Below are 54065 nucleotides of genomic sequence, written 5' to 3'. Positions count from 1 at the left end.
TCCCGGTCCCCCTCGCCGGGCAGTCCGGCAGCCTCCGCCAGCGCGTCGGCGTCCGCGGGCGCGCCGGAGCGCACCGCCCACAGCGGCGCCCGCGCCCCCAACCCGTTCTCCACGACGGCCGCGTGCATCCAGTGGGTGTTCGTCCGCACGTGGCCGGCCCGCACCCACTTGGCGACGCACGCGCCGAACTCGTCCGCGGCGAAACCGTCCACGACCCGGACGACATATCCCTCCTGCCGCCCGAGGTCCAGCCGCAGGGCGCGCAGCGCCTTCTCGTCGAACACGCCCCGCCACAGCACGCACGGCACGGGAACCCCGAGCCCGCGCAGGAAGGCCACGGTCCGCTCCCAGTCCAGGCAGCGCCCGTCCCCGTCCCACACCGAGAAGCCGTAGAACCAGCTGTCCAGGTCGTCGTACGCGATCGAATGCCGGGCGAACATGTTCTCGCCGCACACCCGCCAACCCTCGGGTATCGCGTGGCCGATGCGGGCCTGGAGCGCCTTCACCCAGGTACGGGAGGGGTGGTGAGCGGAGTCGAGTGAGCGGGCGTGCACGCCGTCCGCGTACAGCGTGGTGTTCTCGCCGTCGAGCTTCTCGGTCACGACGACCTCGCGGCCGCGCAGCCCCGACAGGTCGGTGACCCGCAGATCGTCGGCGGTCGCGCCGGGGGACCAGGGCAGATGCCTGGTCCGCGGATAGTGCGTGCGCATGATGGACGTTCCCCCGTGACAGCCGACGTACCTGATCAGCCTAGGAGCGGGGTTCGTGGGCGGGCGAGCGGATTACCGGCGGCCCAGGGTCCGTTCATGGGCCGGGCCAGCGGTCCGTCCCCGCACCCGGACGCCCGCCTCGGCGCGGGACCCGCGACCGGGGCCGCCGCCTCGCCCCGGTCGCCGCGATCTTCGCCGGCGGCCGGCCGGGCGTCCAGCTTCCGCACGAGACGGTGCCCCCCGGACGGCGGTCCTGCCGCTGCCCGTCGGGTTGCTCCCGATCCTGGGCCCGGTGGTCCGGGCGATGCCGCGACCGGCATGTCGGAGCACGGCTGAATCGAAACCCCGCCGCGAAACTGCTGGGGATCATGGACGCATGAGACTCTCAGCGAGCCGCTTCGCCGGTGTGGCCCTCATGCTCGCCGGAATCGCCGTCGCTCTCTGGCTTGCCCTCGGCGTGCCCCAGGGCTGGACCGGAGGGATGAGGTGGTTGCGCACCGTGCTGGCGCTGGCGACCTTCGGCGCGATCAGCCTCGGAGTCCGCTTCGTGTTTCCCGACACGTCGGAGGGGTCTCCGGACGAAGGCCCGAGCGGCGCCCCGCACGACACCTCGGACGACGTCCCGGCCGACACCCCGGGCGGCGCCCGCGGCACCCGGGTTTGACCTGTGTCACTCTCGGGGTAATCTCTCCGGCTCGATTGGCGGAGGCGCTGCGCCGTATGGCAGACTAGCGGGGTTGCTCGGTCGAGTGTTGATGCTGCGCGCCTCCCGCCGGGAGGACCGGAAGCGAGTCCCACAGTACTCGTCGCCCCAACTGCCGTAAGGCAGCGCTGAGGCGGACGTACGGGAATCTTTCGGGAAGTGTCAGTGCGGCGCCGACCAGGCACTCGGTGGGCTTCTGCCCCCGGCCCGCGGTTCCGGAAGGGCCGCGTTTTCCCGGACAGGGGATGTTCGAACAAGGGACATCTGTGTCAGTGAGAGCGCGACACACCCGACCGCGTGGGTCGGAGGGGCGGGTGAAGGAACACCGGGTTCCAGAGCGTTAAACGAGACAAAGGACTACTGAGTAGCCATGGCGGGACAGAAGATCCGCATCCGGCTCAAGGCCTACGACCACGAGGTCATCGACTCCTCGGCGAAGAAGATCGTCGAGACGGTGACGCGCACTGGTGCGTCGGTCGCGGGCCCGGTGCCGCTGCCCACTGAGAAGAACGTGTACTGCGTCATCAAGTCGCCGCACAAGTACAAGGACTCGCGCGAGCACTTCGAGATGCGCACGCACAAGCGCCTGATCGACATCCTCGACCCGACGCCCAAGACCGTTGACTCTCTGATGCGACTCGACCTCCCGGCCGGTGTCGACATCGAGATCAAGCTCTGAGGGTCGGTGATCTGAGAATGGCTAAGCAGATCAAGGGCATCCTGGGCGAGAAGCTCGGCATGACGCAGGTGTGGGACGAGAACAACCGTGTTGTTCCGGTCACCGTCGTCAAGGCCGGCCCCAACGTCGTGACCCAGGTCCGTACGAACGATGTCGACGGCTACGAGTCGGTCCAGATCGCCTTCGGCGAGATCGACCCGCGCAAGGTGAACAAGCCCCTCAAGGGCCACTTCGCCAAGGCCGACGTCACCCCCCGCCGCCACCTCGTCGAGATCCGCACCGCGGACGCCTCCGAGTACACGCTGGGCCAGGAGATCTCCGCCGAGGTCTTCGAGGCCGGCGTCAAGGTGGACGTGACCGGCAAGAGCAAGGGCAAGGGCTTCGCCGGTGTCATGAAGCGTCACAACTTCAAGGGCCTCGGCGCCGGACACGGCACCCAGCGCAAGCACCGCTCTCCCGGCTCCATCGGTGGCTGCGCCACCCCGGGCCGTGTGTTCAAGGGCCTCCGCATGGCGGGTCGCATGGGCAACGAGCGGGTCACCACCCAGAACCTGACCGTCCACGCCGTTGACGCGGAGAAGGGTCTGCTGCTCATCAAGGGCGCGGTTCCCGGTCCGAACGGCGGCCTCGTCCTGGTCCGCACCGCGGCCAAGGGGGCCTGAGGTACCGATGAGCACTGTTGACATCCTTTCGCCTGCCGGCGAGAAGACCGGAAGCGTCGAACTCCCCGCGGAGATCTTCGGCGTGGAGAAGGTCAGCATCCCGCTGATCCACCAGGTCGTCGTCGCGCAGAACGCGGCTGCCCGCCAGGGCACGCACAAGACCAAGACCCGCGGCGAAGTCCGTGGTGGCGGTAAGAAGCCTTACCGGCAGAAGGGCACCGGCCGCGCCCGTCAGGGCTCGACCCGCGCGCCGCAGTTCGCCGGTGGTGGCGTCGTGCACGGTCCCGTGCCGCGTGACTACTCGCAGCGGACCCCGAAGAAGATGAAGGCCGCGGCCCTGCGCCACGCCCTCACCGACCGGGCCCGCCACAACCGCATCCACGTCGTCTCCGGCGTGATCGAGGGCGAGAACCCCTCCACGAAGGCCGCCAAGTCGCTGTTCGGCAAGATCTCGGAGCGCAAGAACCTGCTCCTGGTCGTCGAGCGCGCCGACGAGGCCGCGTGGCTCTCCGCCCGCAACCTGCCCCAGGTCCACATCCTGGAGCCGGGCCAGCTGAACACGTACGACGTGATCGTCTCGGACGACGTGGTCTTCACCCAGGCCGCTCTCGAGTCCTTCGTCGCCGGCCCGCAGGCCAACGACACCGAAGGGAGCGAGGCCTGATGGCTACGCGTCACCCGAGCATTGCCTCCAAGGCTGCCAAGGCCGCCAAGGCCGCGCGCGTCGCCAAGGCGCGTCGCCACGAGGCCGAGGGCAAGAACACCGTCGTCACCGCGCCCAGCAAGGCGTTCACGGACCCCCGTGACGTACTGCTGAAGCCGGTCGTGTCGGAGAAGAGCTACGCGCTTCTCGACGAGGGCAAGTACACGTTCATCGTGGCTCCCGGCGCCAACAAGACCCAGATCAAGCAGGCCGTCCAGGCGGTCTTCTCGGTCAAGGTCACCGGGGTCAACACGATCAACCGCCAGGGCAAGCGCAAGCGGACCCGCACGGGCTTCGGCAAGCGTGCCGACAGCAAGCGCGCGATCGTGACCCTTGCCGAGGGCGACCGTATCGACATCTTCGGCGGTCCGACCGCGTAAGCGGGTCGGATCGTCCGATATCGGACGAGGACTGAGAAATGGGAATCCGCAAGTACAAGCCGACTACGCCGGGCCGTCGTGGTTCCAGCGTCGCCGACTTCGTCGAGATCACGCGGTCCACGCCGGAGAAGTCGCTGGTCCGCCCCCTGCACAGCAAGGGCGGCCGTAACAACGCCGGTCGTGTGACCGTTCGCCACCAGGGTGGCGGACACAAGCGCGCCTACCGTGTCATCGACTTCCGTCGTCACGACAAGGACGGCGTGCCGGCGAAGGTCGCGCACATCGAGTACGACCCCAACCGCACCGCGCGCATCGCGCTGCTGCACTACGCCGACGGCGAGAAGCGCTACATCCTCGCCCCGCGCAACCTGCAGCAGGGCGACCGTGTGGAGAACGGTCCCGGGGCCGACATCAAGCCGGGCAACAACCTGGCGCTCCGCAACATCCCGGTCGGTACCACGATCCACGCGATCGAGCTCCGCCCCGGTGGCGGCGCCAAGTTCGCCCGCTCCGCCGGTGCCTCCGTGCAGCTGCTCGCGAAGGAGGGCGCCTACGCCCACCTCCGCATGCCGTCCGGTGAGATCCGCCTGGTCGACGTGCGCTGCCGCGCCACCGTCGGCGAGGTCGGCAACGCCGAGCAGAGCAACATCAACTGGGGCAAGGCCGGCCGCAAGCGCTGGCTGGGCGTCCGCCCGACCGTTCGCGGTGTGGCGATGAACCCGGTTGACCACCCCCACGGTGGTGGTGAGGGCAAGACCTCCGGTGGTCGCCACCCGGTCAGCCCCTGGGGTCAGAAGGAGGGTCGTACTCGCTCGCCGAAGAAGGCTTCGAGCAAGTACATCGTCCGCCGCCGCAAGACGAACAAGAAGCGCTAGGAGCGGGTTTAGATGCCGCGCAGTCTCAAGAAGGGGCCCTTCGTCGACGACCACCTGATCAAGAAGGTGGACGCCCAGAACGAAGCAGGCACCAAGAACGTCATCAAGACCTGGTCCCGTCGCTCGATGATCATCCCGGCCATGCTCGGCCACACGATCGCGGTGCACAACGGCAAGACCCACATTCCGGTGTTCGTCACCGAGTCGATGGTCGGCCACAAGCTCGGCGAGTTCTCGCCGACGCGCACCTTCCGGGGTCACGTCAAGGACGACCGGAAGTCGAAGCGCCGCTAACGCGGGGTGGAATGACCATGACAGACACTGGAAGGACAACCATGGAAGCCAGGGCCCAGGCGCGGTACATCCGCGTTACGCCCATGAAGGCCCGCCGCGTGGTGGACCTCATCCGTGGCATGGATGCCACGGAGGCTCAGGCGGTCCTGCGTTTCGCCCCGCAGGCCGCGAGCGTGCCGGTCGGCAAGGTGCTGGACAGCGCCATTGCCAACGCCGCGCACAACTACGACCACACGGACGCCTCTTCGCTGGTCATCAGCGAGGCGTACGTGGACGAGGGTCCGACCCTGAAGCGGTTCCGTCCGCGTGCCCAGGGCCGTGCCTACCGGATCCGCAAGCGGACCAGCCACATCACCGTGGTCGTCAGCAGCAAGGAAGGAACCCGGTAATGGGCCAGAAGGTAAACCCGCATGGGTTCCGGCTCGGTGTCACGACCGACTTCAAGTCGCGTTGGTACGCCGACAAGCTGTACAAGGACTACGTCAAGGAAGACGTCGCCATCCGTCGGATGATGACGTCCGGCATGGAGCGCGCCGGCATCTCCAAGGTCGAGATCGAGCGCACCCGTGACCGCGTCCGTGTGGACATCCACACCGCGCGTCCGGGCATCGTCATCGGCCGCCGTGGCGCCGAGGCCGACCGCATCCGCGGTGACCTCGAGAAGCTGACGGGCAAGCAGGTCCAGCTGAACATCCTCGAGGTCAAGAACCCCGAGACGGACGCTCAGCTGGTTGCTCAGGCCGTCGCCGAGCAGCTCTCCTCCCGCGTCTCCTTCCGTCGGGCCATGCGTAAGAGCATGCAGTCCGCCATGAAGGCCGGCGCCAAGGGCATCAAGATCCAGTGCGGTGGCCGCCTCGGTGGCGCCGAGATGTCCCGCTCGGAGTTCTACCGCGAGGGCCGTGTGCCCCTGCACACGCTCCGCGCGAACGTGGACTACGGCTTCTTCGAGGCCAAGACGACCTTCGGCCGCATCGGTGTGAAGGTCTGGATCTACAAGGGCGATGTCAAGAACATCGCCGAGGTCCGCGCCGAGAACGCCGCTGCCCGTGCGGGTAACCGCCCGGCGCGCGGCGGTGCCGACCGCCCGGCCCGTGGTGGCCGCGGTGGCGAGCGGCGCGGTCGCAAGCCGCAGCAGGCTGCCGGCGCCGAGGCCCCCAAGGCCGAGGCTCCCGCTGCCGCCGCTCCGGCTGAGAGCACCGGAACGGAGGCCTGACCGACATGCTGATCCCCCGTAGGGTCAAGCACCGCAAGCAGCACCACCCGAAGCGCCGTGGTCAGGCCAAGGGCGGTACGACGGTCGCGTTCGGCGAGTACGGCATTCAGGCCCTCACGCCGGCGTACGTGACCAACCGCCAGATCGAGGCGGCCCGTATCGCGATGACCCGCCACATCAAGCGTGGTGGCAAGGTCTGGATCAACATCTACCCGGACCGCCCGCTCACGAAGAAGCCCGCCGAGACCCGCATGGGTTCCGGTAAGGGTTCGCCGGAGTGGTGGATCGCGAACGTGCACCCGGGCCGGGTCATGTTCGAGCTGTCCTACCCCAACGAGAAGATCGCCCGTGAGGCCCTGACTCGCGCCGCTCACAAGCTGCCGATGAAGTGCCGGATCGTCAAGCGCGAGGCAGGTGAAGCGTGATGTCGGCCGGTACCAAGGCGTCCGAGCTGCGCGAGCTGGGTGACGAGGAGCTGCTGAACAAGCTCCGCGAAGCCAAGGAAGAACTGTTCAACCTCCGCTTCCAGGCGGCGACCGGACAGCTCGAGAACCATGGCCGTCTGAAGGCGGTCCGCAAGGACATCGCGCGGATCTACACCCTGATGCGCGAGCGTGAGCTGGGCATCGAAACGGTGGAGAACGCCTGATGAGCGAGAACAACGTGACTGAGACGAACACCGAGGCGCGCGGATTCCGCAAGACCCGTGAGGGCATCGTCGTCAGCGACAAGATGGACAAGACCGTCGTCGTCGCCGTCGAGGACCGCAAGAAGCACGCCCTGTACGGCAAGGTCATCCGCAGCACGAGCAAGCTCAAGGCGCACGACGAGCAGAACGCCGCCGGCGTCGGCGACCGTGTCCTCCTCATGGAGACCCGGCCGCTGTCCGCCACGAAGCACTGGCGCGTCGTCGAGATCCTCGAGAAGGCCAAGTAATTTCCTGCGGGCAAACCCGCAGGACAGTTCCGCCAGGCTCCGGGGGCCGTTCCTGAACGGCCCCCGGGGAACCGGCAGACAATCAGGAGATAGACGTGATCCAGCAGGAGTCGCGACTGCGTGTCGCCGACAACACTGGTGCGAAGGAGATCCTTTGCATCCGTGTGCTCGGTGGCTCCGGTCGCCGCTACGCGGGCATCGGTGACGTCATCGTCGCCACCGTCAAGGACGCGATCCCCGGTGGCAACGTGAAGAAGGGTGACGTCGTCAAGGCGGTCATCGTTCGCACCGTCAAGGAGCGCCGCCGTCCGGACGGCTCGTACATCCGCTTCGACGAGAACGCCGCCGTCATTCTGAAGAACGACGGCGACCCTCGCGGCACCCGTATCTTCGGCCCCGTCGGCCGTGAGCTGCGCGAGAAGAAGTTCATGAAGATCATCTCGCTCGCGCCGGAGGTGCTGTAAGCATGAAGATCAAGAAGGGCGACCTGGTCCAGGTCATCACCGGTAAGGACAAGGGCAAGCAGGGCAAGGTCATCGCGGCCTTCCCCCGCGAGGACCGCGTCCTGGTCGAGGGTGTCAACCGGGTCAAGAAGCACACCAAGGCCGGCCCGACCGCTCGCGGTTCGCAGGCCGGTGGCATCGTCACGACCGAGGCCCCGATCCACGTCTCCAACGTCCAGCTGGTCGTGGAGAAGGACGGCAAGAAGGTCGTCACGCGTGTCGGTTACCGCTTCGACGACGAGGGCAACAAGGTTCGCGTTGCCAAGCGGACGGGTGAGGACATCTGATGGCTACCACCACGACTCCGCGTCTCAAGACGAAGTACCGCGAGGAGATCGCGGGCAAGCTGCGTGACGAGTTCAAGTACGAGAACGTCATGCAGATCCCCGGCCTCGTCAAGATCGTGGTCAACATGGGTGTGGGCGACGCCGCCCGCGATTCCAAGCTGATCGAGGGCGCCATCCGCGACCTCACCACGATCACCGGTCAGAAGCCGGCCGTCACCAAGGCCCGTAAGTCCATCGCGCAGTTCAAGCTGCGTGAGGGCCAGCCGATCGGTGCCCACGTCACACTCCGTGGCGACCGCATGTGGGAGTTCCTGGACCGCACCCTGTCGCTCGCGCTCCCGCGCATCCGCGACTTCCGTGGTCTGTCCCCCAAGCAGTTCGACGGCCGTGGCAACTACACCTTCGGTCTCACCGAGCAGGTCATGTTCCACGAGATCGACCAGGACAAGATCGACCGCACCCGGGGTATGGACATCACCGTGGTGACCACGGCGACCAACGACGCTGAGGGCCGTGCGCTCCTCCGTCACCTCGGCTTCCCCTTCAAGGAGGCGTGAGCGAGATGGCGAAGAAGGCTCTGATCGCGAAGGCTGCTCGCAAGCCCAAGTTCGGTGTGCGTGGTTACACGCGCTGCCAGCGCTGCGGCCGTCCCCACTCCGTGTACCGCAAGTTCGGCCTGTGCCGCGTGTGCCTCCGTGAGATGGCTCACCGTGGCGAGCTGCCGGGCGTGACCAAGAGCTCCTGGTAATCCCGCCTTTTAGGGATTCCCGAAGCTCTCGGTAAGCACTGGGCGTGTCAGGCGCCCGCCCTTCCATGGCTTAGGCTTGGAGGGTTGGGCGCCTGATGGTCGCCCGTACGACTTACTACGCCGTAGGTCCCCGCACCGCACCCGTCCCGCCATCGAGTGGGGAGAGGGATGGCGCATACAGGAAACCCCGGCGAGAGAGGCCGAAGGCCAATTCATGACCATGACTGATCCGATCGCAGACATGCTTACGCGTCTGCGGAACGCGAACTCGGCATACCACGACTCCGTGACGATGCCGGCATCGAAGATCAAGTCTCACATCGCGGAGATCCTCCAGCAGGAGGGCTTCATCACGGGCTGGAAGGTCGAGGACGCCGAGGTCGGCAAGAACCTCGTCCTGGAGCTGAAGTTCGGCCCCAACCGTGAGCGCTCCATCGCGGGCATCAAGCGGATCTCCAAGCCCGGTCTCCGGGTTTACGCGAAGTCCACCAACCTGCCGAAGGTGCTCGGCGGCCTCGGCGTGGCGATCATCTCCACGTCGCACGGGCTCCTCACCGACAAGCAGGCCGGCAAGAAGGGCGTAGGCGGAGAAGTCCTCGCCTACGTCTGGTAGCGGAAGGGAACGGAGGAAACAGCTATGTCGCGCATTGGCAAGCTCCCCATCACGGTTCCCGCCGGCGTGGACGTCACCATCGACGGCCAGACGGTCTCGGTCAAGGGCCCCAAGGGCACGCTGACCCACACCGTCGTCGCGCCGATCGAGATCGCCAAGGGTGAGGACGGCGTCCTGAACGTCACCCGCCCCAACGACGAGCGTCAGAGCAAGGCCCTGCACGGCCTGTCCCGCACGCTGGTGGCGAACATGATCACCGGCGTGACCCAGGGTTACGTGAAGAAGCTCGAGATCAGCGGTGTCGGTTACCGCGTGCAGGCCAAGGGTTCGAACCTCGAGTTCGCGCTCGGCTACAGCCACCCGATCACCGTCGAGGCGCCCGAGGGCATCACCTTCAAGGTGGAGAACCCCACCCGGTTCTCGGTCGAGGGCATCGACAAGCAGAAGGTCGGCGAGGTTGCGGCCAACATCCGCAAGCTGCGCAAGCCCGACCCGTACAAGGCCAAGGGCGTCAAGTACGAGGGCGAAGTCATCCGCCGCAAGGTCGGAAAGGCGGGTAAGTAAGCCATGGCATACGGTACGAAGATCGCTAAGGGCGACGCTTACAAGCGGGCAGCCATCAAGCGGCGCCACATCCGGATCCGTAAGAAGGTCAACGGTACGGCTGAGCGTCCCCGCCTGGTCGTGACCCGCTCGAACCGCCACATCGTGGCCCAGGTGATCGACGACCTCAAGGGTCACACCCTTGCGTCGGCGTCCACCCTGGACTCGTCGATCCGTGGTGCGTCGGAGGACAAGTCGGCGCAGGCCGGCAAGGTCGGCGCCCTGGTCGCCGAGCGTGCCAAGGCCGCCGGTGTCGAGGCCGTTGTGTTCGACCGAGGTGGTAACCGGTACGCGGGTCGCATCGCGGCCCTGGCCGACGCCGCCCGCGAGGCCGGGCTCAAGTTCTGAGCTCGCTGCGTAGCTAGCGGAAAGAGAGAGGTAAATCCAATGGCTGGACCCCAGCGCCGCGGTGGCGGTGCCGGTGGCGGCGAGCGGCGGGACCGGAAGGGCCGTGACGGCGGCGCAGCTGCCGCCGAGAAGACCGCGTACGTTGAGCGCGTTGTCGCGATCAACCGCGTCGCCAAGGTTGTGAAGGGTGGTCGTCGCTTCAGCTTCACTGCGCTCGTCGTAGTGGGCGACGGTGACGGCACCGTGGGTGTCGGTTACGGCAAGGCCAAGGAGGTGCCGGCCGCCATCGCCAAGGGTGTTGAGGAGGCCAAGAAGCACTTCTTCAAGGTCCCCCGTATCCAGGGCACCATCCCGCACCCGATCACGGGTGAGAAGGCGGCGGGCGTCGTCCTGCTCAAGCCGGCGTCCCCCGGTACCGGCGTCATCGCCGGTGGCCCGGTGCGTGCCGTGCTCGAGTGCGCCGGCGTTCACGACATCCTGTCGAAGTCGCTCGGCTCGTCGAACGCGATCAACATCGTGCACGCGACCGTGGAGGCCCTGAAGGGCCTGCAGCGTCCCGAGGAGATCGCGGCCCGCCGTGGTCTGCCGCTCGAGGACGTCGCTCCCGCGGCTCTGCTTCGTGCGCGTGCCGGGGCTGGTGCTGCGTAATGGCTCAGCTCAAGATCACGCAGACGAAGTCGTACATCGGCAGCAAGCAGAACCACCGTGACACCCTGCGTTCCCTTGGTCTCAAGGGCATCAACACGCAGGTCGTCAAGGAGGACCGCCCCGAGTTCCGCGGCATGGTGCACACCGTCCGCCACCTCGTGACGGTCGAGGAGGTCGACTGATCATGGCGGAGAACAACCCGCTCAAGATCCACAACCTCCGTCCCGCCCCCGGTGCCAAGACCGCGAAGACTCGTGTCGGTCGTGGTGAGGCGTCGAAGGGTAAGACGGCCGGTCGTGGTACCAAGGGTACGAAGGCCCGCTACCAGGTTCCGGAGCGCTTCGAGGGTGGCCAGATGCCCCTCCACATGCGTCTCCCGAAGCTGAAGGGCTTCAAGAACCCCTTCAAGACGGAGTTCCAGGTCGTGAACCTGGACAAGCTCGCCGCCCTCTACCCCGAGGGTGGAGAGGTCACCGTTGCCGACCTGGTCGACAAGGGTGCCGTCCGCAAGAACAGCCTCGTCAAGGTCCTCGGCCAGGGCGAGATCTCCGTGGCGCTGCAGGTGACGGTCGACGCCGTCTCCGGCTCCGCCAAGGAGAAGATCACCGCCGCCGGCGGTACCGTCACCGAGCTCGTCTGAACCCACCAGGTGTCTCGATGACTTGAGCGATCCCGACCGGGGATACCCCACAAATGGGGTATCCCCGGTTGGTCGTTCCTAGGGAAGCAGTCTCGCCGGTAAGGTGACCTGCGCTGCCCGTTTTCACAGGGTGCTCTCATCCGGGCACTCGCCGCGGCAGTTAAACGTTACGTAAGTCGTCCTCATCAGAATCTCAAAACCGTCACCCTTGACGCAGTAGCGCGGGGGTCGCAGGAGGCACCGTGCTCACCGCGTTCGCCCGGGCGTTCAAGACGCCCGACCTGCGCAAGAAGCTGCTCTTCACGCTCGGCATCATCGTGATCTACCGGGTCGGTACCCATATCCCGATCCCCGGTGTCGACTACAGCGCCGTCCAGTTCTGCATCGATCAGGCCCAGACCAACACGGGCCTGTTCGGGCTGGTCAACATGTTCAGCGGTGGCGCGCTGCTGCAGATCACGATCTTCGCGCTCGGCATCATGCCGTACATCACGGCGAGCATCATTCTGCAGCTGCTGACCGTGGTGATCCCGCGTCTGGAAGCCCTGAAGAAGGAGGGGCAGGCCGGTACGGCGAAGATCACGCAGTACACCCGTTACCTGACGGTGGCCCTGGCGATCCTTCAGGGCACCGGCCTGGTGGCCACCGCCCGTAGCGGCTCGCTGTTCAGCGGCTGTGCGCAGGCCGGTCTGATCGTCCCCGACCAGTCGATCTACACCACTGTGGTCATGGTCATCACCATGACCGCCGGTACGGCCCTCGTCATGTGGCTCGGTGAGCTCATCACCGACCGCGGCATCGGCAACGGCATGTCGATCCTGATGTTCATCTCGATCGCCGCCACGTTCCCGTCCGCGCTCTGGGCGATCAAGGAGCAGGGCGACCTGGCGGGCGGTTGGATCGAGTTCGGCACCGTCATCGCCGTCGGCCTGGTCATGGTCGCGCTCGTGGTCTTCGTGGAGCAGGCTCAGCGCCGTATTCCGGTTCAGTATGCGAAGCGCATGATCGGCCGCCGTTCCTACGGTGGCACCTCGACCTACATTCCGTTGAAGGTCAACCAGGCGGGCATCATCCCTGTGATTTTCGCCTCGTCGCTGCTCTACATTCCGGCTCTCATCGTGCAGTTCTCCAACTCCACGGCCGGCTGGGCGAGTTGGATCACCGCCAACCTGGCCGACACGGCCGCGCCGGCGCACGTCACGATCTACTTCTTCCTCATCATCTTCTTCGCCTTCTTCTACGTGGCCATCTCGTTCAACCCCGAGGAAGTCGCGGACAACATGAAGAAGTATGGTGGCTTCATCCCGGGAATCCGGGCTGGCCGACCGACCGCTGAGTACCTGAGCTACGTACTCAACCGGATCACCTGGCCGGGTTCGCTGTACCTGGGCCTGATCGCTCTCGTGCCGACAATGGCGTTGGCCGGCTTCGGGGCAAACGCCAACTTCCCGTTCGGTGGAACCAGCATCCTGATCATCGTGGGTGTGGGTCTGGAGACGGTGAAGCAGATCGAGAGCCAGCTCCAGCAGCGCAATTACGAAGGGTTCCTCCGCTGATGCGTATCGTCCTCGTCGGGCCGCCGGGTGCCGGTAAGGGAACGCAGGCCGCGTTCCTGGCCAAGAACCTGTCGATCCCGCACATCTCCACGGGCGACCTGTTCCGGGCCAACATCAGCAAGCAGACGGAACTCGGCAAACTCGCGAAGTCCTACATGGACAAGGGCGAGCTCGTGCCCGACGAGGTCACCATCGCGATGGCCAAGGACCGCATGGAGCAGCCGGACGCCGAGCAGGGCTTCCTGCTCGACGGCTTCCCGCGCAACGTCTCGCAGGCCGAGGCGCTGGACGTGACGCTCCAGGACGAGTCCATGAACCTGGACGCGGTGCTGGACCTGGAGGTCCCCGAGGACGAGGTCGTGAAGCGGATCGCCGGCCGTCGCATCTGCCGCAACGACTCCGCCCACGTCTTCCACGTCACGTACAAGAAGCCGAAGCAGGAGGGCGTCTGCGACGCCTGCGGCGGCGAGCTGTACCAGCGTGACGACGACTCCGAGGAGACGGTGCGCAAGCGCCTGGAGGTCTACCACACCCAGACCGAGCCGATCATCGACTACTACAAGGCCCAGGGCCTCGTGGTGACGATCTCGGCCCTCGGCCCGGTGGAGGAAGTCACCCAGCGCGCCATGGAGGCGCTCAAGCGCGAGGACGACGACAAGTAGGTCGTCGGTCGGTACGTCGGCCGCGGTGCCCGTGAGGGGCGCCGCGGCCGTACTGTTGTGTAGGCAAAAACGCGAGAACGAGATCTCGTGCCTCGTGGACACGAAGGAAGACGGAGAGCGCAGGCCCCCATGGTGCAGATCAAGAGTCCCGAGCAGATCGCCAAGATGCGTGAGGCGGGGCTGGTCGTCGCCGCCATTCACGCGGCCACCCGGGAGGCCGCCGTGCCGGGCGCCTCCACGAAGGATCTCGACGAGGTCGCCCGCAAGGTGCTCGCGGAGCACGGGGCCAAGTCGAACTTCCTCGGGTACGGCGGTTTCCCGGCGACGATCTGCACCTCGGTGAACGAGGTCGTGGTCCACGGGATCCCGAGCGACGAGGTCGTTCTGAAGGACGGCGACATCATCTCCATCGACTGCGGTGCGATCGTCGACGGCTGGCACGGTGACGCCGCCTACACCGCGTTCGTGGGGTCCGGTCACGCTCCGGAGCTCCTTGAGCTGTCGCGGGTGACCGAGGAGTCCATGTGGGCCGGGATCGCCGCGATGAAGCTGGGCAACCGGCTCGTGGACGTCTCCCGGGCCATCGAGACGTACATCCGCCGGCAGCCGAAGCCGGGCGGGGGGAAGTACGGGATCGTCGAGGACTACGGCGGCCACGGCATCGGGACCGAGATGCACATGGACCCGCATCTGCTGAACTACGTCGAGCGGCGTCGGGGCAAGGGGCCGAAGCTGGTTCCCGGCTTCTGTCTCGCGATCGAGCCGATGGTGTCGCTGGGTACGCCCAAGACCGAGGTGCTCGCCGACGACTGGACCGTGGTGACGACGGACGGGACGTGGTCCTCGCACTGGGAGCACTCCGTCGCGCTGACCGAACAGGGTCCCCTGGTGCTGACGGCTCCCGACGGGGGCAAGGCCAAGCTGGCGGAGTTCGGGATCACCGCGGCTCCTGACCCGGTCGGCTGAGGTCCTGTCGCCGGGTACGGGTGCGCGTGGGGCGCGGCGCTGCCGCGGGCCGGAGTAATGATCTTCCACGGTGGGCAGTCTTACCCGAATTCGTGTTTCTCGGGGGCCTGACGTAGACTGACTCGTCGGCTCTCGTGTTTCCGTATGTCTTCATCCGGCTACGCGGAGTCGATCAAGGTAGTCGATTCGAAGGGCGAAGCGTGGCCAAGAAGCAAGGTGCCATCGAGATCGAGGGCACTGTCGTCGAGTCTCTTCCGAACGCCATGTTCAAGGTCGAGCTCCAGAACGGCCACCAGGTCCTGGCACACATCAGCGGCAAGATGCGTATGCACTACATCCGTATCCTCCCTGACGACCGGGTCGTGGTGGAGCTGTCTCCGTACGACCTGACGCGTGGCCGGATCGTCTACCGCTACAAGTAGATCTTGCCCCCGCTCTCCGTGCCCCGGTCCTCCGGGACGCGGGTGGTGGCACTGACCCGGAGAACCTCACCCCATGAAGGTCAAGCCGAGCGTCAAGAAGATCTGCGACAAGTGCAGGGTGATCCGCCGTCACGGTCGGGTCATGGTCATCTGCGAGAACCCGCGCCACAAGCAGCGCCAGGGCTGACGCACGTTCGACCACACCCTCTGCATCGACATCGCAGGGATTCGCGCGACGCGAGCTGAATTGTTCATACGCAGGACCCAGACGCCGCAGGGCGTCTGACACCCCCGGCTCGGAGGCCGGGGACCCGGTTCGTACCTGGTACGGCGGCCGGGAGCCGGTCCTGTGGAAGACCTCCGACAATCACCAGGAGCCATTGAATGGCACGCGTTTCCGGTGTTGACATCCCGCGCGACAAGCGCGTGGAGGTCGCCCTCACCTATGTGTTCGGCATCGGCCGGACCCTCTCCCAGGAGACGCTGGCAGCGACCGGCGTCAACCCCGACACCCGCGTCCGCGACCTCTCCGAGGAGCAGCTCGTCGCGATCCGCGAGTACGTGGACAACAACATCAAGACCGAGGGTGACCTCCGTCGCGAGGTCCAGGCCGACATCCGCCGCAAGGTGGAGATCGGCTGCTACCAGGGCCTCCGTCACCGTCGCGGTCTGCCCGTCCGCGGTCAGCGCACCAGCACCAACGCCCGCACCCGCAAGGGCCCGCGTCGCGCCATCGCCGGCAAGAAGAAGCCGGGCAAGAAGTAGTCCTCAGCGGACAACGCTTCATCAGCGGTCTTCGCTGTAGGACCGACCACCTCCCCGTAGGAGTTTGTAGATGCCCCCCAAGGGTCGTCAGGGCGCTGCCAAGAAGGTGCGCCGCAAGGAAAAGAAGAACGTCGCTCACGGCCACGCGCACATCAAGAGCACGTTCAACAACACGATCGTCTCCATCACGGACCCCTCGGGCAACGTGATCTCCTGGGCCTCCGCCGGTCACGTCGGCTTCAAGGGCTCCCGCAAGTCCACGCCGTTCGCCGCGCAGATGGCAGCCGAGTCGGCCGCCCGTCGCGCGCAGGAGCACGGCATGCGCAAGGTCGACGTGTTCGTCAAGGGCCCGGGCTCGGGTCGTGAGACGGCCATCCGTTCGCTCCAGGCGACCGGTCTCGAGGTCGGCTCCATCCAGGACGTCACGCCCACCCCGCACAACGGCTGCCGTCCCCCCAAGCGCCGCCGCGTCTGACCCCTCGGGTCGGATGCGCGACTGCTTGGTCTGAGGTTTTCGGGCGGTATGGCTCTTCGGAGGCATATCGCCCGTACCCTTGTTACATCTCAGGGCGTCAAATAGCGGGCGCCCCTGACAGAAGGATCACCACATGCTGATCGCTCAGCGTCCCTCGTTGACCGAAGAGGTCGTCGACGAGTTCCGCTCCCGGTTCGTGATCGAGCCGCTGGAGCCGGGCTTCGGTTACACCCTCGGCAACTCCCTGCGTCGCACGCTCCTGTCGTCGATCCCCGGTGCGGCTGTCACCAGCATCCGGATCGACGGTGTCCTGCACGAGTTCACCACCGTGCCGGGCGTCAAGGAGGACGTCACCGACCTGATCCTCAACATCAAGCAGCTGGTCGTCTCCTCGGAGCACGACGAGCCGGTCGTGATGTACCTGCGCAAGCAGGGCCCGGGTCTGGTCACCGCCGCCGACATCGCGCCCCCGGCCGGTGTCGAGGTGCACAACCCCGACCTCGTCCTCGCCACGCTCAACGGCAAGGGCAAGCTGGAGATGGAGCTGACGGTCGAGCGTGGCCGCGGTTACGTCTCCGCCGTGCAGAACAAGCAGGTGGGCCAGGAGATCGGCCGTATCCCGGTCGACTCCATCTACTCGCCGGTGCTCAAGGTCACGTACAAGGTCGAGGCCACGCGTGTCGAGCAGCGCACCGACTTCGACAAGCTGATCGTCGACGTCGAGACCAAGCAGGCGATGCGTCCGCGTGACGCCATGGCCTCCGCCGGTAAGACGCTGGTCGAGCTGTTCGGTCTCGCCCGCGAGCTGAACATCGACGCCGAGGGCATCGACATGGGTCCGTCCCCGACGGACGCCGCGCTCGCCGCCGATCTGGCGCTGCCGATCGAGGAGCTGGAGCTCACGGTTCGGTCGTACAACTGCCTCAAGCGTGAGGGCATCCACTCCGTGGGTGAGCTCGTCGCTCGTTCCGAGGCGGACCTGCTGGACATCCGCAACTTCGGTGCGAAGTCCATCGACGAGGTCAAGGCGAAGCTGGCCGGCATGGGCCTGGCCCTGAAGGACAGCCCGCCCGGATTCGACCCCACGGCCGCCGCCGACGCCTTCGGCGCCGACGACGACGCGGACGCGGGTTTCGTGGAGACCGAGCAGTACTGACCGTACTGACCGGTCGTTGCCGGTGAGCATCCGCTCATCGGGTTCCTGACCCCGGTACCTGATACGGCCGGGGCAGACACACAGGAGAAGAACAATGCCGAAGCCCACCAAGGGTGCCCGTCTGGGCGGCAGTGCCGCGCACGAGAAGCTGCTGCTCGCGAACCTCGCGAAGTCGCTCTTCGAGCACGGCCGGATCACCACCACCGAGGCGAAGGCCCGCCGTCTGCGGCCCTACGCCGAGCGTCTGGTCACCAAGGCGAAGAAGGGCGACCTTCACAACCGCCGCCAGGTGCTCCAGGTCATCACGGACAAGAGCGTCGTGCACACGCTCTTCACCGAGATCGGCCCGCGGTACGAGAACCGTCCGGGTGGCTACACCCGGATCACCAAGATCGGTAACCGTCGTGGCGACAACGCGCCCATGGCTGTCATCGAGCTGGTCGAGGCGCTGACGGTCGCGCAGCAGGCGACGGGTGAGGCCGAGGCCGCCACCAAGCGTGCGGTCAAGGAGTCCGAGGAGGCCAAGGTCGAGGAGACCAAGGCCGACGAGGCGACCGAGGCTCCGGCCGAGGAGTCGAAGGACGCGTAAGCGTTCTGCCGGGGGGCTGTGCGTCTGCGGCTGCGGGTTCGTGGTGGTTGTTCGCGCCCACGCGGCGGAGCCGCACATCGATACAGTCCCGCGCCCCTTCAGGGCGTTGGCGGGCCCGTCCCTTTCGAGGGGCGGGCCCGCTTCTGTGTTGCTGAGAGGATCTCTGAGTGAGTGACGAAGTACAGCCCGGGCATGTCCGGGTGCGCCTGGACCTGTCGTACGACGGTGCCGAGTTCTCCGGGTGGGCCAAGCAGGCCGCAGGGCGGCGGACCGTGCAGGGGGAGATCGAGGACGCCCTGCGGACGGTCACCCGGTCCCGGGAGACCTATGAGCTGACCGTGGCCGGGCGGACCGACGCCGGGGTGCACGCGCGGGGCCAGGTGGCGCACGTGGATCTGCCGGAGGCCGTGTGGCGCGAGCACCACGAGAAGCTGCTGAAGCGGCTCGCGGGGCGGCTGTCGAAGGATGTGCGGGTGTGGGCGCTCAGGGAGGCGCCCAGTGGCTTCAACGCGCGGTTCTCGGCGATCTGGCGGCGGTACGCCTACCGGGTCACCGACAATCCCGGCGGTGTCGATCCGTTGCTGCGCGGTCACGTCCTGTGGCACGACTGGCCGCTGGACGTGGACGCCATGAACGAGGCGGCGCGGCGGCTGCTGGGGGAGCACGACTTCGCCGCGTACTGCAAGCGGCGGGAGGGGGCGACCACCATCCGCACACTGCAGGAGCTGAGCCTGGTGCGGGGCGACGACGGGATCATCACCGCCACCGTGCGGGCCGACGCCTTCTGCCACAACATGGTGCGCTCGCTGATCGGCGCCCTGCTGTTCGTGGGGGACGGCCACCGGGGGCCGGAATGGCCCGGGAAGGTGCTGGCCGCCGGTGTACGGGACTCCGCCGTGCATGTCGTACGGCCGCACGGGCTGACCCTGGAGGAGGTCGGCTACCCGGCGGACGAGCTGCTGGCCGCGCGGAGCAGGGAGGCGCGGAACCGGCGGAGTCTGCCGGGGGCGCCCGGGGGCGGCTGCTGCTGACCCCGGGGCGGCGTCGCTCGGCCTACTGGCCGTTGGCCGCGGCGGCTGCCTGGGTCTCGCCGCGGCGGCGGATCTGCCCGAAGGTGGACCTGCCGAGGTCGTCGCCGGCGGCGAAGGCCTCCTTGTCCTTCTCCGTCACGTCCTTGCCGTCGGTGAAGCCGGTGAGGGTGAAGTAGGCGTAGCGGCCGTAGGAGTTGGCGGTGGTACGGCAGACCGTCGTACGGCAGAAGACGGGGACGCCCTCACCGGAGAGGGACACGATGGTGCTCTCCTTGTCCCAGCCCGTCTTGACCTTGGTCGCCTTGGCCTCCGTGTCGAACAGGGCGACACCGATCGTGACCGCGATGTCGTCGCGGTGGTACGTCACGCGCATGAAGCGGGTGCAGTCGTTGCCGGTCAGGAGCTTGTCGAGGGTGCCCTGGACAGCCGAGGCGCAGTCCGTCGTCGAGGCCGTGGGGCCCTTGCGGTAGACGTCGTTGGCGGGCGTGGTCAGCTGGGAGCCAGGGAAGAGGATGTCCGGGCTGATCGGCGCCTTGTCCTTGCCCGAGCTGGAGATGAAGTCCTTCGGGTTCAGCGGGGGCGGTGCCGACGTCGGTGCGAACGACGGGTCCGTCTTGGCGCTGGCGCTCGGGATGTCCGCCGTGGCCGGCAGGTCGTTCGGGCCGTTCGCCGCGGTGCTGCCGTTGTCGGTGTTGACGACGGCTACCGCCACGGCGACGCCTATGCCGACCGTGGCGAGGGCTCCGCCGACGATCAGCAGGAGTCTGCGGCGCCTGTTGCGTATCTCGGACTGCTCGGCGAGTGACGCCCAGTCCGGGGTCTGGTTACTGGAGGAACTCCACTGACTGTCCCACGGATTGTGGGAACCCCCGGGGCTCCACTGAGACCCCCCCTGCCCAAAGCTCATGGGGCGCAGTTTAGACGGGCGAGGGGAGGTCTTCGTCGGTTCCAGGTCACGCCCTGGTACCGGGTTACCGCTCGGTACCGGGTTACGCCTTGTCGCTCCAGCTGGCGACGAGCTCGCGCGTGTTGTGGTCGCTCCACTTCGTGTACGAGAAGACGTTGATGTCGAGCTTGTGCCCGTTCTTGAACTTCATGTTGCAGGTCTTGCTCTTGCCCTTGCCCTTGACGTGGCACCCGTCCATCGTCGGGTTCTTCGCGGACTCGTCGTAGACCGAGACGTAGAGACCGGTCTTGCCCGCCTTCGTGTCCCAGACCTTGAGGATCTCGCCCTTGGACGTGAACTTCACCTGGCCGCCGGGCACCGAGTAGTGGCTCGACGCGGACGCCGTCCCGGCCGCGCCCAGCGTCAGGGCGACGCCGGCCGCAACGATCGCGGCGGCAACATTCTTACGAAACTTCATAGACGAACCCCGTTGTTTGCAGCTTGCACGGCTGAACCACGCGCCTCGCGGCACGTGGGGCCGGATCGTATCCGAACTCGCGGGCGAAGTGGATCAAGGGTGGCGCGGGCACCCGTCCCGGGGCCGTTTTGACCCGTCCGGGGCCGCCCGAGTACTCTTGCGGATTGTTATGCGTATTGGCTTGGTCGCTCTCAGGCGAGAAGCCCTTGCGTAGGTTCCCTGGAGCAGTTACCAGTGGGCGGCATACGGGCAGCGTTCCCGGCACTGTCGTCCCCAGCTGCACGATCGCTTCAGTGATGCCATGTGTCACCACCCATCCACTGAAGAAGAAGGCTGCGAAGTGCGTACGTACAGCCCCAAGCCCGGCGATGTGACTCGCCAGTGGCACGTCATTGACGCACAGGACATCGTCCTGGGTCGTCTGGCTACCACTGCCGCGAACCTCCTCCGTGGCAAGCACAAGCCGACCTATGCCCCTCACATGGACATGGGCGACTTCGTCATCATCATCAACGCCGACAAGGTTCACCTGTCCGGCAACAAGAAGACCCAGAAGCTGGCGTACCGCCACTCCGGCTACCCGGGTGGTCTGCGCTCCGTCCGTTACGACGAGCTGCTGGCGAAGAACCCCGAGAAGGCCGTCGAGAAGGCCATCAAGGGCATGATCCCCAAGAACTCCCTGGGCCGTCAGATGCTCTCGAAGCTGAAGGTCTACTCGGGCGACCAGCACCCCCACGCTGCGCAGCAGCCGGTGCCGTTCGAGATCACCCAGGTCGCGCAGTAGTTCCGGCCACACCCCCAAACAGAAAAGATCTGAGGAGCATCGTGGCCGAGACCACCGCTGAGCAGCCGGTCGAAGAGACCGAGACCGAGCTTGTCGACATCGACAGCTACACCACCGAGTCCGAGGTCCCCGTCGAGGGCGACTACACCTCGGAGTCCCTCGCCGGCCGCTTCGGCGACCCGCAGCCGGCCGCCGGCCTGGGCCGTCGCAAGAACGCCATCGCCCGTGTCCGGATCGTCCCGGGCTCCGGCAAGTGGAAGATCAACGGTCGCACCCTTGAGGACTACTTCCCCAACAAGGTGCACCAGCAGGAAGTCAACGAGCCCTTCAAGGTGCTGGAGCTCGAAGGCCGTTACGACGTCATCGCCCGCATCGCCGGTGGCGGTGTCTCCGGTCAGGCCGGTGCGCTTCGTCTCGGTGTCGCCCGCGCGCTGAACGAGGCCGACGTCGACAACAACCGTGGCGCCCTCAAGAAGGCCGGCTTCCTCCGCCGCGACGACCGTGCGGTCGAGCGCAAGAAGGCCGGTCTGAAGAAGGCCCGCAAGGCCCCGCAGTACAGCAAGCGCTAAATCGCGCTCGCGCCGCTGGCGCGATTCGCGTGCGTTGCGCATTGCGCGTATCGCCCCGGTGGCACGTACCCCGTGCCGCCGGGGCGGTTTGCTTAGCAGGGCTGATCATTCAGCGCAGGCATATGCACAGACTGTCGGTACAACCCCGAAAGGGGGAGGACAGTCTCAGGGGATGTACTTGGTCAGGGGAATGCCGGGACACTCGTGACCATCTGTACGAGCCGCACATTCTGAGCAATTCGGAGGACACCACAGTGGGACGACTCTTCGGCACGGACGGCGTGCGCGGTGTCGCCAACGCGGATCTGACGGCCGAGCTCGCGCTCGGACTGTCCGTCGCGGCGGCACACGTACTCGCCGAGGCGGGAACGTTCGAGGGCCACAAGCCGGTGGCGGTGGTCGGGCGGGATCCGCGAGCGTCCGGGGAGTTCCTGGAGGCGGCCGTGGTGGCCGGCCTCGCCAGCGCGGGTGTCGACGTGCTGCGCGTCGGTGTGCTGCCCACCCCCGCGGTGGCGTTCCTCACCGGTGAGCTGGGCGCCGACCTCGGTGTGATGCTCTCCGCCAGCCACAACGCCATGCCGGACAACGGGATCAAGTTCTTCGCCCGCGGCGGCCACAAGCTCGCCGACGAGCTGGAGGACAGGATCGAGGGCGTCTACGAGGAGCACCGCACCGGGGCTCCCTGGGAGCGGCCCACGGGCGCGGGCGTCGGGCGTGTCCGGTCCTACGACGACGGCTCCGGGCGGTACGTCGAGCATCTGCTCTCCGTCCTCCCCAACCGGCTCGACGGGATCAAGGTCGTCCTCGACGAGGCGCACGGTGCCGCCGCCGGGGTCTCTCCGGAGGCGTTCACCCGCGCCGGCGCCGAGATCGTCACGATCGGGGCCGAGCCGGACGGGCTCAACATCAACGACGGGTGCGGGTCGACGCACCTCGGGCCGCTGAAGGCCGCCGTCCTGGAGCACGGGGCGCACCTCGGCATCGCGCACGACGGCGACGCGGACCGGTGCCTCGCGGTGGACCACGAGGGCAACGAGGTCGACGGGGACCAGATTCTCGCGGTGCTCGCGCTGGCGATGCGGGAGCGTTCCACCCTGCGGGCTGACACGGTCGTGGCGACGGTCATGTCCAACCTCGGCTTCAAGCTGGCGCTGGAGCGGGAGGGGCTGCGGCTGGTGCAGACCGCGGTCGGGGACCGGTACGTGCTGGAGGAGATGAAGGAGCACGGGTACGCGCTCGGGGGCGAGCAGTCCGGGCATGTGATCATCTCCGACCACGCTACGACGGGTGACGGCACACTGACGGGGCTGCTGCTGGCGGCTCGGGTCGCGCAGACCGGCCGTACGCTGCAGGAGCTGGCCGGGGTGATGGAGCGGTTGCCGCAGGTGCTCATCAACGTGCCGGACGTGGATCGGTCGCGGGTGTCCACGTCCGCGGAGCTGGCGGCGGCGGTCGCCGAGGCCGAGGGTGAACTCGGTTCCACGGGGCGGGTGTTGTTGCGGCCGTCCGGGACCGAGCCGTTGGTGCGGGTGATGGTGGAGGCCGCCGACATCGAGCAGGCGCGGTCGGTCGCGGGGCGGCTTGCCGATGCGGTGAAGTCCGCGCTCGGGTAGGTCTGGAGGGCTGTGCGTTCCGGGTAGGGGCGTGGGGTTCTGTGCGTGGCGGGGTGCGGGTGGGTCGTGGCTTGTCGCGCAGTTCCCCGCGCCCCTGACGCCGGCGCGGTCAACGGGTCTTCGACCACAGCCACTTCTGGATGAGCAGGGTGAGGGTGCCCGCCAGGATGATGCCCAGGAGGTTCAGGAGCAGTTGCTCCGTGGAGCCCACCGTCTGCTTCGTGTCGCCGTAGGCCAGGGCCACCGCCGCGTTCGCGGCGGCCGGGACCGTGGTGACCGAGATGGCCACACCCACGAGGGCTCCAGACTTGGCCGAGGTCAGGGAGAGGGTGCCCGCGATGCCCGCGAGGACCGCCACGATGAAGGAGAAGGCGTCGGGGGCGTAGACGAAGGCGGTGTTGGGGCGGTCGGCCTCCAGCTTCGCCTCGGTGAAGTAGCCGAGCGCGTCCATGAAGAGGCTGAAGCCGACCGTCGCCGCCATGGCCACCGCGAAGCCCACGAGGAGGGCGATCAGCGAGCGCAGGGCGAGGCGCGGGTGACGCTGGACGATGGACGTGCTGAAGCCCGCCAGGGGCCCGAACTCGGGGCCGACCGCCATCGCGCCGACGATCAGGACGGCGTTGTCGAGGACCACGCCGCAGGCCGCGATCATCGTGGCGAGGGTGATGAAGGCGACGTAGGTGACGGAGAGCGTCGACTCCTCGTGGGTCGCGTCCGTCAGATGCTCCCAGAGGACCGCGTCGGCGGCCTCGCCGGGCGCGTCCTTCTCGGCCTTGTCGGCGCGTTCGGAGAGCGACAGGTCGATGTTCTCGACGGCGATGGAGCCGGTTCGGTCGAGGTCCAACGCCCGGAGTTCGCCGATCAGTTCGTCGCCCGCCTCGCGTGCCACGTCGCACATGACGACGTCGCCGGCGGGGTTGCGGGCGGCGCCTGGTAGGACGACGAGGTGGGCGCACCCGACCGTGCCCTCGATCAGGCGCACCACTTCGTCGGTCCGGTCGGCCGGGGTGATCAGGCGCAGATGCAGCATGCCCGCAGGGTAGCCGGGCCGGGTGAAGGGGCTACAGCTTGCGCAGGCTGAGACGGCGGACCTTGTGGTCGGGGCCCTTGCGGATGATGAGGGTGGCGCGGCCGCGGGTGGGGGCGATGTTCTCGACCAGGTTGGGCTTGTTGATGGTGCGCCAGAGGGTGCGGGCGTAGTCGAGGGCGTCGTCCTCGGAGACCTGGGTGTACTTGCGGAAGTACGAGTCGGGGTTCTGGAACGCGGTCTGGCGGAGCTTCTTGAAGCGGTTGAGGTACCAGCGCTCGATGTCGTCGGCACCGGCGTCGACGTACACGCTGAAGTCGAAGTAGTCGGCGAGACCGACGCGGGTGCGGCCGTCGCTGCCGGGGAGGGCGGGCTGCAGGACGTTGAGGCCCTCGACGATGAGGATGTCGGGGCGGCGGACCGTGAGCCGCTGGTCGGGGACGATGTCGTAGATGAGGTGGGAGTAGACGGGCGCCGTCACCTCGCCCTTGCCCGCCTTGATGTCGGCGACGAAACGGGTCAGGGCCCGGCGGTCGTACGACTCGGGGAAGCCCTTGCGGGAGACCAGGCCGCGTTCCTGGAGGTCCTTCATGGGGAGCAGGAAGCCGTCGGTGGTGACCAGTTCGACGCGCGGGTGTTCGGGCCAGCGGGCCAGGAGTGCCTGGAGGAGGCGGGCGACGGTGGACTTGCCGACGGCCACGGAGCCGGCGACGCCTATGACGAACGGGGTGCCGGACTGGGAGCCCTGCTCGCCCAGGAAGGTGTTCAGGGCCTGACGCAGGCCGTCGGTGGCGCCCACGTAGAGGTTGAGGAGCCGGGACAACGGCAGATAGATGTCCCGTACCTCGTCGAGGTCGATGACATCGCCCAGGCCGCGCAGCTGTTCGACCTCCTCGGCATTCAGGGGGAGCGGCGTCTTTTCGCGCAGCGCGCTCCATTCGGCACGGGTGAGGTCGACGTAGGGAGTCGCCTCCGGCCTGGGCCGGTGGGCGCTCCGCGGCAACGAGGAGACCGGTGAGATCACAGTCCATTGTTAACGGAGTTTGAACGAGGTGGCGGGTGGGCTCCGTCACGCCGGGCCGGGGCGCGGTAGGGGATTCCCTTCCCTGTGCGTGAACTGTGGCGAAGGTATGGACCTTGGGTGTGGGGAGGACTAGCGTCCGGGCGGTCGGGAGGGAGCCGCCTCCCGGTCGACCAGGGGGAAATGGGGGATGGGGATGACTTTTGGTGTGCGACTTCGCTTACGGGACGCCGTTCGACGGGGGTCCGCGCGCGGTGACGCGGAGCTCGCCGGACGGGTGTGCAGCGAGCTCTCGGCGGACCTGCCGGACGAGGACCTCGGCGAGTGCCTCGATGACGCCATTGACATGTACCGGATGGGCAGTAAGCCGCGGTGCGAGGAGGTCGAGTATCTGGGGATGGTGCGGGAGGCCATCGACCGGATCGAGGAAGGGAGTTGAGCCCGGTGCGCGGGGTGGGCGGGGTGGGCGTCAGGAGGTGATGTCCCGCCAGGCCGCCGGGATCGCCTCCGCCACGTCGTGGGCCCCCGTCGGGGCGCCGTCGGCGGCGTAGCGGCCCGCCAGGCCGTGGAGGTACGCCGCCGCGCTCGCCGCGTCCAGGGGGGCGAGGCCGGCTGCCAGGAGGGAGCCGGCCAGGCCGGAGAGGACGTCGCCGCTGCCCGCGGTGGCGAGCCAGGGGGTGCCGGTGGGGTTGGCGCGGACCGGGGTGTCGGGGTCCGGGCCGGCGATGAGGGTGGTGGAGCCCTTGAGGAGGACCGTGGCGTCGTAGGCGCGGGCCAGGTCGCGTACGGCGGTGAGGCGGGCGGCCTCGACCTCCTCCCGGGAGATGCCCAGAAGGGCGGCCGCCTCTCCCGCGTGCGGGGTCATCAGCGTGGGTGCCTCCCGGGTGCGGACCGTGTCGCGGTCGGCGAGGCGCAGGCCGTCCGCGTCCAGGAGGACCGGGACGTCGGAGGCGAGGGCCTCGGCGACGGGGGTCGGGTCGTCACCCGCGCCGGGGCCCGCGACCCAGGCCTGCACGCGTCCCGCCTTCTTCGGGCCCGTGTTCGAGACGAGGGTCTCCGGGAAGCGGGCGAGGACCGCGTCGGCGGCGGCGCCCACGTACCGGACGGCGCCCGCGCCGCCGCGCAGGGCGCCCGCGACCGCGAGCACCGCCGCGCCCGGGTAGCGGGCCGAGCCCGCCGCGATACCGACGACTCCCCGGCGGTACTTGTCGCTCTCCGGTGAGGGGTGGGGGAGGAGCGCGGCCACGTCGGCGTGCTGGAGGGACTCCAGGGCGGGGGCGGGCGGGAGCGTCTCCGCCAGGCCGATGTCGATCAGGCGGACCGAGCCGGCGTACTCGCGGGCCGGGTCGATGAGCAGGCCCGGTTTGTGGGTGCCGAAGGTGATCGTGAGGTCGGCCCGGACGGCTGCGCCGTGCACCTCGCCGGTGTCCGCTTCGACACCGCTCGGGAGGTCCACGGCGATGACCGTGGCGGGGGAGGCGGCGGCGAGTTCGGCGAGGCGGGCGGCTTCGGGGCGGAGGCCGCCCTTGCCGCCGATGCCGACGACGCCGTCCAGGATCAGGTCGGCCCGAGAGAGGGGGACGGCGGCGGCGTGAGGGGTGGTCGTGGTGCCGCCCGCGCGGCGGAGGGCGGCGAGGGCCGCCGGGTGCGTGCGGTCGGGGGCGAGGAGGACGGCGGTCACACCCGCGCCGCGCCTGGCCAGGCGGGCGCCGGCGTACAGGGTGTCGCCGCCGTTGTCGCCGCTGCCGGTGAGGAGGACGACGCGGCTGCCGTAGACGCGGGGGAGGGTGTCCGCGCAGGCCGCGGCCAGGCCCGCGGCGGCGCGTTGCATCAGGGCGCCTTCGGGGAGGCGGGCCATGAGGGTGCGTTCGGCTGTGCGGACGGTTTCTACACGGTGGGCTGAGCGCATGGGGACGAGTCTGCCTTGGGGAGGGGGTGGAGTGCAGGGGTGGGGGCGTGAGTTCAGGGTGGTGGGTCGGTGGGGGGCGCGCCCTCCGCTGTCGCCGGGCCGGGGTGGGGTTCCGCTGCTCGGCGGTGGCGAGGCGCCGCCTGCGCCCACCCTCCCCCACTCGCGGCTTCGCTCGAGCGGGAGGTGCCCCCATCGCCCCGGCGGCACGATTGCCCGCAGGGGGAGGGGGATGGGCGAAGCCCCTGGCCTCCAGGGGCGCGGGGAACTGCGCGACCAGCCACGCACGGCCCGCACGCGCCCTTCGACCCGCGCGTCCGAGCTATGAGGCGCTCCTGACCCGCACCCTGAGCCGTGAGACGTCTCAGATCCCACCCCGCGATACGTGCCCTCATCCCTCCGCGATCACCACCGCCGACGCCACCCCCGCGTCATGGCTCAACGAGATGTGCCAGGACTGGACGCCCAGTTCGGAGGCGCGGGACGCGACCGTGCCGGTGACGCGGAGGCGGGGTTGGCCGGAGGGTTCGACGTAGACCTCCGCGTCGGTCCAGCGCAGCCCGCTCGGGGCGCCGAGGGCCTTGGCGAGGGCCTCCTTCGCGGCGAAGCGGGCCGCGAGGGAGGCGATGCCCCGGCGTTCGCCGCTGGGGAGGAGGAGTTCGCTGGGCAGGAAGAGGCGGTCGGCCATGCTGGGCGTGCGCTCCAGCGAGGCCCGGAAACGGTCGATCTCGGCGACGTCGATGCCGACTCCGATGATGGGCATGATCCGCACCCTAGCCCCAGCCGGACGCCTCCCCGGGCTCGCCGGAGCGCTCCGCTCACTCCACCGTCACCGACTTCGCCAGGTTCCGCGGCTGGTCCACCTCGTTCCCCCGGGCCGTGGCCAGTTCGCAGGCGAAGACCTGGAGCGGGACCGTGGCGACCAGGGGCTGGAGCAGGGTCGGGGTCGCCGGGACGCGGATCAGGTGGTCGGCGTACGGGACCACCGTCTCGTCGCCCTCCTCCGCGATGACGATGGTGCGGGCGCCCCGCGCGCGGATCTCCTGGATGTTGGAGACGATCTTGTCGTGCAGGAGGGAGCGGCCCGCCGGGGAGGGGACCACGACGACCACCGGGAGGTCCTCCTCGATCAGGGCGATCGGGCCGTGCTTCAGCTCGCCCGCCGCGAAGCCCTCGGCGTGCATGTAGGCCAACTCCTTGAGCTTCAGGGCGCCTTCGAGGGCGACCGGATAGCCCACGTGCCGGCCCAGGAAGAGGACCGTGTTCTTGTCGGCCAGCGTGCGCGCCAACTCCCTTACCGGCTCCATCGTTTCGAGGACGCGTTCCACCTCGTGGGAGATACGGGAGAGGTCGCGGATCACCGCCCGGATCTCGTCGCCCCACTTGGTGCCGCGCACCTGGCCGAGATAGAGGGCCACCAGGTAGCAGGCCACCAGCTGGGTCAGGAACGCCTTCGTCGAGGCGACCGCCACCTCGGGGCCCGCGTGGGTGTAGAGGACCGCGTCGGACTCGCGGGGGATCGTCGAGCCGTTGGTGTTGCAGATGGCGAGGACCCGGGCGCCCTGTTCGCGGGCGTGGCGCAGCGCCATCAGCGTGTCCATGGTCTCGCCGGACTGGGAGATGGCGATGACCAGGGTGTGGGGGCCGAGGATCGGGTCCCGGTAACGGAACTCGCTCGCCAGCTCCACCTCGCACGGGATACGGGTCCAGTGCTCGATGGCGTACTTGGCGATGAGGCCCGCGTGGAACGCCGTACCGCACGCCACGATGACCACCTTGTCCAGCTCGCGCAGCTCCCGGTCGGGGATGCGGACCTCGTCCAGGGACAGCGAGCCCGCCGCGTCGATACGGCCGAGGAGCGTGTCGGCGACCGCCTTGGGCTGCTCGGCGATCTCCTTGAGCATGAAGTAGTCGTACCCGCCCTTCTCCGCCGCCGACGCGTCCCAGTCGACGTGGTACGAGCGGACGTCGGCGGGGCGGCCGTCGAAGGTGGTCACCGTCACGCCGTCGCGGCGCAGTTCGACGACCTGGTCCTGGCCCAGCTCGATCGCGGAGCGGGTGTGGGCGATGAACGCGGCCACGTCGGAGGCGAGGAAGGCCTCGCCCTCGCCGACGCCGACCACCAGGGGCGAGTTGCGGCGCGCGCCCACGACCACGTCCGGTGCGTCCGCGTGCACCGCGACCAGCGTGAACGCTCCCTCCAGCCGACGGCACACCAGCCGCATCGCCTCCGCGAGGTCGTCGCAGGAGGAGAACTGCTCGGCGAGGAGGTGGGCGACGACCTCGGTGTCCGTCTCGGAGGTCAGGGTGTGGCCCCGCTCGGCCAGTTCGGTGCGCAGCGCGGCGAAGTTCTCGATGATGCCGTTGTGGACGACGGCGACCCGGCCCGCGTTGTCGAGGTGCGGGTGGGCGTTGGTGTCCGTGGGGCCGCCGTGGGTGGCCCAGCGGGTGTGGCCGATGCCGGTCGAACCGGTGGGCAGCGGGCGGCCGACCAGCTCCTTCTCCAGGTTGACCAGTTTCCCGGCCTTCTTCGCGGCGGCGAGGCCCCCGTCGGCCGCCACCGCCACGCCGGCGGAGTCGTACCCGCGGTACTCCAGCCGCTTCAGTCCGGCGAGGACCACGTCGAGGGCGGACTGCGAGCCGACGTATCCCACGATTCCGCACATAGAAACCCCTGTGTTGCGCTGTTCGCGACCTGTCGTGTGTCGAGTGTGACTGTACGTGACAGTTCCGTGTGGGTCAGTGGGTGTGTGGGTCAGGTGGGTCGCGATCGGCGCTCCTTCGTGGAGCGGGGTGCGCCCGTTCGATCGGGGGGTCGTGCGCTCTGCGACACTGGGGCTGACATGAGTGAGACAGCACCTGTGCCGCACGCGCCCCTCCGGGCCCGGGCGGAGATCGATCTGGACGCCCTGCGGGCCAATGTGCGCACGCTGCGCGCGTCGGCGCCGGGCGCCGAGCTGATGGCCGTCGTCAAGTCGGACGCCTACGGCCACGGCGCCGTGCGGTGTGCGCGGGCCGCGGTCGAGGCGGGGGCCACCTGGCTCGGGACGGCCACGCCCGAGGAGGCGTTGGCGCTGCGCGCGGCGGGGCTGTCGGGGCGGCTGATGTGCTGGCTCTGGGCGCCGGGCGGGCCCTGGCGCGAGGCGGTCGAGGCGGATCTCGACGTCGCGGTCAGCGGGTTGTGGGCGCTGCGGGAGGTCACCGACGCCGCCCGGCGGGCGGGCCTGCGCGCCCGTGTGCAGCTGAAGGCCGACACCGGGCTCGGGCGCAACGGCTGCCAGCCCGAGGACTGGCCGGAGTTGGTCGCCGAGGCGCTGCGGGCCGAGGCCGAGGGGCTCGTGAAGGTCACCGGGCTCTGGTCGCACCTCGCGTGCGCCGACGAGCCGGGCCACCCGTCCATCGACGCCCAGCTCACCCGCTTCCGCGACATGGTCGGGTACGCGGAGGGCCGGGGCGTGCGCCCCGAGGTGCGGCACATCGCCAACTCGCCCGCCACCCTCACCCGTCCCGACGCGCACTTCGACCTCGTCCGGGCGGGCATCGCGGTCTACGGCATCTCGCCCAGCCCGGAGCTGGGCAGTTCGGCCGACCTCGGGCTGCGGCCGGTGATGCGGCTCAGCGCCTCACTCGCACTGGTCAAACACGTCTCCGCGGGGCACGGCGTCAGCTACGGCCACCACTACGTCACGCCCGGCGCCACGACCCTCGGTCTGGTCCCCGTCGGCTACGCGGACGGCATCCCCCGGCACGCCTCCGGCAGCGGGCCCGTCCTGGTCGGCGGCAAGTGGCGGACGGTCGCGGGCCGGGTCGCCATGGACCAGTTCGTCGTCGACCTCGGCGGGGACGAACCCGCGGCCGGGGACGAGGTCGTGCTGTTCGGGGCCGGTGACGGCGGTGAACCGACCGCCGAGGACTGGGCGAAGGCGGCCGGGACCATCGCGTACGAGATCGTGACGCGCATCGGAACCCGCGTTCCGCGCGTCTACGTCGACACGGGTGAGTGAGCGGGCGCGGACGAGCGGGGGCCGTGAGGATGGGGATCCCGGGCACCTGTACACGAGTAGGTGAAAGACGAACGAGACGGGTAACTCCGTACAGGCGTGCGGAGTGACAGTGGAACCGGACAGGCCGGAGAAGAGGAGCGGGACGTGAGCGAGAGCAGCGCCGAGGCCGTGGAGGCCGTCGCGAGCGCGGCCGCCGCCACGGCCGCGTCCGGCGACGGTATCTGGCGCAGAGCCGGGGTCGCGGGGGCGGCGATAGGCGTCGTCGCGGCGGGCGCGGCGGCCGGCGTCGCCATAGAGCGGCTCACCGTCGGGCGCGGCATGCGCAGGAAGGCCCGCCTGGCGCTCGACTCCACCGGCCCGTACGGGGCGCTGCGCGGCATCCCCGGCAAGGCGGTCGCCGACGACGGCACCGAGCTCTACTACGAGGTCGACGACGTCGAGCCCGAGGCGGGCCTCTCGCCCCGCAGACGCCGTCTCTTCGGCCGCAAGGCACCGGCCCCCGTCACCGTCGTCTTCAGCCACGGCTACTGCCTCAACCAGGACTCCTGGCACTTCCAGCGGGCCGCGTTGCGCGGTGTCGTCCGGACCGTGCACTGGGACCAGCGCAGCCACGGCCGCTCCGAGCGCGGGGTGTCCGGGGTGCGCGACGGGCTGCCGGTCACCATCGACCAGCTGGGCCGCGACCTCAAGGCCGTCATCGACGCGGCGGTCCCCGAGGGGCCCATCGTGCTGGTCGGCCACTCCATGGGCGGCATGACCGTGATGGCGCTGGCCGCGCACTACCCGGAGCTGATCCGCGAGCGGGTCGTCGCCGTCGCCCTGGTCGGTACGTCGTCGGGGCGGCTCGGCGAGGTCAACTTCGGGCTGCCCGTCGCCGGCGTCAACGCGGTACGGCGGGTGCTGCCGGGGGTGCTGAGGGCGCTCGGGCAGCAGGCCGCGCTGGTGGAGCGGGGGCGGCGGGCGACCGCCGATCTGTTCGCCGGGATCATCAAGCGGTACTCGTTCGCGTCGCGGGACGTCGACCCGGCGGTCGCACGGTTCGCCGAACGGATGATCGAGGGCACGCCCATCGACGTCGTCGCCGAGTTCTATCCGGCGTTCACCGAGCACGACAAGACCGAGGCCCTCGCGACGTTCACCGAGCTGCCGGTGCTCGTGCTGGCCGGGGTCAAGGACCTGGTCACCCCGAGCGAGCACAGCGAGGCCATCGCCGACCTGCTGCCGGACGCGGAACTGGTGCTCGTGCCGGACGCGGGGCATCTGGTGATGCTGGAGCATCCCGAGGTCGTGACCGACCGACTTGCCGACCTGCTCACCCGCGCGGGGGCCGTGCCGGCGGGAGCTACCGTAAGTGGTTATGGAAGCGCCAGCAGCACCGCACGTCCCGGGTGAGTCCGAGGCGTCCCTTCGGACCAGCGGATCGTCCCAGGCCGATATGACCGGCGGATCGTCCCAGGCCTTCGAGGCCTCCCCTCGGACCACCGTTCGGATCACCGTCAACGCACCCGACCAGATGCTGGAGCTGGGCCGTCGCCTGGCCAAGCTCCTGCGCGCGGGTGATCTCGTGATGCTCAACGGGGAGTTGGGCGCCGGGAAGACCACACTCACCCGGGGGCTCGGGGAGGGGCTCGGGGTGCGCGGGGCCGTCACCTCGCCGACCTTCGTCATCGCCCGGGTGCATCCGTCGCTCGGGGAGGGGCCGCCGCTCGTGCACGTCGACGCGTATCGCCTGGGCGGCGGGCTGGACGAGATGGAGGACCTCGATCTCGACGTCTCGCTGCCGGAATCGGTGATCGTCGTGGAGTGGGGCGAGGGCAAGGTCGAGGAGCTGACCGACGACCGGCTGAACGTGGTCATCCACCGGGCGGTGGGGGACACGACGGACGAGGTGCGGCACGTGACGGTCACCGGACTGGGTGAGCGGTGGGCGGCTGTGGAGCTGGGTGTGCTGTCCGCGTGACGCTCCGCCGATCGTTCCGACGAGCTGTCGGCAAGATGTTGCGCCGGCCGTCCCCGGCGTGGTCACATGGTAACCAGTCCTTGGTTAGGTCTACCTAACTTGGTTCGCCGTGGCACCAGGAGGCGTCCATGTCGACAGCGCAGCGTAAGCCGGTTCCGTCCGGAGTGGCCGGGGTGTCGATGCGGGACCTGCTGGCCTCCTGTGCGGCGGCGAAGGCGGTTTCCACGCCGCCGGCGGCTCCGCCCGTGGCTCCGCCGGTGAAGGTGGAGGGGTGTCGGCCTGTGGAGCGGCGGCGCCCCCGGGCCGCGTAACCGGTCGGGCGCCTCTGGGCGTGCGGCCTGGGCGCCAGGCGTGGTCGCCAGGCGTGGTCGCGGTCGTCGTGCGGCTGCGGGTCGGGTAGGGGTTCTCGCGCGGTTCCCCGCGCCCCTGACGCGGGCCGGCGACCGGGCGTGAAGCCTCAGTCGACCACGACCACCTTTGTCCCGATGCCCGCGAACTCCCACATCGCCTTGCCGTCCTTGCGGGACTCCCGGATGCCGCCCGTCTTGGTGGTGGGGTCGGGGCGCGGGGTCGAGCCGTCGACGGCCGCGCTGAAGCCCACGGAGACGCCGTCCACCGAGGCGAAGCGGACGACGTGCTCGATCGGGGTGCCGTCGGAGCCGGTGACGGCGGCGGAGCGGGACGAGACCGTGTACGTGGCGGGGCTGGGGTCGACCGTGCTCGGGGTGACCTCGAACGTGCGGGTGACCTTCTCGTTGGCGCCGACCAGCCAGACGCGGTCCTCGTCGAGGGAGTAGACGACCCGCTCGCCGGCGCCCGAGTCGTCGGGGAGGACGTCGTCGGTGTCCTTCTCCCCCTTGCCGGGGGTCTTGGACTGCTTGGCCTTCGGGGACTCCGATGCGGACGGTTTCCCCAGGTCGTCCGGCGCTTTCGCCGAGGCCTGGTAGGTGAGGAAACCGACTGCGGCGATGGCCGCCGCGGTGAGCCCGGCCACGAATCCCGAGCTGCTACTGGCCACCTTCTGCGCCCACCTCTCGTACCCACGTACGCCCTTGAAGTACGTCTGTGCTGTGACGGTAGCAGCAGGGGGAGCGTGCACCGGGTCGGCCGTGGCCCGGGCCGAAGCGCCGTAGGCTGTTTGCGTGCTCTTGCTCGCTCTGGATACCGCCACCCCCGCCGTCACCGTCGCGCTGCACGACGGGACGGACGTCGTCGCCGCGTCGAGTCAGGTGGACGCGCGACGCCACGGGGAACTGCTGCTGCCCGCCGTCGACCGGGTCCTCGCCGAGGCGGGCACCCGCCTCGACGCCGTCACCGGCATCGTCGTGGGCATCGGTCCCGGCCCGTACACCGGGCTGCGCGTCGGCCTCATGACCGCCGACACCTTCGGCCTCGCCCTCGGGGTCCCCGTCCACGGCCTGTGCACCCTCGACGGGCTCGCGTACGCGGCCGGTGCCGAGGGGACGGTCGGGGGACCGTTCGTCGTCGCCACCGACGCCCGGCGCAAGGAGGTGTACTGGGCGCGGTACGAGGACGCGCGGACGAGAGCGACCGAGCCGGCCGTCGACCGGCCCGCCGACATCGCGGAGCTGGTGACCGGGCTTCCCGCCGTCGGGGCGGGCGCGCTGCTGTACCCCGACACCTTCCCCGACGCCCGCGCGCCCGAGCACGTCTCCGCGGCCGCCCTCGCGGCGCTGGCGGCGGAGCGGCTGGCCAAGGGTGAGGAACTGGAGGCGCCCCGGCCGCTCTACCTGCGCCGGCCCGACGCCCAGGTCCCCAAGAACTACAAGGTGGTCACCCCCAAGTGACGACCCCGGTGCTGCGCGAGATGCGCTGGTGGGACATCGAGCCCGTCCTGGAGCTGGAGAGGGACCTCTTCCCCGAGGACGCCTGGTCCCGCGGCATGTTCTGGTCGGACCTCGCCCACGCGCGGGGCCCGAACGCCACCCGGCGTTACGTGGTGGCGGTGGTCCCGGACGAGGGCGCGGACGACGACAGCGGTGGTGAAGGGCGGATCATCGGCTACGGGGGCCTGGCCTCCGCCGGGGACACCGCCGACGTCCAGACCATCGCCGTCGCCCGGGAACACTGGGGCACCGGCCTGGGCGCGACGATCCTCACCGAGCTGCTGCGGGCCGCCACCGCCTTCGAGTGCGCCCAGGTGATGCTCGAATGCCGGGTAGACAACGTCCGCGCCCAGAAGCTCTACGAACGCTTCGGCTTCGAGGCGATCGGCTTCCGCCGCGGCTACTACCAGCCGGGCAACGTGGACGCGCTGGTCATGCGCCTCAACGACCCTTCCACATCCGTACAAGGAACCGAGATCAATGGCTAGGTCAATGGCTGACGAACCGCTGGTCCTGGGGATCGAGACCTCCTGCGACGAGACCGGCGTCGGCGTCGTGCGCGGGACGACCCTGCTGGCCGACGCGATCGCGTCGAGCGTCGACGAGCACGCCCGGTTCGGCGGCGTGGTGCCCGAGGTCGCCTCCCGGGCACACCTGGAGGCGATGGTCCCGACGATCGACCGCGCGCTGAAGGAAGCGGGGGTGAGCGCGAGGGACCTCGACGGCATCGCCGTCACCGCAGGTCCCGGCCTCGCGGGCGCCTTGCTGGTGGGCGTCTCGGCCGCCAAGGCGTACGCGTACGCGCTGGGCAAGCCGCTCTACGGGGTGAACCACCTCGCCTCCCACATCTGCGTCGACCAGCTGGAGCACGGGGCGCTGCCCGAGCCGACGATGGCACTGCTGGTCTCGGGCGGTCACTCCTCGCTGCTGCTGTCGACCGACATCACCTCGGACGTACGGCCGATGGGCGCGACCATCGACGACGCCGCCGGGGAGGCCTTCGACAAGATCGCCCGGGTGCTGAACCTGGGCTTCCCGGGCGGTCCCGTGATCGACCGGTACGCCCGTGAGGGCGACCCGAACGCGATCGCCTTCCCGCGCGGCCTCACCGGGCCCCGCGACCCCGCCTACGACTTCTCCTTCTCCGGCCTGAAGACCGCCGTGGCCCGCTGGATCGAGGCCAGGCGGGCGGCCGGGGAGGACGTACCGGTACGCGATGTGGCGGCGTCCTTCCAGGAGGCCGTGGTGGACGTGCTCACCCGCAAGGCGGTGCGGGCCTGCCGGGACGAGGGTGTCGACCACCTGATGATCGGTGGCGGTGTCGCCGCCAACTCCCGCCTCCGGGCCCTCGCCCAGGAGCGCTGCGAGGCGGCCGGCATCCGACTGCGGGTGCCCCGGCCCAAGTTGTGCACGGACAACGGGGCGATGGTGGCCGCGCTGGGCGCGGAGATGGTCGCGCGCGGGCGCGCCGCCTCCGACTGGGACCTGTCGGCGGACTCGTCGCTGCCGGTGACGGACCCGCATGTGCCGGGACACTCCCACTCCCACTCCCACGATCACGTGCACGAGGTCAGCAAGGAGAACCTGTACTCGTGACCGTCGCGTTGATGTGGGAGGCGCGGGCGGTGCCCGGGCGGGGACAGGAACTCCTCGCCTGGGCACGGGCCCAGGAGCTGCCCGCTCGACCGCTGAGGCGCGAGACGCTCCGGGCGCCGCAGGACCGGGTGCTGGTCATCACGTGGTGGGACGCGGAGTACGACGCGGAGCTGCCCGAACTGCCTGAGCCGGGCGAGGAGTTGGTCAGTCGAGCGGTGCACCGGTGGCGGTTCGAGTCGCTGGGCGAGGGTGACTGAGGCGACGGTGGCGCTCCTCGCCGAAGCGGTCCGCGACGAGGAGGAAGACAGGGAGACAGACGAGCGGGACGCCTCCGATCAGCAGAAGTGAGTGCGTCGGCCGGTCGGTGAAGATCAGCCAGGTGTTCAGCGCGAACATGACGGCCAGGACCACCAGGCTCGCGACGGCCGCCCGCTGCCACGCCTTGCGCCGCCGCGCCCCTCGCGCGATGCGGTCCTCCACATCGGGCCGCGGCTCCACGGACGTGAGCTCCAGTCGCAGAGCGGTGGCGCACAGGTCGGCGACCTCGCCGATCGGATCGTCCAGCTGGTACTCGTCGAGGTGGGGGAGGCGGGCCCGGCGCCCGTCGGTGGCGTAGAGATACCCCGACCAGCGTGGCGTGCTCCGCCGGCTCTCCTCGACTCGGATGCCGTAGATCTCCGACCAGGCCCAGCTTCGGGTGCGGAACGCTCCGCGTACGGTGACGCCGTCGGCCGTGACGGACGTACGGGCCCTGAACTGCTCCAGCAGCACCCGGCCCGCGACGGCCACCCATGTCGCGACGGCCAGCATGTCCCAGCCCGAGGGGCCGAGTGACGCCATCGCGTACAGCGCGTTGGCGCTGACGAGAACCGCCGCCACCAGCAGGGTGAGGAATGTGGGCGGTATGCCCCGCCGTCTGCGGTAATCCCGCTGTATGCCGTCGCTCATCGGGCCGTTATAGCCGGTCCTGGTGAACGTGGGGTAAGCCGTGCGCGGGTGCGTACTGGAGGGGGAGTACGTGGCTGTTCGATGGACAGTACGGTGAGTGGACCGTCACTCTGAGTGAATGGTGCACGGTGTGGAGTGGGCTGCGCAGGGGCCGGGTGGTGAGCCCGAGTCGTCGGACAGCATGCGGGCGTTCGGGGCGGTGGTCCAGGCGCTGCGGGAGCATGCGGGGTTGAGCCGGGAGGAGTTCGGGGCGCGGGTCCACCTGTCCAAACACTCGGTGGCTTCGATCGAGTTGGGGCGACGGTTGGCCGACCAGCGGTTCGTGGAACTGGCGGAGGAGGCGACGGGCAACACGGGGGCGGTGCGGGGGGCGTTTCGGCATATGGCTCGGCAGCCGGGGTTGGCGGCTTGGTTCAGGATGTGGGCAAGGCTTGAGCGCGAGGCGGTGAGTCTCGACACCTACGAGTGCCGCATCCTGCCGGGGCTGTTGCAATCGGAGGCGTACGTCCGGGCCGCGTTCTCCAACAACATTCCGCTGGTCGGCGAGGAGGAGATGGAGGAGCAGGTGCTCGCGCGGATGGAGAGGCAACGGCTTCTGCGTGAGCGCTCCGGAACGTCGTTCAGCTTCATCGTCGACGAGGCCGTGCTGCGGAGTCGCCTCGGCGGCCCGGCGGTGATGAGCGACGCACTCGACCACCTCCTCGCCTGTGCGGACGCGCGTAACGTGCAGGTCCAGATCATGCCGATGGCCTACGAGGCGCACGCCTGCCTCGCGGGCCCGCTCCGCCTGTTGGAGACGGAGGACGGCAGACGTTACGCCTACGCCGAAGGCCAGCAGCACGGTCGACTGATTGCGGACGTAAAAGAGGTCGTTACCCTTGGCCAGCGGTATGCAACACTGCGTTCGCAGGCCCTGCCGCCAAGTGACTCCAAGGACCTGCTCAGGGACATCCGAGGAGCGCTATGAGCAATGAGCTCACGTGGTTCAAGAGCAGCTACAGCAGTCCGCAGGGTGACGACTGCCTAGAAGTCGCCCCCACCCCCACCACCATTCACATCCGCGATTCCAAAGACACCACCCGCCCCCACCTCGGCCTCGGCCCCGGCGCGTGGGCCGCGTTCGTCGCGTACGCGGCCCACGCGGGCTGAAGCTCAGCTCTCCACGGCCCTGACCTCCGTCTCGCAGTGCAGGCGGCGGTCCGGGCCCACCTCGCGTACCGGGCCGTCCAGCGTCAGCGTCACCCGGTGGCGGATGTCCGCGCTCGACGCGCCCAACCTCAGTTCCAGGGCGCCCGGTTCGACCACGCGGCGCCCCGCGCGGTCCGTGAAGGACGAGACGTCGGGGTGGAAGCGGAACGTCACGCGGGAGGCGTCCCCCGGCGCCAACTCCAGCCGCCGGTAGGCGATCAGGCGCAGGTCGGGGCGGGTCACCGAGGCCACCGGGTCGTGCAGATAGAGCTGCACGACCTCCGCCCCCGGCCGGTCACCCGTGTTGCGCACGGTCACCGACACGTCGTAGCCCTCGTTCTCCGCCTCCTCCACCTCCTCGCCCTCGAAGTCCGTCCACGCGAACGTCGTGTACGAGCGGCCGTGTCCGAAGGGGTACAGCGGGGTCGGGTCGAGGTTGCTCGCCGCGCCGACGAGGCCGAGGGGCGGCTGGAGATACGTCCACGGCTGGCCCCCGGGGCGGTTCGGGACGCTCACCGGGAGGCGGCCGGAGGGGGAGACGCGGCCCGACAGGACGCCCGCGACCGCCGGGCCGCCCTCCTCCCCGGGGAAGAACGCCTGGACCACGCCGGCCAGTCGCCCGTGCCAGCGGCCCAGCGCGTACGGGCGCCCGGTGAGCAGGAGCGCCACCACCGGCGTACCCGTGGCGATCAGCGCGTCCAGCAGTGCGGACTGGACCCCCGGGAGGCGGAGGTCCTCCGCGTCGCAGCCCTCGCCCGAGGTGCCCCGGCCGAAGAGGCCCGCCCGGTCGCCGAGCACCGCCACGCAGACGTCCGCCTCGGAGGCGCGGGCGACCGCCTCGGCGAAGCCGCCGGTGTCCTCGCCGTCCACGTCGCTTCCCGCCGCATACGTGATCTTCGCGTCGGGAAGTTCCGTGCGCAGGGAGTCCAGGACCGTGGGGATCTCGATGCCCAGGGGCGTGCCGGGGTGGGCGGGCAGGACGTGGGAGGGGAAGGAGTAGCAGCCGAGCATGGCCAGGGCGTCGTCGGCGCGAGGGCCCACCACCGCGATCCTGATGTCCGGCGCCAACGGCAGGACCGCGTCCGGGTTGTCCAGGAGGACCACCGACTCCTCGGCCAGGCGGCGGGCCAGGGCGCGGTTCGCCGTGGAGTCGAGGTCGATCCGCCCGGAGTCGGTGGCGGACTCCGGCTCGGGGGTCCAGCCCTCGTCCAGCAGGCCCAGCTCGCACTTCTGGAGCAGGACCCGGCGGGCGGCGCGGTCGACCAGGGACTCGGGGATCTCGCCCGCGCGGACCGCCTCCAGGAGCGGCTCGCCGTAGCAGCGCAGGGTGGGCAGTTCGACGTCGATCCCGGCGGCCAGGGCCGCGTGTCCCGCCTCCGCGCGGTTTCCGGCCACGCGGTGGTTGGTCTCCAGGAAGCCCACGCCGAAGTAGTCGGAGACGACCGTGCCGGTGAAGCCCCAGGCGTCGCGCAGGAGTTCGGTCAGCAGTCCCGGGTCCGCCGAGACCGGGACGCCGTCCGTCTCCGTGTAGGCCGCCATCACCGAGCGGGCGCCGCCCTCGCGCAGGGCCATCTCGAAGGGCGGCAGGGTCACGTCCGCGAACTCCCGAACCCCGGCCCGTACGGGCGCGTGGTTGCGGGCGCCGACGGACGCCGCGTATCCGGCGAAGTGCTTCAGCGTGGCCACGATCCCGGCCGACTCCAGGCCGCGCACGTACGCCGTGCCGATGGTGCCCACCAGATACGGGTCCTCGCCGATCGTCTCCTCGACCCGTCCCCAGCGCGGGTCCCGGACCACGTCCAGGACGGGTGACAGACCCTGGTGGATGCCGACGGAGGCCAGGTCGCGGCCGATGTGGCGGGCCATCTCCTCCACCAGCGGCGGGTCGAAGGTCGCGCCCCAGGCCAGGGGGACCGGGTAGGCGGTCGCGCGCCAGGCGGTGAAGCCGGCCAGGCACTCCTCGTGCGCGACGGCCGGGATGCCGAAGCGGTTCGCGGCCATGATGCGGCGCTGGGCGCGGGCCAGTGCTCGCGCGCCCAGCGCCGGGTCGACGGGGGCCGTGCCGAAGGTGCGGGTGAGCTGGCCGAGGCCCCGGGTGATCAGCTCGTCGAAGTCGAACTCCTCCGACATGCCCTGCTCGTCGGGGGCGATGTCCTCGCCGTTCGAATCGCTCTTCACCCACACGCCGTACAACTGCGCGGTCTTCTCCTCCAGGGTCATCCGGGAGAGCAGATCCGCGACCCGGGCCGCTGCGGGCAGGGCCGGGTCACGCCAAGGGGTGGTCATGAAACTCCTTCAGGGGTCGGCGAGTTTCAGAAGGTCGCGGGTGCCGGAGCCGGTGGATCACTTGCCGCCCACGCCCATCAACCCGCCCACCAGCGCCCGTCGCGCCACCAGGTACACGGCGAAGATCGGGATGCCGGAGAGGACGACCGAGGCGAGCACGGCGGGGATGTTGACGCCGAACTGGCTGACGTAGTTGAACAGTCCGAGCGTGAGGACCCGGGGGCCGTCGGACTGGGTGAAGATCAGCGGGAAGAGGAAGCCGTTCCAGGCCTGGAGCGCCGAGAAGATGACGACCGTGCTGATGCCGCCCTTGGCGAGCGGAATCGTCAACTGGAAGAGCATGCGGAGCGGGGACGCGCCGTCCAGGGCCATCGCCTCGTACAGGTCCTCGGAGACGTCCCGGAGAGTGCCCACCAGGACCAGGACCGAGACCGGCATCGCGAAGGCCGCCGTCGGGAGGATGACGGCCAGGAGGGTGTCGTACAGATCGAGTTTGGCGATGAGCAGATACAACGGGACGACCACGGCCTGGGCCGGGATCGCCACGCCCAGGAGGAACAGGCGGAAGGCCGCGTTCGACCAGCGGTCGCGGGTGCGGACGGCCACGTACGCGAGCGGGATGCACAGGGCCAGCACGATGCCCACGACCGACACCGCGACGATCGCCGTATTGCTCAGGAGGTGGCCGAAGCCGCTGCTCAGGACGGTGTTGTAGTTGTCGAGGGTCGGGTCCGTGGGCGGCTTGAGGGGGTTGCCCGTCAACGCCTTGTCCGCGCCGGTGAGGGACGCCGACAGCATCGCGTAGATCGGGATCAGGACGATGACCAGCCAGACGAAGGCGCCCAGGCCCGCCACCGGGTTGGCGCGCCTCGTCCAGTGCCTGCGGCGGCGGGGGGAGTCCGGCACAGGACTCCCGTCCGGCTGCCGGGTCCTTGTGGGGCGCGCCAGTGTGTCGTGTGTCATGCGTGCCGTCACATCCCTTCGCGGGTGCTGCGCATGGCGCCGAAGCCCGTCAGCCGGACCAGGACCAGGGAGAGGCCCGTCGCGGCGATGACCAGGAAGGACGCGATGGCGCTGGCGTAGCCGAAGTCGTACGTCTTGAAGCCCGCCTCGTACATCAGGTACGGCAGGATCGCGGTGTCCGTGCCGGGGCCGCCCTTGGTGAGGATCAGCACCGTCTCGAAGTACGTCAGGGAGCCGACGACCATCAGGACCGTGGACGTGGTGATCGTGTGCCGCAGCTGCGGCAGCGTGATCGAGAAGAACTGGCGGTAGCGGCCGGCGCCGTCGATGGCCGCCGCCTGGTAGAGGACCTCGGGGATCTGGCGGGCCCCGCCCTGGTAGATCAGGGTGTGGAACGGGATGAACTGCCAGCCGCCGACGAAGACGATCGCGAGGAACGCGCCGCTCTGCGAGCCCAGGGTGTCCTGCTGGATGATGCCGAAGTTCGGGTCGAGGAGGGCGTAGAACAGGATCGCGATGGCGGTGGAGGAGAGCAGGAACGGGACGAAGAACACCGCGGACAGGATCGCGCGGTTGCGCTGCCGGCCCGCCGCCCAGACGCCGAGGAGGAGGGCGACGACCGTCTGGAAGGCCCAGCTGGCGACGGTGAGGACGACGGTCAGCCACAGGGACTGCGTCATCCGGGGGTCGTCGAGGAGCTTCTGCCAGTTGTCGAGGCCCACCGGCCGCGGGTCTCCCAGGCCGTCCCAGCTGGTGAAGGAGAGATAGAGGGCCAGCGCCATCGGGACGACCGCGAAGAAGGTGAAGAAGAGGACGCCGGGCAGGGCCCAGACGGCGTGCGGGCGGCCGGTGCGGCCCGCGCGGCGGCCCGTCCGGTGCGCCTGCCCCTTCGGTGCCGCCGCCGGGGTCTTCTCGACCGTGACGGTCACTTCAGCCCCTTGCACGCCGTCACGAACTCGTTCGGCGAGGACTGGCCCGCGAACAGCTTGCCTATCTCCGTGTGCATCTTGGTGCCGAGGCCGTCGCCGAGCGCCTGGTCCCAGGAGAGCGTGAAGGCCGGCGCCTGCTGGACCATGTCGTACTGGAACTTCGCGTACTCGGGGTTGGGGGAGGAGGCGAGCAGCTCGGCCGCGTTCGAGGTGGTCGGCACGTCTCCGTTGTCGATCAGGGCCTGCGCGTACTCCTTCGACGCGCAGTCCTTGAGGAAGCCGACCGCGAGGTCCTTGTTCTTCGTACGGGCGTTGATGGACCAGTAGTTGGTCGGGTTGCCGACGACGTTGCGGACGTCGCCGGTGCCGCCCTCGACGGTCGGGAAGGCGGCCCAGCCCAGGTTGCCCTTGGCGAAGTCCGGGAACTTGCCGAGCTGCGTGGAGTACTCCCAGGAGCCCATCAGGTGCATGGCCGCCTTGCCGCGCGCGAAGACCGCGGGGGCGCCGCCGTTGACGTACGACACCGAGGTGAACTTGGAGCCGAAGGCGCCGTCGTCGATGAGCTCCTTGACCAGCTCGGCGGCCCGGACGACGGCCGGGTCGCCCCAGCCCTCGGCGTCGCCGTCCTGGATGCGCTTGAAGACCTCGGGGCCGCCGATCCGGTCGACCAGGTACTCCAGCCACATCAGCTCGGGCCAGACGTCGGAGCCGCCGAGCGCGAAGGGGGTGATCTTCGCCTTCTTCAACTTGGCGTTGATGTCGAGGAGTTGATCCCAGGTGGTGGGCGGCTGGAGCTTGTGCTCGGTGAAGACGGACTTGTTGTAGAAGAGGATCACCGGCTGCATGCCGCGCATCGGGATGCCGTAGTGGCGGCCCCCCAGATCGCCGGCCGCGAGGACCGAGGGCAGGAAGCCGTCCTTGAGGACCGGGTCGCCCTCGATGATGTCGGTGAGGTCGACGAGCTTGTCCGCCTCCTCGTACGGCTTGATGGAGCCGCCACCCCAGTTGAAGAAGATGTCCGGGGCGCTCGGGGAGCCCATGGCCGTGCGGAGCTTCGGGGAGTAGTCGGAGCCGGGGACCTTCTGGAGCTTGATGGTGCCGCCGGCCTTCTTCGCCGCGGCCGACTTGTTGAACCGGTCGACGCCCGCCTGCTGGACCTTCACCGCGTCGTCGCCGTACACGAACGCGGTGAGCGTCTTGCCGTCCCCACCGCCCGAGCCGCCGCCGGAGCCGCAGGCGGTGAGACCGGCGCCGAGGCCGGCGGTGAGCATCGAGGCGGAACTCGCGCCGAGGAACCAGCGCCTGCTGAACGGCCGGCCGCCCGTGCCGCTGCCGGTGGACCGGCCCGCGGTCGTCCCGGTGAACTGGCCTCTGCTCGACTCCATGAGAGCACCCTTCGCGAATGTCCGGACGTGCGAATGTTTCGGATGGCACTTCGAATGTTCCGGGAACGTAAGGCCGTCGAAAGGGTTCGTCAAGGGGTCGCGCAGGGATACGATCCCGCATATGAAGCCCGCGAAGCCCGAGGAAATCCAGACAAGAGCGCGCGCGTCACACTCCACGCAGACCGCGACGCTCGCCGAGATCGCCCGCCAGGCCGGCGTGTCGGCTCCGACTGTTTCGAAGGTGCTCAACGGTCGCGCGGACGTCGCGCCCGCCACGCGCACCCGTGTCGAGGAACTGCTGCGCGAGTACGGCTACCGTCGCCGACGCGCCGAGGCGACCCGCTCCCCCCTCATCGACCTGGTCTTCCACGAGCTGGAGAGCGCCTGGGCCATGGAGGTCATCCGGGGCGTGGAGAACATCGCGCGGGAGGAGGGCCTGAGCGTCGTCCTCTCCGAGAGCGCGGGGCGGCTCACCCCCGGCCGCACCTGGGCCGACCAGGTCGCCGCGCGCCGTCCGCACGGGGTCGTCCTCGTCCTGTCCGGGCTCGACGAGTCCCAGCGCGCGCTGCTGACCAGCCGCTCCATCCCGTTCGTGGTGATGGACCCGGCGGGCGACCCCGGCGACGACGTGCCCTCGATCGGCGCCACCAACTGGCAGGGCGGCCTCGCCGCCACCCGCCATCTGATCGAGCTCGGCCACCGGCGCGTCGGCGCCATCAGCGGACCCTCGCGGATGATGTGCAGCCGCGCCCGGGTCGACGGCTACCGGGCCGCCCTGGAGACCGCCGGGCTGCCGGTCGACGCCGACCTGATCAAGGCCGGGGACTTCCACCACGAGACGGGTTACCGGCTGGGGCTGGAACTGCTGCGCCGCCCCGACCGCCCGACCGCCGTCTTCGCCGGCAACGACCTCCAGGCCCTCGGCCTCTACGAGGCGGCCCGCGAGCTGGGCCTGCGCATCCCGGAGGACCTCAGCGTCGTCGGCTTCGACGACCTGCCGGTGGCCCGCTGGGTGGGGCCGCCGCTGACGACCGTGCGCCAGCCCCTGATGGAGATGGCGGAGGCGGCGGCGCGACTGGTCCTCGACCTCGGCCGCCAGGAGGGTTCCTCGGCCGCGACCCGGGTGGAGCTGGCGACGAGCCTGGTGGTGCGGAGCAGCACGGGAACGCCGCCGACCGCGCCCTGAAAGGCCGGCGGAGCCGCCTTCCAGGGCGCGGGGCCGAGTCGACGTGCGTCGACGTGCCGCTCCGTCGCGTGGGCGCGACGAGGCGGAGTGACGGCTTGGCCGGAAGTTGATGTATTGACGAGTGAGGCCACCCCCTCCACACTCCTCCGCAGTCAATCGGTTGCACAACCGAAACTTTCGGAGGCACCCGCCATGAGAACCTCCAGAACCGCCAGAATCCCCCTGCTCACCCGGTGCGCCGCGCTGTTCACCGGCGTCACCGCACTCGCCGCCCTGCTGCTCGCGGCCCCGGCGGCCCACGCGGCCCACGCGGCCGACCCGCCCCTGCGCGACCTCGCCGCCGCCAAGGGGAAGGCCCTCGGCACGGCGGTGACCGGCTCGAAGCTCACCGGCACCTACGGCGACATCGCGGGCCGCGAGTTCAACTGGCTCACCCCCGGCAACGCCATGAAGTGGGAGTCCGTCGAGCCCGCACGAGGCACCTTCAACTGGGCCGAGGCCGACCAGATCGTCGACTTCGCCGAGGCCCACGGCCAGGACGTACGCGGCCACACCCTCGTCTGGCACAGCCAGAACCCGAGCTGGCTGACCAACGGCACCTGGACGTCCGCCCAGCTCGGCCGGCTGATGAACGACCACATCGCGCTGGAGGTCGGCCGCTACAAGGGCCGACTGGCCGCCTGGGACGTGGTGAACGAACCGTTCAACGAGGACGGCACCTACCGCCAGACCCTCTGGTACAACGGCCTCGGCGCCGACTACATCGCCCAGGCCCTGACCGCCGCCCGCGCCGCCGACCCGGCCGCCAAGCTCTACATCAACGACTACAACGTCGAGGGCGTCAACGCGAAGAGCACGGCCCTCTACAACCTGGTCCGCGACCTCAAGGCACGCGGCGTCCCCATCGACGGGGTCGGCCTCCAGGCCCACCTGATCCTCGGCCAGGTCCCGTCCACGCTCCAGCAGAACATCCAGCGCTTCGCCGACCTGGGCGTGGACGTGGCCGTCACCGAACTCGACATCCGTATGCAACTGCCCGCCACCGCAGCCAAGTTGGCGCAGCAGCGCACCGAGTACGACGCCGTGGTGAAGGCCTGCGTCGCCGTGACCCGCTGCACCGGCGTGACGGTCTGGGGCTTCACCGACTCCGACTCCTGGATCCCGGACACGTTCCCGGGCGAGGGCGCGGCGACCCCGTACGACGAGAACTACGCACCGAAGCCCGCGTACTACGGCATCGCCACCGGCCTGGGCGGGACGGGCACGACACCCCCGCCGACCACCGACGGCTGCGCGGCCTCGTACCGCGTCGCGAACCAGTGGAACACCGGCTTCACCGGCGAGGTGACCATCCGCTGCGCCGCCGGATCCTCGCTTCCCTCCTGGCGGGTCGCCTGGACGTTCGGGGCGGGGCAGCAGGTCGGCCAGGCCTGGAACGCGAGCTGCGCCCAGACCGGTACGGCCGTCAGCTGCTCCAACGCCTCCTGGAACGGGAGCGTACCGAGCGGCGGTTCGGTGACCTTCGGCTTCAACGGCACCTGGAGCGGGAGCAATCCGGTGCCCACGGTGACGCTGGGCTGAATGTGACTCCGGAGGGATGAGAAGTCTGAGAATTTCCGAAGGAAAGGCGGCATGAGGTTCTGCCCGTAACAATTCGGACGTAAGTTCCTGTGCGTGAACGGTGAAGAAAGCGCGTTCGGGGAAGGCGGCGGGGACCTCGGCAGACGGCGGCGCCGGCTGAAGATCGCCGGTGGCCTCCTCGCCGCGGTCCTCGTGGTCGGTGCGGGCGGAGCGGGCTGGGCGTTCTGGCGGCTCAACGACAACATCGACAGCGTCGACATCGACGCCGCCCTCGGCGACAACCGCCCCGCGAAGATCCGTTCCTCCCCCGAGCCGTCCGCGTCGGCCACCGCCGAGGCCCTGCCGAGCGGCGCCCTGAACATCCTCGTCCTCGGCTCCGACTCCCGCAGCGGCAAGGAGAACGCGGAACTCGGCGGCGGCGGCGAGGGTGCGGGGGCCCGCTCGGACACGGCGATGGTCGTCCACATCGACGAGGGACGCACCGGGGCGACGGTCGTCAGCATCCCCCGCGACACCCTCGTCACCCGCCCGTCCTGCCCGTCGGAGTCGGGCGGCTCGACGGCGGTGGCGTACAACGTGATGTTCAACAGCGCGTACGCGGTCGGCGGCCCGGCCTGCGCGGTCAAGACCGTCGAGTCGATGACGGACGTCCGCATGGACCACTACATCGAGATCGACTTCTCCGGCTTCGCGAAGCTCGTCGACGCCCTCGGCGGCGTCACGGTCACCACCGACGAGGACATCGACGACGAGGACAGCCATCTGAGCCTGCGCGCCGGCACCCACCACCTGGACGGCGAGCAGGCCCTCGCCCTCGCCCGCACCCGCCACGGCATCGGCGACGGCAGCGACCTCGGCCGCATCGGCCTCCAGCAGAAACTGGTCAAGGCCCTCCTGGACCAGATCTCCTCGACCGACCTGCTGACCAACCCCGCCCGGCTCTACCGGGCCGCCGACGCGATCACCGGAAGCCTGACGACGGACACCGGCCTGGACTCCCTCACCGAACTGACGCGGCTGGGCGAGAGCGTGAAGGGCCTGTCCTCCGCCGAGACGAGAACCGTGATGATGCCGGTGGTCACGGCCCCGTACGACCGCAACCGGGTGGTGGCGGACGAGCCGGAGGCGAGCCGGCTGTGGAAGTCGCTGAAGTAGGGCGAAAAAATTCTCCGGGAAATCTCGGCGGCCGTGTCGATCCCGGGTGCGGCCGTTCGACGCAGGGGTGAGAGTCGGGGACGAGCCCCGCTCGCCGATGCCGTAGGAGTGACCATGCCGCGCTATCTGTCGCTGGTTCAGATCGACGAGAAGAACGCCCCCGCCGAGGGGCCCAGCCCCGAGCTGATGCAGCGGATGGGGGAGCTGCTGGAGGAGATCACCAAGGCGGGGGTCATGCTCGACACGGCCGGGCTGACGCCGACCGCGCAGGGGACCCGGGTCCACTGGGAGGGCGGGAAGATCTCCGTCACGGACGGGCCGTTCACCGAGTCCAAGGAGGTTGTCGGCGGCTACGCGCTCATGCAGTGCAAGGACATGGCCGAGGCGGTCGAGTGGACCAAGCGCTTCCTGAAGGTGCACGAGGAGCACTGGACGGTGACGTGCGAGGTGCGGGAGATCATGGAGGGCTGAGCCCGCCTGGCGGGGCCGCTTCTCGGGCGCCGGGGATGTCGTGTCTGATGGTGGGCTGTGACCCCACAGCCCACCATGGACCCCCGCCCGGACCCGGATCCGGACCCGAACTCCGGCCAGGACCCGAACCCCGGCCAGGACCCGAACCCCGATTCCGACCCGGACCCGGATCCCGACCCGGACCGCCAGGATCCGAACCCGGATCCGAATCCGGACACGGCCCTGGAGGCCGTCTTCCGCATCGAGTCGCCCCGAGTCATCGCCGGTGTCGCACGCATCGTGAAGGACGTCGGGATCGCGGAGGAGCTGGCGCAGGACGCGCTGGTCGCCGCGCTGGAGCGGTGGCCGAGGGACGGGGTGCCCGACAACCCGGGTGCCTGGCTCATGGCCACGGCCAAGCACCGGGCGATCGACCTCGTACGCCGCCGGGAGCGGTACGCGCGCAAGCTCGCCGAGGTGGGGCGCGACCTGGAGGCGGCGGGGCCGTACCTCGACCAGCCGTCCGACCCGGACGACATCGACGACGACCTGCTCCGCCTGGTCTTCACGGCCTGCCATCCGGTGCTGTCCGCCGAGGCCCGCATCGCCCTCACCCTGCGCCTCCTCGGCGGCCTGACCACCGCCGAGATCGCCCGCGCCTTCCTGGTGCCCGAGCCGACGATCGCCCAGCGCATCGTCCGCGCCAAGCGCACGCTGGCCACGAAGAACGTCGCCTTCGAGGTGCCGTACGGCCCCGACCGTGCGGCCCGCCTCGACTCCGTGCTGGAGGTCATCTACCTGATCTTCAACGAGGGGTACGCGGCCACCGCGGGCGACGACCTGCTGCGCCCCGCCCTCTGCGAGGACGCCCTCCGACTGGCGCGCGTCCTGGCCCAGTTGATGCCCAAGGAGCCCGAGGTGCACGGCCTGGCGGCCCTGCTGGAGCTTCAGGAGTCGCGGGCGGCAACCCGCACGGGCCCCTCCGGGGAGCCGGTCCTGCTGCGGGACCAGGACCGCCGCCGCTGGAACCGCCTGCTCATCGCCCGGGGCTTCACCGCCCTCGGCCGCGCCACCGCCGCCGCGCACGGTGCCCCGGGCCCGTACGCCCTCCAGGCGGCCATCACCGCGTGCCACGCCCAGGCGTACACCTACGAGGAGACGGACTGGCCGAGGATCGCCACGCTGTACGGCCTGCTGGCCGCCCGGGCCCCGTCCCCCGTGGTCGAACTGAACCGCGCGGTCGCGGTCTCCATGGCCGAGGGCCCCGCCCCCGCCCTGGAGATCGTGGACGCCCTCGCCGCCGAACCCGCCCTGCGCGACTACCACTTGCTGCCGAGCGTGCGCGGGGGCCTGCTGCACAGGCTGGGCCGCACGGAGGAGGCCCGCGCCGAGTTCACACGGGCGGCCGGACTGGCCCGGAACGAGAGGGAGCGCGCACTGCTGCTGGCGCGGGCGGAGGAGGGTGACTGAAGGAGCGGGGAAGGGCGGAGCGGGAGGAGAGGCGGTCGTGAGGCCAGGGGTTGGGTGGGTGTGCGGGTGCCCGGGCTGCGGGGACGGGGTGTGGTCGGCTGCGGTGATGCGGTGACCTGTTGGGTGGCTGGGCGCGGTGGGTCGGTGGGCGCGGTGGGTCGTGGACGTCCGGGGGAGCCGTGGCCGGGCGACGGGGCGGTGGCGCGCTGGATGGGGGCGCTGCGTTCGCGCGGCGGCGGGTCGTGGGCTGCGGTGATGCCGCGAGGAGTTGTGCGCCTGAGCGTGGCGGCCCGCGAGGATGTCTGGGGAGCCTTTTCGACGGGCGCGACGGGCGCGACGGGTAGCGGCGGGGCTCCACGGGCCGCGACGGGCACGGAGGCCCGGCGACGGGGCGCCGAGGGGCTGGCAGTGGGGCGCCGAGGGTCGTGACGATGCCGGGGGCCGTGCGACCGGTCACCACGGTCCGCGGGCGGGGCGGCGGTGCCCCACGGCGCCCGCGAGGATGTCTGGGGAGCCTTGCGACGGGCGCGACGGGCGCGACGGGCGCGACGGGCGCGACGGGCGCGACGGGTAGCGGCGGGCAGCGGTGGGCAGCGGTGGTGCTGCGGTGGTGCTCCACGGGCCGTGACGGGGCGCCAAGGGTCAGGCGACGGGGCGTCGAGGGGCTGGCAGTGGGGCGCCGAGGGTCGTGACGATGCCGGGGGCCGTGCGACCGGTCACCACGGTTCGCGGGTGGGGCGGCGGTGCCTCACGGCGGCCCGCGCGGGTACTTAGGAGCCTCGCGATGGGCGCGATGAACAGCGGCGGGGCGCGAGCCGCGACGGCGTACCACGGGGCAGCGACGGGGCACGGAGAGCCGGCAACGGGGTGCCGAAGGCCCGGCGACGGGGCGCCAAGGGCCGCGGTGCCCGGAGCCGTGCCACCGGTCACCACGGTGCCGCGCGCGGGCGGCGGTGCCTGGGGTTTCAGTGGCCGCCCCGAAGGAGCCCCGCGAACTACGCCGGGTGGCCGATCAACATCGTCGGGGCACCGGCGACCCGGGTCAGGAAGACCGTCGCCGAGTTGCGCCCCTGCGGCTTGACCTTCTTGCGCAGTTCCTCCGGCTCCACCGCCGACCCCCGCTTCTTCACGGTGAGGATGCCGACCTCGCGCTCCCGCAGCAGCGCCTTCAACTTCTTCACGTTGAACGGGAGCCGGTCGGTGATCTCGTACGCGGTGGCGTACGGGGTGACATGGCGCCCGTCGGCGGTGACATAGGCGATCGTGGGGTCGATCAGCCCGCCCCGCAGCTCCTCGGCGACCTCGGCGACCAGATGGGCGCGGATCACGGCGCCGTCGGGTTCGTACAGGTACCGGCCCACCGGACGGACCGGGGGGTCGGGCAGCATGGTGTCGGGGGTGGCGCGGATGCCGGCCCCGGCGGGCAGCAGCATCGCCCGCCGCGCCCCCGGTGTCCCGTCCGCACGGAACCAGAGCACGGCCTCCTTCACGTCCCCACCGTCGGAGATCCACTCGGCCTCGGCCTCCGGGGGGATCGCCTCGTGCGGGATGCCGGGCGCGATCTTCAACGCGCCGAGCGGGGCCTTCAGCGCCGCCGACACCGCCCAGGACAGGGGCGGTGAGTAGGCCTCCGGGTCGAAGATCCGGCCGCGCTTGGAGGAACGCCGGGCGGGGTCGACGAAGACGGCGTCGTACCCGGCCGTGTCCACCTCCGTCACATCCGCCTCGCGCACCTCGACCAGTTCCGCGAGCCCGAGCGCGTCGGCGTTGGCGCGGGCCACGGCCACGGTCAGCGGGTCGCGGTCGACGGCGAGCACCCGGATCCCGGCGCGCGCGAACGCGATCGCGTCCCCACCGATCCCGCAGCACAGATCGGCGACGGACCGCACGCCCAGCGCACGCAAGCACTCGGCCCGGTACGTCGCCACGCTCGTCCTGGTCGACTGCTCGACCCCGTTCGGCGTGAAGAACATCCGCCCCGCGTCCGCCGCGCCGAACTTCGCCACCGCCCGCTGCCGCAGCCGGGCCTGTGCCAGCGCCGCCGAGACCAGTTCCGCCGGGTGGTCGCGGCGCAGCCGGGTGGCCACGGCCAACTCCCGGGCCGGCTCGGTGTCGCGCACCTCGTCGAGGAGGGCGCGGCCCTCGGGGGTGAGGAGGGGGGCGAGGAAGGTGGCGGGGTCGAGGTCGTTCACCGGGTCATTGTCGGTCAGAGGGCCGGGGCGGGGGCCAGGGGGAGGGCGGTGTGGGCCAGTCGGTGGATGGTCGGGGGACGGTGGCGGTGTCGGGGCGGGTGGAGGCGGGCCGCCCTGCGAGGATGCGGCGCCATGCGATTCGTACGACAAAATGATGTAAAGAGTGCGAAGTGGTCGATCGGGAGGGGGAGCGCGGGCGTCCGGGGTGGCATCGCGCTGCTCGCCCTCGCGGCCGTCGTGTCCGGGTGCGGCGGGGGAGGTGCCGAGGAGGCCTCGGAGCAGGGCTCCGCCGGGCGCCGAGGCGCCGCCGAGGCAGGGCCGACCACCGGGACCGCCGGGCCCGCCCACGGCCAGCAGCGCGGGCCGGGCGGGGCGCGGCAGCACGGTGGGCGGCAGCTCGACGCGCCCGCGGCCCGGGCGCTCGACGCGTACGCCGGGAAGGTGCGCCGGGCGCACGCCGCGCGGGTCGCCGCCGCGAAGCGCTGGGGGCTTGCGAGGGTGCCGCTGAGCGCGCCCGCGCCGCCGGCGGAGAAGCCGGAGCTGAGGACCCGCAAGGGGTTCGAGGTCGACGGTCATGCCGAGGACGGCCTCCCTCCGGTCTTCACCACCGTCCCCACCCGTCAGAAGGTCGTCTTCCTGACCATCGACGACGGCGCCGAGAAGGACCCGGCGTTCCTGCGGATGATGACCGACCTGCGGGTCCCGTACACCGCCTTCCTCAGCGACTACCTGATCAAGGAGGACTACGGCTACTTCGAGCGGATGCGGGACCGTGGCGTCGCCCTCAACAACCACACCCTCCGCCACCGCCATCTGCCCACGCTCTCCTACGCCGCCCAGAAGCACGAGATCTGCGGGATGCAGGACGTGATCGAGAAGCGGTACGGGACGCGGCCCACCCTCTTCCGGCCGCCGTACGGCAGCTACGACCGGGACACCCTCCGCGCCGCCAGGACCTGCGGCATCGAGGCCGTCCCCCTGTGGAACGAGGAGGTCTTCGTCGACCGCTGGGACTACCGCGAGTCCGACCGCGAACTCCGCCCCGGCGACATCGTCCTCAGCCACTTCCGGGGCACGTCCGACTGGAAGGGCACCATGCCCGACATGGTCCGCCGCTTCCTGAACCTGGTCACCGCCGAGGGGTACGCGGTGGCGAGGCTGGAGGACTACCTGTGAGGGCCGAGGGAGGCGGGCGAAGGGCGCACCGGAGGGGGCGCCGGGGGGCGCGCGTCCCACCGGCCCGTACGCCCGGCGCCCGCGCCCTGACCGCCCTCTCCGCCCTCACGGCCCTCGCCGCACTGCTCCTCGCCGGATGCGCGGCCGACGCCACCGGCTCGGCGCCGGGGACCGAAGCGCCGGGTCGGGGCCGGGACCCGGCGCGGGCACCGGCCCCGACGGCCCCTGCGCCCGGCGCGGGCGGGCCGGCGAACCACGGCCCCACGCCTCCCCACCCCCGCGCGCACCACCCCGCCCC

At 70.0% G+C, this 54065-nt stretch carries 67 protein-coding genes and 1 pseudogene (1 of these 68 running past the window's edge); 53 read left to right on the top strand and 15 right to left on the bottom strand.

What is annotated here, in order from left to right; all coding sequences use genetic code 11:
• Positions 1-710 carry the 5' end (the start) of an RNA ligase family protein gene (locus RM704_RS25085; protein WP_033528340.1) on the bottom strand. Its footprint begins 1009 nt before the window's first position, so 710 of the gene's 1719 nt are visible here — the first part of the coding sequence; its start codon is at positions 708-710; its stop codon lies beyond the left edge, outside the window.
• A 376-nt stretch (positions 711-1086) separates the two neighbouring features.
• Between RM704_RS25085 and RM704_RS25080 the strand changes: the two genes are divergently transcribed.
• From RM704_RS25080 to truA, 32 genes are all read left to right on the top strand, one after another.
• Entirely contained in the window at positions 1087-1374 is a 288-nt protein-coding gene (locus RM704_RS25080) for a hypothetical protein (RefSeq protein ID WP_033528341.1), read from the top strand.
• Positions 1375-1783: 409 nt separating this feature from the next.
• Positions 1784-2092 (top strand): 30S ribosomal protein S10, encoded by a 309-nt coding sequence (gene rpsJ / locus RM704_RS25075; RefSeq protein WP_003948644.1) that lies wholly within the window; start codon positions 1784-1786, stop codon positions 2090-2092.
• A 17-nt stretch (positions 2093-2109) separates the two neighbouring features.
• Entirely contained in the window at positions 2110-2754 is a 645-nt protein-coding gene (gene rplC / locus RM704_RS25070) for a 50S ribosomal protein L3 (protein WP_005481233.1), read from the top strand.
• 7 nt (positions 2755-2761) lie between these two features.
• On the top strand, positions 2762-3418 hold the full coding sequence (gene rplD, locus RM704_RS25065) for a 50S ribosomal protein L4 (RefSeq protein ID WP_033528342.1): 657 nt from the start codon (positions 2762-2764) through the stop codon (positions 3416-3418).
• A complete protein-coding gene (rplW, locus tag RM704_RS25060; protein ID WP_033528343.1) occupies positions 3418-3837 on the top strand; it encodes a 50S ribosomal protein L23 in 420 nt (139 codons plus the stop codon). Before rplD ends, rplW begins: the two co-directional genes overlap by 1 nt.
• A gap of 38 nt (positions 3838-3875) precedes the next feature.
• Entirely contained in the window at positions 3876-4712 is an 837-nt protein-coding gene (gene rplB, locus RM704_RS25055) for a 50S ribosomal protein L2 (RefSeq protein ID WP_033528344.1), read from the top strand.
• 12 nt (positions 4713-4724) lie between these two features.
• Positions 4725-5006 (top strand): 30S ribosomal protein S19, encoded by a 282-nt coding sequence (rpsS, locus tag RM704_RS25050; RefSeq protein WP_033528345.1) that lies wholly within the window; start codon positions 4725-4727, stop codon positions 5004-5006.
• Between the two features lie 41 nt (positions 5007-5047).
• On the top strand, positions 5048-5395 hold the full coding sequence (gene rplV / locus RM704_RS25045; protein ID WP_004571827.1) for a 50S ribosomal protein L22: 348 nt from the start codon (positions 5048-5050) through the stop codon (positions 5393-5395).
• A complete protein-coding gene (rpsC, locus tag RM704_RS25040) occupies positions 5395-6219 on the top strand; it encodes a 30S ribosomal protein S3 (RefSeq protein ID WP_010036723.1) in 825 nt (274 codons plus the stop codon). Before rplV ends, rpsC begins: the two co-directional genes overlap by 1 nt.
• Positions 6220-6224: 5 nt before the next feature.
• Positions 6225-6644: a 50S ribosomal protein L16 gene (gene rplP / locus RM704_RS25035; protein WP_004927269.1), complete on the top strand. Its 420-nt coding sequence runs from the start codon at positions 6225-6227 to the stop codon at positions 6642-6644.
• Positions 6644-6868: a 50S ribosomal protein L29 gene (rpmC, locus tag RM704_RS25030; protein ID WP_030671810.1), complete on the top strand. Its 225-nt coding sequence runs from the start codon at positions 6644-6646 to the stop codon at positions 6866-6868. The genes rplP and rpmC overlap by 1 nt, the downstream gene beginning before the upstream one ends.
• Positions 6868-7155 (top strand): 30S ribosomal protein S17, encoded by a 288-nt coding sequence (gene rpsQ / locus RM704_RS25025; protein WP_006130775.1) that lies wholly within the window; start codon positions 6868-6870, stop codon positions 7153-7155. Before rpmC ends, rpsQ begins: the two co-directional genes overlap by 1 nt.
• A 95-nt stretch (positions 7156-7250) precedes the next feature.
• A complete protein-coding gene (rplN, locus tag RM704_RS25020) occupies positions 7251-7619 on the top strand; it encodes a 50S ribosomal protein L14 (protein WP_003998823.1) in 369 nt (122 codons plus the stop codon).
• Between the two features lie 2 nt (positions 7620-7621).
• Positions 7622-7945, top strand: a complete 324-nt coding sequence (gene rplX / locus RM704_RS25015; protein WP_033528346.1) for a 50S ribosomal protein L24 — start codon at positions 7622-7624, stop codon at positions 7943-7945.
• Complete coding sequence (gene rplE / locus RM704_RS25010; RefSeq protein WP_020135807.1) at positions 7945-8502, top strand: 50S ribosomal protein L5; 558 nt, start codon at positions 7945-7947, stop codon at positions 8500-8502. Before rplX ends, rplE begins: the two co-directional genes overlap by 1 nt.
• 5 nt (positions 8503-8507) lie before the next feature.
• A complete protein-coding gene (locus RM704_RS25005) occupies positions 8508-8693 on the top strand; it encodes a type Z 30S ribosomal protein S14 (protein WP_003948630.1) in 186 nt (61 codons plus the stop codon).
• A 214-nt stretch (positions 8694-8907) separates the two neighbouring features.
• The gene (gene rpsH / locus RM704_RS25000; RefSeq protein ID WP_007384075.1) at positions 8908-9306 is read left to right on the top strand and encodes a 30S ribosomal protein S8; all 399 of its coding nucleotides are present in this window, start codon (positions 8908-8910) and stop codon (positions 9304-9306) included.
• Positions 9307-9330: 24 nt separating this feature from the next.
• Positions 9331-9870, top strand: coding sequence for a 50S ribosomal protein L6 (gene rplF, locus RM704_RS24995; RefSeq protein ID WP_033528347.1), 540 nt, complete (start codon positions 9331-9333; stop codon positions 9868-9870).
• Between the two features lie 3 nt (positions 9871-9873).
• Complete coding sequence (rplR, locus tag RM704_RS24990; RefSeq protein ID WP_005481210.1) at positions 9874-10257, top strand: 50S ribosomal protein L18; 384 nt, start codon at positions 9874-9876, stop codon at positions 10255-10257.
• A 39-nt stretch (positions 10258-10296) separates the two neighbouring features.
• Complete coding sequence (gene rpsE / locus RM704_RS24985; protein WP_013001409.1) at positions 10297-10905, top strand: 30S ribosomal protein S5; 609 nt, start codon at positions 10297-10299, stop codon at positions 10903-10905.
• Complete coding sequence (gene rpmD / locus RM704_RS24980) at positions 10905-11087, top strand: 50S ribosomal protein L30 (protein ID WP_005481207.1); 183 nt, start codon at positions 10905-10907, stop codon at positions 11085-11087. The genes rpsE and rpmD overlap by 1 nt, the downstream gene beginning before the upstream one ends.
• A gap of 2 nt (positions 11088-11089) precedes the next feature.
• Positions 11090-11545 carry a 50S ribosomal protein L15 gene (rplO, locus tag RM704_RS24975; protein ID WP_005481206.1) on the top strand — a complete coding sequence of 152 codons (456 nt, stop codon included), beginning with the start codon at positions 11090-11092 and terminating at the stop codon, positions 11543-11545.
• Positions 11546-11787: 242 nt separating this feature from the next.
• The gene (gene secY, locus RM704_RS24970) at positions 11788-13101 is read left to right on the top strand and encodes a preprotein translocase subunit SecY (protein WP_033528348.1); all 1314 of its coding nucleotides are present in this window, start codon (positions 11788-11790) and stop codon (positions 13099-13101) included.
• The gene (locus tag RM704_RS24965; RefSeq protein WP_033528349.1) at positions 13101-13763 is read left to right on the top strand and encodes an adenylate kinase; all 663 of its coding nucleotides are present in this window, start codon (positions 13101-13103) and stop codon (positions 13761-13763) included. The genes secY and RM704_RS24965 overlap by 1 nt, the downstream gene beginning before the upstream one ends.
• A 129-nt stretch (positions 13764-13892) precedes the next feature.
• Complete coding sequence (gene map, locus RM704_RS24960; protein ID WP_033528350.1) at positions 13893-14729, top strand: type I methionyl aminopeptidase; 837 nt, start codon at positions 13893-13895, stop codon at positions 14727-14729.
• A 200-nt stretch (positions 14730-14929) separates the two neighbouring features.
• Complete coding sequence (gene infA / locus RM704_RS24955; RefSeq protein WP_003948620.1) at positions 14930-15151, top strand: translation initiation factor IF-1; 222 nt, start codon at positions 14930-14932, stop codon at positions 15149-15151.
• A 73-nt stretch (positions 15152-15224) separates the two neighbouring features.
• Positions 15225-15338, top strand: a complete 114-nt coding sequence (rpmJ, locus tag RM704_RS24950; protein ID WP_003998809.1) for a 50S ribosomal protein L36 — start codon at positions 15225-15227, stop codon at positions 15336-15338.
• 197 nt (positions 15339-15535) lie between these two features.
• Positions 15536-15916 carry a 30S ribosomal protein S13 gene (rpsM, locus tag RM704_RS24945; RefSeq protein ID WP_005481202.1) on the top strand — a complete coding sequence of 127 codons (381 nt, stop codon included), beginning with the start codon at positions 15536-15538 and terminating at the stop codon, positions 15914-15916.
• 70 nt (positions 15917-15986) lie between these two features.
• Complete coding sequence (gene rpsK / locus RM704_RS24940) at positions 15987-16391, top strand: 30S ribosomal protein S11 (protein ID WP_003956432.1); 405 nt, start codon at positions 15987-15989, stop codon at positions 16389-16391.
• A gap of 133 nt (positions 16392-16524) precedes the next feature.
• The gene (locus RM704_RS24935; protein WP_003966937.1) at positions 16525-17547 is read left to right on the top strand and encodes a DNA-directed RNA polymerase subunit alpha; all 1023 of its coding nucleotides are present in this window, start codon (positions 16525-16527) and stop codon (positions 17545-17547) included.
• Positions 17548-17641: 94 nt separating this feature from the next.
• The gene (gene rplQ, locus RM704_RS24930) at positions 17642-18136 is read left to right on the top strand and encodes a 50S ribosomal protein L17 (RefSeq protein WP_033528351.1); all 495 of its coding nucleotides are present in this window, start codon (positions 17642-17644) and stop codon (positions 18134-18136) included.
• 167 nt (positions 18137-18303) lie between these two features.
• The gene (gene truA / locus RM704_RS24925) at positions 18304-19167 is read left to right on the top strand and encodes a tRNA pseudouridine(38-40) synthase TruA (RefSeq protein ID WP_033528352.1); all 864 of its coding nucleotides are present in this window, start codon (positions 18304-18306) and stop codon (positions 19165-19167) included.
• A 22-nt stretch (positions 19168-19189) separates the two neighbouring features.
• Here truA and RM704_RS24920 read toward each other — a convergent pair whose 3' ends face one another.
• Positions 19190-20074 (bottom strand): hypothetical protein, encoded by an 885-nt coding sequence (locus RM704_RS24920; RefSeq protein WP_192829693.1) that lies wholly within the window; start codon positions 20072-20074, stop codon positions 19190-19192.
• 82 nt (positions 20075-20156) lie between these two features.
• Entirely contained in the window at positions 20157-20531 is a 375-nt protein-coding gene (locus tag RM704_RS24915) for a hypothetical protein (protein WP_033528353.1), read from the bottom strand.
• Between the two features lie 340 nt (positions 20532-20871).
• On the opposite strand from RM704_RS24915, the gene rplM reads away from it, so the two are divergent.
• The 3 genes from rplM to glmM all read left to right on the top strand — a co-directional run bounded on the left by rplM (position 20872) and on the right by glmM (position 23497).
• Positions 20872-21315, top strand: a complete 444-nt coding sequence (gene rplM, locus RM704_RS24910; protein ID WP_033528354.1) for a 50S ribosomal protein L13 — start codon at positions 20872-20874, stop codon at positions 21313-21315.
• A 41-nt stretch (positions 21316-21356) separates the two neighbouring features.
• Entirely contained in the window at positions 21357-21884 is a 528-nt protein-coding gene (rpsI, locus tag RM704_RS24905; RefSeq protein WP_033528355.1) for a 30S ribosomal protein S9, read from the top strand.
• A 254-nt stretch (positions 21885-22138) separates the two neighbouring features.
• Positions 22139-23497, top strand: coding sequence for a phosphoglucosamine mutase (gene glmM, locus RM704_RS24900; RefSeq protein WP_033528356.1), 1359 nt, complete (start codon positions 22139-22141; stop codon positions 23495-23497).
• Positions 23498-23606: 109 nt separating this feature from the next.
• Here the strand turns inward: glmM and RM704_RS24895 are convergent, their stop codons facing one another.
• Positions 23607-24527 carry a DUF389 domain-containing protein gene (locus RM704_RS24895; protein WP_033528357.1) on the bottom strand — a complete coding sequence of 307 codons (921 nt, stop codon included), beginning with the start codon at positions 24525-24527 and terminating at the stop codon, positions 23607-23609.
• 31 nt (positions 24528-24558) lie between these two features.
• Entirely contained in the window at positions 24559-25548 is a 990-nt protein-coding gene (coaA, locus tag RM704_RS24890; RefSeq protein WP_033528358.1) for a type I pantothenate kinase, read from the bottom strand.
• Positions 25549-25822: 274 nt separating this feature from the next.
• On the opposite strand from coaA, the gene RM704_RS24885 reads away from it, so the two are divergent.
• Positions 25823-25984, top strand: a complete 162-nt coding sequence (locus RM704_RS24885; protein ID WP_311591234.1) for a hypothetical protein — start codon at positions 25823-25825, stop codon at positions 25982-25984.
• 30 nt (positions 25985-26014) lie between these two features.
• On the opposite strand, the gene RM704_RS24880 is transcribed toward RM704_RS24885, so the two are convergent.
• The 3 genes from RM704_RS24880 to glmS all read right to left on the bottom strand — a co-directional run bounded on the left by RM704_RS24880 (position 26015) and on the right by glmS (position 30117).
• Positions 26015-27454: an NAD(P)H-hydrate dehydratase gene (locus RM704_RS24880; RefSeq protein ID WP_192829694.1), complete on the bottom strand. Its 1440-nt coding sequence runs from the start codon at positions 27452-27454 to the stop codon at positions 26015-26017.
• Between the two features lie 388 nt (positions 27455-27842).
• Complete coding sequence (locus RM704_RS24875; protein WP_033528399.1) at positions 27843-28214, bottom strand: holo-ACP synthase; 372 nt, start codon at positions 28212-28214, stop codon at positions 27843-27845.
• A 55-nt stretch (positions 28215-28269) separates the two neighbouring features.
• Complete coding sequence (glmS, locus tag RM704_RS24870; RefSeq protein WP_033528360.1) at positions 28270-30117, bottom strand: glutamine--fructose-6-phosphate transaminase (isomerizing); 1848 nt, start codon at positions 30115-30117, stop codon at positions 28270-28272.
• A 177-nt stretch (positions 30118-30294) separates the two neighbouring features.
• Here glmS and alr point away from each other — a divergent pair, with 177 nt between their 5' ends.
• The 4 genes from alr (at position 30295) to RM704_RS24850 (ending at position 33726) form a co-directional block, all read left to right on the top strand.
• Positions 30295-31455, top strand: a complete 1161-nt coding sequence (gene alr / locus RM704_RS24865; RefSeq protein ID WP_033528361.1) for an alanine racemase — start codon at positions 30295-30297, stop codon at positions 31453-31455.
• 144 nt (positions 31456-31599) lie between these two features.
• Positions 31600-32847 carry an alpha/beta fold hydrolase gene (locus tag RM704_RS24860; RefSeq protein WP_033528362.1) on the top strand — a complete coding sequence of 416 codons (1248 nt, stop codon included), beginning with the start codon at positions 31600-31602 and terminating at the stop codon, positions 32845-32847.
• 43 nt (positions 32848-32890) lie between these two features.
• Positions 32891-33415: a tRNA (adenosine(37)-N6)-threonylcarbamoyltransferase complex ATPase subunit type 1 TsaE gene (tsaE, locus tag RM704_RS24855; RefSeq protein WP_033528363.1), complete on the top strand. Its 525-nt coding sequence runs from the start codon at positions 32891-32893 to the stop codon at positions 33413-33415.
• A 128-nt stretch (positions 33416-33543) separates the two neighbouring features.
• Positions 33544-33726 (top strand): hypothetical protein, encoded by a 183-nt coding sequence (locus tag RM704_RS24850; RefSeq protein WP_078937198.1) that lies wholly within the window; start codon positions 33544-33546, stop codon positions 33724-33726.
• Positions 33727-33872: 146 nt separating this feature from the next.
• Here the strand turns inward: RM704_RS24850 and RM704_RS24845 are convergent, their stop codons facing one another.
• Positions 33873-34433 carry a hypothetical protein gene (locus RM704_RS24845; RefSeq protein ID WP_192829695.1) on the bottom strand — a complete coding sequence of 187 codons (561 nt, stop codon included), beginning with the start codon at positions 34431-34433 and terminating at the stop codon, positions 33873-33875.
• A gap of 124 nt (positions 34434-34557) precedes the next feature.
• On the opposite strand from RM704_RS24845, the gene tsaB reads away from it, so the two are divergent.
• From tsaB to RM704_RS24825, 4 genes are read left to right on the top strand one after another with little or no spacing between them, the layout of a single operon-like run.
• Positions 34558-35223, top strand: a complete 666-nt coding sequence (gene tsaB / locus RM704_RS24840) for a tRNA (adenosine(37)-N6)-threonylcarbamoyltransferase complex dimerization subunit type 1 TsaB (protein ID WP_033528365.1) — start codon at positions 34558-34560, stop codon at positions 35221-35223.
• The gene (gene rimI, locus RM704_RS24835; protein ID WP_033528366.1) at positions 35220-35750 is read left to right on the top strand and encodes a ribosomal protein S18-alanine N-acetyltransferase; all 531 of its coding nucleotides are present in this window, start codon (positions 35220-35222) and stop codon (positions 35748-35750) included. Before tsaB ends, rimI begins: the two co-directional genes overlap by 4 nt.
• 4 nt (positions 35751-35754) lie before the next feature.
• Positions 35755-36858: a tRNA (adenosine(37)-N6)-threonylcarbamoyltransferase complex transferase subunit TsaD gene (tsaD, locus tag RM704_RS24830; RefSeq protein ID WP_438828947.1), complete on the top strand. Its 1104-nt coding sequence runs from the start codon at positions 35755-35757 to the stop codon at positions 36856-36858.
• The gene (locus tag RM704_RS24825) at positions 36855-37115 is read left to right on the top strand and encodes a hypothetical protein (protein WP_033528368.1); all 261 of its coding nucleotides are present in this window, start codon (positions 36855-36857) and stop codon (positions 37113-37115) included. The genes tsaD and RM704_RS24825 overlap by 4 nt, the downstream gene beginning before the upstream one ends.
• On the opposite strand, the gene RM704_RS24820 is transcribed toward RM704_RS24825, so the two are convergent.
• Positions 37063-37806, bottom strand: coding sequence for a PH domain-containing protein (locus tag RM704_RS24820; protein WP_052146126.1), 744 nt, complete (start codon positions 37804-37806; stop codon positions 37063-37065). The two genes, RM704_RS24825 and RM704_RS24820, sit on opposite strands and share 53 nt — an antisense overlap.
• 118 nt (positions 37807-37924) lie before the next feature.
• Here RM704_RS24820 and RM704_RS24815 point away from each other — a divergent pair, with 118 nt between their 5' ends.
• Both RM704_RS24815 and RM704_RS24810 read left to right on the top strand, forming a co-directional pair.
• Positions 37925-38773, top strand: a complete 849-nt coding sequence (locus RM704_RS24815) for a helix-turn-helix domain-containing protein (protein WP_052146127.1) — start codon at positions 37925-37927, stop codon at positions 38771-38773.
• Complete coding sequence (locus tag RM704_RS24810) at positions 38770-38955, top strand: DUF397 domain-containing protein (RefSeq protein ID WP_033528369.1); 186 nt, start codon at positions 38770-38772, stop codon at positions 38953-38955. The genes RM704_RS24815 and RM704_RS24810 overlap by 4 nt, the downstream gene beginning before the upstream one ends.
• Positions 38956-38958: 3 nt before the next feature.
• On the opposite strand, the gene RM704_RS24805 is transcribed toward RM704_RS24810, so the two are convergent.
• From RM704_RS24805 to RM704_RS24790, 4 genes are read right to left on the bottom strand one after another with little or no spacing between them, the layout of a single operon-like run.
• A complete protein-coding gene (locus tag RM704_RS24805; protein ID WP_033528370.1) occupies positions 38959-41280 on the bottom strand; it encodes a beta-xylosidase/alpha-l-arabinosidase in 2322 nt (773 codons plus the stop codon).
• Positions 41281-41337: 57 nt separating this feature from the next.
• Positions 41338-42243 carry a carbohydrate ABC transporter permease gene (locus RM704_RS24800; RefSeq protein WP_033528371.1) on the bottom strand — a complete coding sequence of 302 codons (906 nt, stop codon included), beginning with the start codon at positions 42241-42243 and terminating at the stop codon, positions 41338-41340.
• A gap of 8 nt (positions 42244-42251) precedes the next feature.
• Positions 42252-43172, bottom strand: coding sequence for a carbohydrate ABC transporter permease (locus tag RM704_RS24795; RefSeq protein WP_033528372.1), 921 nt, complete (start codon positions 43170-43172; stop codon positions 42252-42254).
• Positions 43169-44557: an ABC transporter substrate-binding protein gene (locus tag RM704_RS24790; protein ID WP_033528373.1), complete on the bottom strand. Its 1389-nt coding sequence runs from the start codon at positions 44555-44557 to the stop codon at positions 43169-43171. The genes RM704_RS24795 and RM704_RS24790 overlap by 4 nt, the downstream gene beginning before the upstream one ends.
• Before the next feature lie 121 nt (positions 44558-44678).
• On the opposite strand from RM704_RS24790, the gene RM704_RS24785 reads away from it, so the two are divergent.
• The 5 genes from RM704_RS24785 to RM704_RS24765 all read left to right on the top strand — a co-directional run bounded on the left by RM704_RS24785 (position 44679) and on the right by RM704_RS24765 (position 50399).
• The gene (locus RM704_RS24785; RefSeq protein WP_033528374.1) at positions 44679-45743 is read left to right on the top strand and encodes a LacI family DNA-binding transcriptional regulator; all 1065 of its coding nucleotides are present in this window, start codon (positions 44679-44681) and stop codon (positions 45741-45743) included.
• A 192-nt stretch (positions 45744-45935) separates the two neighbouring features.
• A complete protein-coding gene (locus RM704_RS24780; RefSeq protein WP_033528375.1) occupies positions 45936-47324 on the top strand; it encodes a glycoside hydrolase family 10 protein in 1389 nt (462 codons plus the stop codon).
• Positions 47325-47417: 93 nt separating this feature from the next.
• On the top strand, positions 47418-48479 hold the full coding sequence (locus tag RM704_RS24775; protein ID WP_052146128.1) for an LCP family protein: 1062 nt from the start codon (positions 47418-47420) through the stop codon (positions 48477-48479).
• A 114-nt stretch (positions 48480-48593) separates the two neighbouring features.
• Positions 48594-48950 (top strand): YciI family protein, encoded by a 357-nt coding sequence (locus tag RM704_RS24770; protein ID WP_033528377.1) that lies wholly within the window; start codon positions 48594-48596, stop codon positions 48948-48950.
• Between the two features lie 57 nt (positions 48951-49007).
• Positions 49008-50399, top strand: a complete 1392-nt coding sequence (locus tag RM704_RS24765; protein WP_311591230.1) for an RNA polymerase sigma factor — start codon at positions 49008-49010, stop codon at positions 50397-50399.
• A gap of 995 nt (positions 50400-51394) precedes the next feature.
• Here the strand turns inward: RM704_RS24765 and RM704_RS24760 are convergent.
• Entirely contained in the window at positions 51395-52591 is a 1197-nt protein-coding gene (locus RM704_RS24760; RefSeq protein WP_033528378.1) for a class I SAM-dependent methyltransferase, read from the bottom strand.
• Between the two features lie 132 nt (positions 52592-52723).
• Between RM704_RS24760 and RM704_RS24755 the strand changes: the two genes are divergently transcribed.
• Positions 52724-53767 (top strand): polysaccharide deacetylase family protein, encoded by a 1044-nt coding sequence (locus RM704_RS24755; protein WP_033528379.1) that lies wholly within the window; start codon positions 52724-52726, stop codon positions 53765-53767.
• Positions 53764-54065: pseudogene (locus RM704_RS24750) on the top strand (hypothetical protein); the annotation flags it as partial. The gene RM704_RS24755 and the pseudogene RM704_RS24750, both read left to right, overlap by 4 nt.

The sequence above is a fragment of the Streptomyces gottesmaniae genome, from assembly GCF_031845845.1.
Classification (GTDB): domain Bacteria; phylum Actinomycetota; class Actinomycetes; order Streptomycetales; family Streptomycetaceae; genus Streptomyces; species Streptomyces akebiae.
The sequence above is the reverse complement of the archived record's forward strand: the minus strand, read 5'-3'. Positions and strand labels throughout refer to the sequence as shown.

Coding starts and splice junctions, on each gene's coding strand:
- RM704_RS24780 (WP_033528375.1), top strand. CDS start 45,936: ATGAGAACCTCCAGAACCGCCAGAATCCCCCTGCTCACCCGGTGCGCC.
- rpsM (WP_005481202.1), top strand. CDS start 15,536: ATGGCACGCGTTTCCGGTGTTGACATCCCGCGCGACAAGCGCGTGGAG.
- rplC (WP_005481233.1), top strand. CDS start 2,110: ATGGCTAAGCAGATCAAGGGCATCCTGGGCGAGAAGCTCGGCATGACG.
- tsaE (WP_033528363.1), top strand. CDS start 32,891: ATGACCGGCGGATCGTCCCAGGCCTTCGAGGCCTCCCCTCGGACCACC.
- RM704_RS25080 (WP_033528341.1), top strand. CDS start 1,087: ATGAGACTCTCAGCGAGCCGCTTCGCCGGTGTGGCCCTCATGCTCGCC.
- RM704_RS24770 (WP_033528377.1), top strand. CDS start 48,594: ATGCCGCGCTATCTGTCGCTGGTTCAGATCGACGAGAAGAACGCCCCC.
- rplW (WP_033528343.1), top strand. CDS start 3,418: ATGGCTACGCGTCACCCGAGCATTGCCTCCAAGGCTGCCAAGGCCGCC.
- RM704_RS24850 (WP_078937198.1), top strand. CDS start 33,544: ATGTCGACAGCGCAGCGTAAGCCGGTTCCGTCCGGAGTGGCCGGGGTG.
- RM704_RS24755 (WP_033528379.1), top strand. CDS start 52,724: ATGCGATTCGTACGACAAAATGATGTAAAGAGTGCGAAGTGGTCGATC.
- rpsS (WP_033528345.1), top strand. CDS start 4,725: ATGCCGCGCAGTCTCAAGAAGGGGCCCTTCGTCGACGACCACCTGATC.
- rpmJ (WP_003998809.1), top strand. CDS start 15,225: ATGAAGGTCAAGCCGAGCGTCAAGAAGATCTGCGACAAGTGCAGGGTG.
- RM704_RS24805 (WP_033528370.1), bottom strand. CDS start 41,280: ATGACCACCCCTTGGCGTGACCCGGCCCTGCCCGCAGCGGCCCGGGTC.
- RM704_RS24785 (WP_033528374.1), top strand. CDS start 44,679: ATGAAGCCCGCGAAGCCCGAGGAAATCCAGACAAGAGCGCGCGCGTCA.
- rplF (WP_033528347.1), top strand. CDS start 9,331: ATGTCGCGCATTGGCAAGCTCCCCATCACGGTTCCCGCCGGCGTGGAC.
- RM704_RS24880 (WP_192829694.1), bottom strand. CDS start 27,454: ATGCGCTCAGCCCACCGTGTAGAAACCGTCCGCACAGCCGAACGCACC.
- RM704_RS24875 (WP_033528399.1), bottom strand. CDS start 28,214: ATGCCCATCATCGGAGTCGGCATCGACGTCGCCGAGATCGACCGTTTC.
- rpsE (WP_013001409.1), top strand. CDS start 10,297: ATGGCTGGACCCCAGCGCCGCGGTGGCGGTGCCGGTGGCGGCGAGCGG.
- map (WP_033528350.1), top strand. CDS start 13,893: ATGGTGCAGATCAAGAGTCCCGAGCAGATCGCCAAGATGCGTGAGGCG.
- rpsQ (WP_006130775.1), top strand. CDS start 6,868: ATGAGCGAGAACAACGTGACTGAGACGAACACCGAGGCGCGCGGATTC.
- RM704_RS24895 (WP_033528357.1), bottom strand. CDS start 24,527: ATGCTGCATCTGCGCCTGATCACCCCGGCCGACCGGACCGACGAAGTG.
- RM704_RS24920 (WP_192829693.1), bottom strand. CDS start 20,074: ATGAGCTTTGGGCAGGGGGGGTCTCAGTGGAGCCCCGGGGGTTCCCAC.
- rplX (WP_033528346.1), top strand. CDS start 7,622: ATGAAGATCAAGAAGGGCGACCTGGTCCAGGTCATCACCGGTAAGGAC.
- rplE (WP_020135807.1), top strand. CDS start 7,945: ATGGCTACCACCACGACTCCGCGTCTCAAGACGAAGTACCGCGAGGAG.
- rpsH (WP_007384075.1), top strand. CDS start 8,908: ATGACCATGACTGATCCGATCGCAGACATGCTTACGCGTCTGCGGAAC.
- RM704_RS24965 (WP_033528349.1), top strand. CDS start 13,101: ATGCGTATCGTCCTCGTCGGGCCGCCGGGTGCCGGTAAGGGAACGCAG.
- rplQ (WP_033528351.1), top strand. CDS start 17,642: ATGCCGAAGCCCACCAAGGGTGCCCGTCTGGGCGGCAGTGCCGCGCAC.
- tsaD (WP_438828947.1), top strand. CDS start 35,755: ATGGCTGACGAACCGCTGGTCCTGGGGATCGAGACCTCCTGCGACGAG.
- rpmC (WP_030671810.1), top strand. CDS start 6,644: ATGTCGGCCGGTACCAAGGCGTCCGAGCTGCGCGAGCTGGGTGACGAG.
- RM704_RS24790 (WP_033528373.1), bottom strand. CDS start 44,557: ATGGAGTCGAGCAGAGGCCAGTTCACCGGGACGACCGCGGGCCGGTCC.
- RM704_RS24935 (WP_003966937.1), top strand. CDS start 16,525: ATGCTGATCGCTCAGCGTCCCTCGTTGACCGAAGAGGTCGTCGACGAG.
- RM704_RS24800 (WP_033528371.1), bottom strand. CDS start 42,243: ATGACACACGACACACTGGCGCGCCCCACAAGGACCCGGCAGCCGGAC.
- rplB (WP_033528344.1), top strand. CDS start 3,876: ATGGGAATCCGCAAGTACAAGCCGACTACGCCGGGCCGTCGTGGTTCC.
- rplO (WP_005481206.1), top strand. CDS start 11,090: ATGGCGGAGAACAACCCGCTCAAGATCCACAACCTCCGTCCCGCCCCC.
- rplV (WP_004571827.1), top strand. CDS start 5,048: ATGGAAGCCAGGGCCCAGGCGCGGTACATCCGCGTTACGCCCATGAAG.
- RM704_RS24810 (WP_033528369.1), top strand. CDS start 38,770: ATGAGCAATGAGCTCACGTGGTTCAAGAGCAGCTACAGCAGTCCGCAG.
- rpmD (WP_005481207.1), top strand. CDS start 10,905: ATGGCTCAGCTCAAGATCACGCAGACGAAGTCGTACATCGGCAGCAAG.
- rplR (WP_005481210.1), top strand. CDS start 9,874: ATGGCATACGGTACGAAGATCGCTAAGGGCGACGCTTACAAGCGGGCA.
- rpsK (WP_003956432.1), top strand. CDS start 15,987: ATGCCCCCCAAGGGTCGTCAGGGCGCTGCCAAGAAGGTGCGCCGCAAG.
- alr (WP_033528361.1), top strand. CDS start 30,295: ATGAGTGAGACAGCACCTGTGCCGCACGCGCCCCTCCGGGCCCGGGCG.
- rplP (WP_004927269.1), top strand. CDS start 6,225: ATGCTGATCCCCCGTAGGGTCAAGCACCGCAAGCAGCACCACCCGAAG.
- RM704_RS24820 (WP_052146126.1), bottom strand. CDS start 37,806: ATGAGCGACGGCATACAGCGGGATTACCGCAGACGGCGGGGCATACCG.
- glmS (WP_033528360.1), bottom strand. CDS start 30,117: ATGTGCGGAATCGTGGGATACGTCGGCTCGCAGTCCGCCCTCGACGTG.
- RM704_RS25005 (WP_003948630.1), top strand. CDS start 8,508: ATGGCGAAGAAGGCTCTGATCGCGAAGGCTGCTCGCAAGCCCAAGTTC.
- RM704_RS24815 (WP_052146127.1), top strand. CDS start 37,925: ATGGTGCACGGTGTGGAGTGGGCTGCGCAGGGGCCGGGTGGTGAGCCC.
- rpsC (WP_010036723.1), top strand. CDS start 5,395: ATGGGCCAGAAGGTAAACCCGCATGGGTTCCGGCTCGGTGTCACGACC.
- rpsJ (WP_003948644.1), top strand. CDS start 1,784: ATGGCGGGACAGAAGATCCGCATCCGGCTCAAGGCCTACGACCACGAG.
- RM704_RS24915 (WP_033528353.1), bottom strand. CDS start 20,531: ATGAAGTTTCGTAAGAATGTTGCCGCCGCGATCGTTGCGGCCGGCGTC.
- rplD (WP_033528342.1), top strand. CDS start 2,762: ATGAGCACTGTTGACATCCTTTCGCCTGCCGGCGAGAAGACCGGAAGC.